The 49,990-nt window shown below is 74.8% G+C and carries 51 protein-coding genes and 1 riboswitch; of the genes, 28 read left to right on the top strand and 23 right to left on the bottom strand.

The features are described 5' to 3' along the window. Positions 1 to 91: 91 nt before the first annotated feature. From ACWD4P_RS24450 to ACWD4P_RS24435, 4 genes are all read right to left on the bottom strand, one after another. Positions 92 to 1,291 (bottom strand): alpha/beta hydrolase family protein, encoded by a 1,200-nt coding sequence (locus ACWD4P_RS24450; protein WP_449781043.1) that lies wholly within the window; start codon positions 1,289 to 1,291, stop codon positions 92 to 94. Between the two features lie 112 nt (positions 1,292 to 1,403). Beyond that, positions 1,404 to 2,105 carry a hypothetical protein gene (locus ACWD4P_RS24445; protein ID WP_449781042.1) on the bottom strand — a complete coding sequence of 234 codons (702 nt, stop codon included), beginning with the start codon at positions 2,103 to 2,105 and terminating at the stop codon, positions 1,404 to 1,406. A 622-nt stretch (positions 2,106 to 2,727) separates the two neighbouring features. Further along, the gene (locus ACWD4P_RS24440) at positions 2,728 to 3,792 is read right to left on the bottom strand and encodes a serine hydrolase domain-containing protein (RefSeq protein ID WP_449781041.1); all 1,065 of its coding nucleotides are present in this window, start codon (positions 3,790 to 3,792) and stop codon (positions 2,728 to 2,730) included. Between the two features lie 126 nt (positions 3,793 to 3,918). Beyond that, on the bottom strand, positions 3,919 to 4,332 hold the full coding sequence (locus tag ACWD4P_RS24435) for an HIT family protein (protein ID WP_359824717.1): 414 nt from the start codon (positions 4,330 to 4,332) through the stop codon (positions 3,919 to 3,921). A 188-nt stretch (positions 4,333 to 4,520) separates the two neighbouring features. Between ACWD4P_RS24435 and ACWD4P_RS24430 the strand changes: the two genes are divergently transcribed. Next, complete coding sequence (locus ACWD4P_RS24430; RefSeq protein WP_359824719.1) at positions 4,521 to 4,709, top strand: YegP family protein; 189 nt, start codon at positions 4,521 to 4,523, stop codon at positions 4,707 to 4,709. Positions 4,710 to 4,843: 134 nt separating this feature from the next. Here the strand turns inward: ACWD4P_RS24430 and ACWD4P_RS24425 are convergent, their stop codons facing one another. Beyond that, a complete protein-coding gene (locus ACWD4P_RS24425; protein ID WP_359824722.1) occupies positions 4,844 to 5,539 on the bottom strand; it encodes an MSMEG_1061 family FMN-dependent PPOX-type flavoprotein in 696 nt (231 codons plus the stop codon). Between the two features lie 197 nt (positions 5,540 to 5,736). Between ACWD4P_RS24425 and ACWD4P_RS24420 the strand changes: the two genes are divergently transcribed. From ACWD4P_RS24420 to ACWD4P_RS24370, 11 genes are all read left to right on the top strand, one after another. Further along, positions 5,737 to 6,051: an antibiotic biosynthesis monooxygenase family protein gene (locus tag ACWD4P_RS24420; RefSeq protein ID WP_359824723.1), complete on the top strand. Its 315-nt coding sequence runs from the start codon at positions 5,737 to 5,739 to the stop codon at positions 6,049 to 6,051. Positions 6,052 to 6,210: 159 nt separating this feature from the next. Continuing rightward, positions 6,211 to 6,338: riboswitch (FMN riboswitch) on the top strand. 223 nt (positions 6,339 to 6,561) lie between these two features. Next, a complete protein-coding gene (locus ACWD4P_RS24415; RefSeq protein WP_359824726.1) occupies positions 6,562 to 7,302 on the top strand; it encodes a riboflavin synthase in 741 nt (246 codons plus the stop codon). Next, the gene (locus ACWD4P_RS24410) at positions 7,299 to 7,946 is read left to right on the top strand and encodes a nicotinamide mononucleotide transporter family protein (protein ID WP_449781040.1); all 648 of its coding nucleotides are present in this window, start codon (positions 7,299 to 7,301) and stop codon (positions 7,944 to 7,946) included. The genes ACWD4P_RS24415 and ACWD4P_RS24410 overlap by 4 nt, the downstream gene beginning before the upstream one ends. After that, positions 7,943 to 9,271, top strand: coding sequence for a bifunctional 3,4-dihydroxy-2-butanone-4-phosphate synthase/GTP cyclohydrolase II (locus tag ACWD4P_RS24405; RefSeq protein ID WP_449781039.1), 1,329 nt, complete (start codon positions 7,943 to 7,945; stop codon positions 9,269 to 9,271). The genes ACWD4P_RS24410 and ACWD4P_RS24405 overlap by 4 nt, the downstream gene beginning before the upstream one ends. A gap of 39 nt (positions 9,272 to 9,310) precedes the next feature. Beyond that, a complete protein-coding gene (gene ribH, locus ACWD4P_RS24400) occupies positions 9,311 to 9,784 on the top strand; it encodes a 6,7-dimethyl-8-ribityllumazine synthase (protein WP_449781038.1) in 474 nt (157 codons plus the stop codon). Positions 9,785 to 9,885: 101 nt separating this feature from the next. Then, positions 9,886 to 10,158, top strand: coding sequence for a phosphoribosyl-ATP diphosphatase (locus tag ACWD4P_RS24395; RefSeq protein ID WP_359824735.1), 273 nt, complete (start codon positions 9,886 to 9,888; stop codon positions 10,156 to 10,158). Between the two features lie 121 nt (positions 10,159 to 10,279). Beyond that, entirely contained in the window at positions 10,280 to 11,128 is an 849-nt protein-coding gene (gene hisG, locus ACWD4P_RS24390) for an ATP phosphoribosyltransferase (protein WP_359824737.1), read from the top strand. A gap of 147 nt (positions 11,129 to 11,275) precedes the next feature. Then, positions 11,276 to 11,716, top strand: a complete 441-nt coding sequence (locus ACWD4P_RS24385; protein ID WP_359824739.1) for a PH domain-containing protein — start codon at positions 11,276 to 11,278, stop codon at positions 11,714 to 11,716. A gap of 331 nt (positions 11,717 to 12,047) precedes the next feature. After that, positions 12,048 to 13,391: a hemolysin family protein gene (locus tag ACWD4P_RS24380; protein ID WP_359824742.1), complete on the top strand. Its 1,344-nt coding sequence runs from the start codon at positions 12,048 to 12,050 to the stop codon at positions 13,389 to 13,391. Next, positions 13,388 to 14,434 (top strand): hemolysin family protein, encoded by a 1,047-nt coding sequence (locus tag ACWD4P_RS24375; RefSeq protein WP_359824744.1) that lies wholly within the window; start codon positions 13,388 to 13,390, stop codon positions 14,432 to 14,434. Before ACWD4P_RS24380 ends, ACWD4P_RS24375 begins: the two co-directional genes overlap by 4 nt. A gap of 154 nt (positions 14,435 to 14,588) precedes the next feature. Next, on the top strand, positions 14,589 to 15,575 hold the full coding sequence (locus ACWD4P_RS24370) for an NAD-dependent epimerase/dehydratase family protein (protein WP_359824747.1): 987 nt from the start codon (positions 14,589 to 14,591) through the stop codon (positions 15,573 to 15,575). Positions 15,576 to 15,654: 79 nt separating this feature from the next. On the opposite strand, the gene ACWD4P_RS24365 is transcribed toward ACWD4P_RS24370, so the two are convergent. Then, the gene (locus tag ACWD4P_RS24365) at positions 15,655 to 17,775 is read right to left on the bottom strand and encodes an AAA family ATPase (protein ID WP_449781046.1); all 2,121 of its coding nucleotides are present in this window, start codon (positions 17,773 to 17,775) and stop codon (positions 15,655 to 15,657) included. Positions 17,776 to 18,163: 388 nt separating this feature from the next. Then, positions 18,164 to 18,766 (bottom strand): uridine kinase family protein, encoded by a 603-nt coding sequence (locus tag ACWD4P_RS24360; RefSeq protein ID WP_449781045.1) that lies wholly within the window; start codon positions 18,764 to 18,766, stop codon positions 18,164 to 18,166. Between the two features lie 266 nt (positions 18,767 to 19,032). Here ACWD4P_RS24360 and ACWD4P_RS24355 point away from each other — a divergent pair, with 266 nt between their 5' ends. Then, positions 19,033 to 20,196 (top strand): acyl-CoA dehydrogenase family protein, encoded by a 1,164-nt coding sequence (locus ACWD4P_RS24355; RefSeq protein WP_449781037.1) that lies wholly within the window; start codon positions 19,033 to 19,035, stop codon positions 20,194 to 20,196. An 82-nt stretch (positions 20,197 to 20,278) separates the two neighbouring features. On the opposite strand, the gene ACWD4P_RS24350 is transcribed toward ACWD4P_RS24355, so the two are convergent. Then, positions 20,279 to 20,800: a hypothetical protein gene (locus ACWD4P_RS24350; protein WP_359827373.1), complete on the bottom strand. Its 522-nt coding sequence runs from the start codon at positions 20,798 to 20,800 to the stop codon at positions 20,279 to 20,281. Positions 20,801 to 21,029: 229 nt separating this feature from the next. Between ACWD4P_RS24350 and ACWD4P_RS24345 the strand changes: the two genes are divergently transcribed. The 5 genes from ACWD4P_RS24345 (at position 21,030) to fxsA (ending at position 26,072) form a co-directional block, all read left to right on the top strand. Next, positions 21,030 to 21,470: an Lrp/AsnC family transcriptional regulator gene (locus ACWD4P_RS24345; protein ID WP_045694655.1), complete on the top strand. Its 441-nt coding sequence runs from the start codon at positions 21,030 to 21,032 to the stop codon at positions 21,468 to 21,470. 51 nt (positions 21,471 to 21,521) lie between these two features. After that, on the top strand, positions 21,522 to 23,129 hold the full coding sequence (locus ACWD4P_RS24340; RefSeq protein WP_449781036.1) for an amidohydrolase: 1,608 nt from the start codon (positions 21,522 to 21,524) through the stop codon (positions 23,127 to 23,129). 277 nt (positions 23,130 to 23,406) lie between these two features. Then, positions 23,407 to 23,679, top strand: coding sequence for a hypothetical protein (locus ACWD4P_RS24335; protein WP_449781035.1), 273 nt, complete (start codon positions 23,407 to 23,409; stop codon positions 23,677 to 23,679). A gap of 112 nt (positions 23,680 to 23,791) precedes the next feature. Continuing rightward, the gene (gene lnt, locus ACWD4P_RS24330) at positions 23,792 to 25,438 is read left to right on the top strand and encodes an apolipoprotein N-acyltransferase (RefSeq protein WP_359827368.1); all 1,647 of its coding nucleotides are present in this window, start codon (positions 23,792 to 23,794) and stop codon (positions 25,436 to 25,438) included. Between the two features lie 55 nt (positions 25,439 to 25,493). Then, entirely contained in the window at positions 25,494 to 26,072 is a 579-nt protein-coding gene (gene fxsA, locus ACWD4P_RS24325) for an FxsA family membrane protein (RefSeq protein WP_449781034.1), read from the top strand. A 186-nt stretch (positions 26,073 to 26,258) separates the two neighbouring features. Here the strand turns inward: fxsA and ACWD4P_RS24320 are convergent, their stop codons facing one another. The 3 genes from ACWD4P_RS24320 to ACWD4P_RS24310 form a co-directional block, all read right to left on the bottom strand. Continuing rightward, positions 26,259 to 26,633, bottom strand: a complete 375-nt coding sequence (locus ACWD4P_RS24320; protein WP_049655293.1) for an RNA polymerase-binding protein RbpA — start codon at positions 26,631 to 26,633, stop codon at positions 26,259 to 26,261. 312 nt (positions 26,634 to 26,945) lie between these two features. Beyond that, positions 26,946 to 28,559, bottom strand: coding sequence for an nSTAND1 domain-containing NTPase (locus tag ACWD4P_RS24315; protein ID WP_359827364.1), 1,614 nt, complete (start codon positions 28,557 to 28,559; stop codon positions 26,946 to 26,948). Between the two features lie 110 nt (positions 28,560 to 28,669). Then, entirely contained in the window at positions 28,670 to 28,864 is a 195-nt protein-coding gene (locus ACWD4P_RS24310) for a hypothetical protein (protein WP_359827363.1), read from the bottom strand. Between the two features lie 396 nt (positions 28,865 to 29,260). Here ACWD4P_RS24310 and ACWD4P_RS24305 point away from each other — a divergent pair, with 396 nt between their 5' ends. From ACWD4P_RS24305 to ACWD4P_RS24290, 4 genes are all read left to right on the top strand, one after another. Beyond that, on the top strand, positions 29,261 to 29,692 hold the full coding sequence (locus tag ACWD4P_RS24305; RefSeq protein ID WP_359827362.1) for an ankyrin repeat domain-containing protein: 432 nt from the start codon (positions 29,261 to 29,263) through the stop codon (positions 29,690 to 29,692). Between the two features lie 24 nt (positions 29,693 to 29,716). After that, a complete protein-coding gene (locus ACWD4P_RS24300) occupies positions 29,717 to 30,232 on the top strand; it encodes a GNAT family N-acetyltransferase (RefSeq protein WP_359827361.1) in 516 nt (171 codons plus the stop codon). 65 nt (positions 30,233 to 30,297) lie between these two features. Next, on the top strand, positions 30,298 to 31,371 hold the full coding sequence (locus ACWD4P_RS24295; protein ID WP_449781033.1) for a serine hydrolase domain-containing protein: 1,074 nt from the start codon (positions 30,298 to 30,300) through the stop codon (positions 31,369 to 31,371). Positions 31,372 to 31,480: 109 nt separating this feature from the next. Continuing rightward, positions 31,481 to 31,981 (top strand): NUDIX hydrolase, encoded by a 501-nt coding sequence (locus ACWD4P_RS24290; protein ID WP_359827358.1) that lies wholly within the window; start codon positions 31,481 to 31,483, stop codon positions 31,979 to 31,981. A gap of 7 nt (positions 31,982 to 31,988) precedes the next feature. On the opposite strand, the gene ACWD4P_RS24285 is transcribed toward ACWD4P_RS24290, so the two are convergent. The 3 genes from ACWD4P_RS24285 to ACWD4P_RS24275 form a co-directional block, all read right to left on the bottom strand. Then, a complete protein-coding gene (locus tag ACWD4P_RS24285) occupies positions 31,989 to 32,639 on the bottom strand; it encodes a vitamin K epoxide reductase family protein (protein ID WP_449781032.1) in 651 nt (216 codons plus the stop codon). Positions 32,640 to 32,756: 117 nt separating this feature from the next. Then, positions 32,757 to 33,554, bottom strand: a complete 798-nt coding sequence (locus ACWD4P_RS24280) for a thioredoxin domain-containing protein (protein WP_449781031.1) — start codon at positions 33,552 to 33,554, stop codon at positions 32,757 to 32,759. Between the two features lie 226 nt (positions 33,555 to 33,780). Beyond that, positions 33,781 to 34,455 carry a hypothetical protein gene (locus ACWD4P_RS24275; protein ID WP_449781030.1) on the bottom strand — a complete coding sequence of 225 codons (675 nt, stop codon included), beginning with the start codon at positions 34,453 to 34,455 and terminating at the stop codon, positions 33,781 to 33,783. A 246-nt stretch (positions 34,456 to 34,701) separates the two neighbouring features. On the opposite strand from ACWD4P_RS24275, the gene ACWD4P_RS24270 reads away from it, so the two are divergent. Continuing rightward, positions 34,702 to 35,580: a CHAD domain-containing protein gene (locus ACWD4P_RS24270; protein WP_449781029.1), complete on the top strand. Its 879-nt coding sequence runs from the start codon at positions 34,702 to 34,704 to the stop codon at positions 35,578 to 35,580. Positions 35,581 to 36,014: 434 nt separating this feature from the next. Here the strand turns inward: ACWD4P_RS24270 and ACWD4P_RS24265 are convergent, their stop codons facing one another. After that, complete coding sequence (locus ACWD4P_RS24265) at positions 36,015 to 36,803, bottom strand: uracil-DNA glycosylase (protein WP_449781028.1); 789 nt, start codon at positions 36,801 to 36,803, stop codon at positions 36,015 to 36,017. 172 nt (positions 36,804 to 36,975) lie between these two features. Between ACWD4P_RS24265 and ACWD4P_RS24260 the strand changes: the two genes are divergently transcribed. Further along, complete coding sequence (locus ACWD4P_RS24260) at positions 36,976 to 37,989, top strand: slipin family protein (RefSeq protein WP_449781027.1); 1,014 nt, start codon at positions 36,976 to 36,978, stop codon at positions 37,987 to 37,989. Between the two features lie 76 nt (positions 37,990 to 38,065). Beyond that, positions 38,066 to 38,515 (top strand): CBS domain-containing protein, encoded by a 450-nt coding sequence (locus ACWD4P_RS24255; protein ID WP_449781026.1) that lies wholly within the window; start codon positions 38,066 to 38,068, stop codon positions 38,513 to 38,515. Between the two features lie 169 nt (positions 38,516 to 38,684). Here the strand turns inward: ACWD4P_RS24255 and ACWD4P_RS24250 are convergent, their stop codons facing one another. Both ACWD4P_RS24250 and ACWD4P_RS24245 read right to left on the bottom strand, forming a co-directional pair. Beyond that, positions 38,685 to 39,095 carry a PaaI family thioesterase gene (locus tag ACWD4P_RS24250; protein WP_449781025.1) on the bottom strand — a complete coding sequence of 137 codons (411 nt, stop codon included), beginning with the start codon at positions 39,093 to 39,095 and terminating at the stop codon, positions 38,685 to 38,687. 32 nt (positions 39,096 to 39,127) lie between these two features. After that, positions 39,128 to 39,766, bottom strand: coding sequence for a TetR/AcrR family transcriptional regulator (locus tag ACWD4P_RS24245; RefSeq protein ID WP_449781024.1), 639 nt, complete (start codon positions 39,764 to 39,766; stop codon positions 39,128 to 39,130). A 68-nt stretch (positions 39,767 to 39,834) separates the two neighbouring features. Between ACWD4P_RS24245 and ACWD4P_RS24240 the strand changes: the two genes are divergently transcribed. After that, the gene (locus ACWD4P_RS24240) at positions 39,835 to 40,338 is read left to right on the top strand and encodes a DUF1453 domain-containing protein (RefSeq protein ID WP_449781023.1); all 504 of its coding nucleotides are present in this window, start codon (positions 39,835 to 39,837) and stop codon (positions 40,336 to 40,338) included. Between the two features lie 42 nt (positions 40,339 to 40,380). Further along, positions 40,381 to 40,887 carry a hypothetical protein gene (locus ACWD4P_RS24235; RefSeq protein WP_449781022.1) on the top strand — a complete coding sequence of 169 codons (507 nt, stop codon included), beginning with the start codon at positions 40,381 to 40,383 and terminating at the stop codon, positions 40,885 to 40,887. Between the two features lie 54 nt (positions 40,888 to 40,941). On the opposite strand, the gene ACWD4P_RS24230 is transcribed toward ACWD4P_RS24235, so the two are convergent. The 5 genes from ACWD4P_RS24230 to ACWD4P_RS24210 form a co-directional block, all read right to left on the bottom strand. Continuing rightward, positions 40,942 to 43,833, bottom strand: coding sequence for an FAD-binding and (Fe-S)-binding domain-containing protein (locus ACWD4P_RS24230; protein ID WP_449781021.1), 2,892 nt, complete (start codon positions 43,831 to 43,833; stop codon positions 40,942 to 40,944). Positions 43,834 to 43,951: 118 nt separating this feature from the next. Continuing rightward, positions 43,952 to 44,956 carry a glycosyltransferase family 2 protein gene (locus ACWD4P_RS24225; protein WP_449781020.1) on the bottom strand — a complete coding sequence of 335 codons (1,005 nt, stop codon included), beginning with the start codon at positions 44,954 to 44,956 and terminating at the stop codon, positions 43,952 to 43,954. Positions 44,957 to 45,021: 65 nt separating this feature from the next. Further along, entirely contained in the window at positions 45,022 to 45,486 is a 465-nt protein-coding gene (locus ACWD4P_RS24220) for a hypothetical protein (RefSeq protein ID WP_449781019.1), read from the bottom strand. 113 nt (positions 45,487 to 45,599) lie between these two features. Then, on the bottom strand, positions 45,600 to 46,271 hold the full coding sequence (locus ACWD4P_RS24215; RefSeq protein ID WP_449781018.1) for an aggregation-promoting factor C-terminal-like domain-containing protein: 672 nt from the start codon (positions 46,269 to 46,271) through the stop codon (positions 45,600 to 45,602). A 542-nt stretch (positions 46,272 to 46,813) separates the two neighbouring features. Continuing rightward, the gene (locus ACWD4P_RS24210; protein ID WP_449781017.1) at positions 46,814 to 47,695 is read right to left on the bottom strand and encodes an EI24 domain-containing protein; all 882 of its coding nucleotides are present in this window, start codon (positions 47,693 to 47,695) and stop codon (positions 46,814 to 46,816) included. Between the two features lie 143 nt (positions 47,696 to 47,838). Here ACWD4P_RS24210 and ACWD4P_RS24205 point away from each other — a divergent pair, with 143 nt between their 5' ends. Further along, positions 47,839 to 48,624, top strand: coding sequence for a S1 family peptidase (locus tag ACWD4P_RS24205; RefSeq protein WP_449781044.1), 786 nt, complete (start codon positions 47,839 to 47,841; stop codon positions 48,622 to 48,624). A gap of 188 nt (positions 48,625 to 48,812) precedes the next feature. Here the strand turns inward: ACWD4P_RS24205 and ACWD4P_RS24200 are convergent. Next, a partial coding sequence (locus ACWD4P_RS24200; protein ID WP_449781016.1) for a hypothetical protein occupies positions 48,813 to 49,990 on the bottom strand: 1,178 nt, incomplete at its 5' end.

Here is a 49,990-nt window from a genome sequence, read left to right as displayed (position 1 = left end):
GTCGGCGCTACTGGCCGACGGGCGGCGCCGGCGCTCGGCCGACGGCCCCGCACCCTGTCGAAGTGGCCTTCGTCGCGAGCGGCGGCCGCCGTCAGGGGGTGAACCGCACCTCGGGGTTGGCGGCGCTCGGCCCGTCGAGCAGGGGCTGCGGGATGCCCTTCAGCTGGAGGTCGAAGAACGCCCCGACGTACTGCCGGGTGAGGGAGACGGCCCGTCGGCCTTCGATGGTGCTCTCCGGGTCCTTGGGGACGTCGAGCCCGTCGGTGAACAGCGGGAAGTCGGTGAAGCTGCTGTGGCCGGTGCCGTCGACGGTCAGCCAGCGCTTCCAGCCGTCCAGCCGGGACCAGGCCTCGGTCCAGGTGCCGTCCTCGCCGCCGCCGGCCAGCGGGTGGCCCATCATCAGGTACGGCTTGCCGCCGATGCCGGAGTCGGGTACCGCGTAGTCCATGGTGCCGTCCAGGTCCACCCCGGCCCGGATCCGGTCGTCGGTGAGCAGGGCCGGGACGGTGGCGGCGCCGCCGGCGGAGTGCCCGGCCATGGCGATCCGGTCGCGGTCGATCAGACGGGCGTAGCGCCAGGCGGGGTGCGGCCGGTCGGTCAACCGGTCGATGACGAAGGAGACGTCCTTCGCCCGGCTCGCGTCCAGGCCCGCCCAGTCCTCCCGGGTCCTCAGCTTCCCGCACAGGTCGCAGGGGATGGTCTGCCCGTCGGGGAAGGTGGTTCCGGTGTTCTCGTAGGTGTGGTCGACCAGGGCGACGACGTAGCCGCGGCTGGTCAGGTCCTCGGCGAGGCTGCTGAGCGTGGCGCGCGGCATGGTGAAGCCCGGGGACAGGACGACCAGCGGGTAGTGGCCGCCCTGCGGGCGCGCCCCGGACTTGGCCCACGTCCGGGTGCCGGACACGGCCTCCGTCGGGATGGTGTTGCCCGGCAGCTTGTCGTCCAGCAGGGCCCGGGCGGCGGCGGGCGTCATGTAGGGCGCGGGGGTGCCCGTTCCGGCGCGCGCGGGGTAGTACATCGAGACCATGAGTTGGCGCGGACCGGCGGAGGGCACCCATGGGTCCGGACGGTTCTTGTCCACCAGGTGCAGTACCTCCTGCCCGACCGCGTACGGCCCGGTGGGGCGGGGGAGTTCGATCCGGGCGGAGGCCCGGGTGTCCGTCCCCGAAGAGGCGGGCGCGGTGGCGGAGTTGACGGGCGGTGCCGAGGCCAGGGCGGGCGCGGCAGCGGCGACGGACAGCGGCAGTGCGAGCAGCAGGGCCGCTGCGGCGGCGGTCGTGCGGAGTCGACTCATGTCAGTGACGGTAGTTCGCCCGCAAGGGAGCTGACGTCCACTCAGCGGCGTACTGGTCCCTTCCGGGAAGGACGGGCGGTGCCCCTAGGGGGGTGGCTCCGGGCTCGGTCGGTCACCCGGCGGATGCCGTCCGGAGGTCCTCCAGGAAGCCGGCGACCGCGCGGGCGTTGAGCACCGGGAAGGTGAGCGGCAGGCCGGCCGAGTGCGTCCGGATCTCCAGCTCGCCGAATCCGGAGGCTCGGGCCGAGCACACCTCCGTCCACCGGTGGACCTCCTTCGCGGCGAGCGGGTGCGGTGGCCGGTGCACCAGCCCGCAGGCCGTCACCGTCAGCCGCCCCCGTACGAAGCGGACGCTCCCCTCGGCGCGCAGCGTCTCGTGCAGGCCGGCCCGGAGGCCGGGGGAGAGGCGCTCCTCCAGCTCATCGAAGAGCTCGCCCAGCCCGTGCAGGTGCGCCAGCGCCAGCGGCTCGTCCGCACCGGCCGGCCATATTCGCCCGTGCTCCTGCCCCCCGTGCGGCCCTCCCGGGGTGTACGGGGTGTACTCGGTGGCCTCGATCGCACGCCAGGGCAGTGGGTCCTCCTGGCCGCCTGCCTGGACCAGCACCAGCCCGCCCTCGTGGACCCGTACCGACCGCAGCCCGGGCGCGGGCCGCAGCCGCTCGTACCCGCTCACCGCGACCACGCCCGCGGCGGCCAGCAGGGGCGCGGGCCACCAGTCACCGAGCGCCAGGCAGATGGCCAGGGAGGCGGCCACCCCGCAGGAGTGCAGCCACACCCGCGCCGCCCGGGACAGCGGCCGCAACCGCCGGTGCACCCGCACCAGCGGCCCGAGCCGGCCGACCGACCCGGTCGAACCTGCCGACTCGGCCGACTCGGCCGAACCCGCGAAACCCGTGGGATCCGCCGAACCCGCGAAACCCGTGGGATCCGCCGAACCCGGGGAACCCGGGGAACCCGTCGCACCGGTGGCACCCGTCGTGCCGACCGAACCGGCTGACCGCACCCGCGCCGTCGACCACGTCACCGCCATGTCGGCCCCCTCTCACTCGACGGACTCCCATCCGGAACCCCGACTGTCGGATCCCCAGCATCGACCGCCGCAGCCCCTGGCGACAGTGCCAATCAGCACCTTTTGGCCCGAATCGACCCCGCCGTCATCTCGCCCCGGCCGAGCCCTCCCGCCGCGGGGGTGGGTGCGGGGAAGGCGGGCGCCTCCCGCGCCGGGTGACAGCACGACCGCCATGACGAGCTCCTTCCGCTCCGCGGGCCCCGGGCAGGTCCGCAAGCTCAGGATCGACCACGCGTCGCGCCCGACAACAGTGCCGATCGGCACATTCCGGGCGATGGGGAAAGCGACCGGGAAGCGCAAGGACGCCGAGACGGGAAGCAAAGGCAGAGCGGGGCCGCGACGCCGGGGCCGGAGCCGGCGAACACCCTCAGCCCGCCGTCGCGAACCCGTTCTGCAGCCTGCGCAGCAGTGCCGTGCCCGCCGGATCCGCCGAGCGCCGGGTGTTGACCAGCACCACCACGCCCACCTGCTTCTCCGGATCGAAGGCCACGAACGAGCGGAATCCGCCGGTGCCCCCGTTGTGCCAGATCTGGAGGTGTCCGCCCTGCTGGGTGTGCAGCCGGTGCCCGAGCCAGCCCAGGTGCGTCCAGGCGAAGGGGTTGACCCGGTGGCGGGTCTCCCGGGTGAGGGCGATCGCGGGCGACAGCGGCGCCTCCGGCTCGCGCTCGGCGGCCAGTTGGGCCCGCAGGAACGTCGTCAGGTCGGCGGCGGTCGACCGCAGGCCGCCCATGCCGGGCACGTCCGCGAAGGTCCAGTGCGGCACCGGTCGGCCGCCAGGCGTGTGCCCGTGCGCCACCCGCGCGGACTGCTCCCGGTCCGACCGCACGCAGGTGTCCGCCAAGCCCAGCGGAGCGCAGACCTCGCGCGCCACCAACTCCTCGAACCCGAGGCCGGACCGCCGCGCGAGGGCCAGGCCGAGCAGCCCCGCGCCGAGGTTGGAGTAGCGGAATCCGCGCCCGGGCGTGGTCCGCAACCGGGTCCGCGCGAGCCCGTCGAGCACCCGCTCGGCGGTGCAATCGGCGTACGGGTCGGGCCTGTTGGGCGACAGCAGCGACGGTGCCAGCATGCCCCTGGGCAGCCGGGGGAGCCCCGAGGTGTGGGTGGCGAGGTGCCGCAGGGTGATGGGCTGCGGTCCCTTGGCGGGGACGGCGGCACGGCCGTCCGGGGCCCCGCCGAGCACCTCGGCGAGCGGTTCGTCCAGCCGCACCGCACCGTCGAGGGCCAGCCGCGCCAGTACGAGTGAGGTGAACACCTTGGTGACGGAGCCTATGTCGAACAGCGTGTGCGGCCCGGGCACCCCGCCGCCCGGACCGGTCCGTCCGGCGCCGCGGATCTCCACGTCGCCGCCGGCCAGTCCGGCGACCACCGCACCGACGTGTCGGCCCGCGAGCCGGTCGGCCGTCTGCTGCACGAGGCAGGCGAGTTCGTTCATGCTCGCGAGCCTAGGCGCCCGCAGCGGCATGATCATCCGACCGGAATAGGATTTCGACCCCCTCCGATACGCCTGCGGGGGGACGCCCGGGGGGACGCCCGGGTGGACGTGCGCCGCCGCACCCCCTCAGCCCTCCAGGGCCTCCCGGAGCCGAGCCGCGACCTCCGCCGCGCCCGCCTCGTCCGGGTACCGCCGCCGGGGCCAGAAGAACCCGCGCAGCCCGTCCTTCGGATTGCGCGGCACCACGTGGACGTGCAGGTGCGGCACCGACTGACTGATCCGGTTGTTCGCCGCCACGAAGCTGCCCGCCGCGCCCAGCCCGCGCTCCACGGCCGCCGCCACCCGCTGGACCCGCAGGAAGAACGGTCCGACCTCGGCCGCCGGCAGGTCGGCGAGCGTCGGGTGGTGGGCGCGCGGCACGACCAGGACGTGCCCGGGGAACAGCGGCCGACGGTCCAGGAAGGCCACCGCCGCCTCGTCGTCCAGTACCCGGTGCGCCGGCTCCTCGCCCGCCACCACGGCACAGAAGACGCAGTCCATCCGTCCATTCAAACCACCGGCGACCGCCCCGGCACCTCCGCGAACCCCCGCGGATCCGGCTTCACCCGTCCGGCTGCGGCCCGGGTGCGGGCGCCGAGGTCCGGGGCGCACGGTGGCGCCGGGGGCCGGACAGCGGGCGCACCGCGCGCTCCACGACGAGGCCCCGCGAGGACGAGGAGGTGGCCCGGATGGCGGGCAAGTTCGAGATCTACCAGGACGCCGGCGGCAAGTACCGGTTCCGGCTCAAGGCGGGCAACGGCGAGATCGTCGCCACCGGCCAGGGCTACGCCAGCAAGGACGCGGCCCACAAGGGCGTCGAGGCGGTTCAGCGGGCCGCCGACGGCGCGTCCGTGGTGGACGTTCCCAAGGCGGCCTGAGACCCGGGGCCGGCGCGGGCCCGCGCCCCCGAACGGGCCGGGCCCGCCGCCAGGACCCGCCGCCCACCACCCGACGGGCCGCCCGCCCGCATCCGACGAGCCGCCCGCCCACCCGACGAGCCGCCCCCGGCCGCTCACTCGTACCGGTACAGCAGCGCCTCCCGCTCGTACTGCTCGATGATCTCCACGGTCAGCGATTCGTCCCGCAGGTGCGAGAGCGTGACCTCCGCCGAACTCGGCTGCGCGTCCCCGGCGAGCCAGTTCTCCGGCTTCCACGCCGAGGAGCGCAGGAAGGCCTTCGGGCAGTGCCCGTACACCTCCTCGACGGCGACCACGATCGCGCTGCGCGGCGGCTTGCCGACGGCGGTCAGCTGCCGCAGCAGCTCCGGGTCGGTGGAGACGCAGGCCCGTCCGTTGACCCGCAGGGTGGCGTCCCGGCCGGGGACGACGAAGAGCAGTCCGACCCGGCCGGTCTCCAGGACGTTGTGCAGGGTGTCCAGCCGCTTGTTGCCGGTGGCGTCCGGGATGGCCAGGGTGTACTCGTCGAGCACCGAGACCAGCCCTGCCGGCCCGCCGCGCGGGGAGACGTCGCAGCGCCCGGCGGCGTCCGTGCTGGCCACGAAGACCAGCGAGGAGCAGGCGATCAGGCGCTGGGCGACCTCGTGCAGGCGGTCGACCTGCTTGCGGCGCGCCTGCTCGCCGGGCTGCTCGTAGACCTCGCGCAGCTGGGCGGGCTCGCTGAGCGCGCCCGCCCGGAGGGCGTCGAACAGGCTGCCCGGCCGGTCCGGTGCGGTGGTTGACGGAGCGGTAGATTCCGGTGTGGTCGTCATACCGCGAATGTAGCCGAGCCCGCTCGGCGGGCCTCGCTCCCGCAGCCCGCTCCCGGCGCCGGAAGTCCTCCGTGAAATCTCGGCGCCACCCCTCCCCACCAGCGGTTTTCCGCTCATAATGGGGCCAGGGACTGCTGGGTCCTGGCTGCTGTGCCAGGAACCGGCGGGAGCACGGACGCCAGCCGGAGGTGGTGGTCGTGATCGTGAGGATCTGGACCGGACAGGTCCTGACCGGTCGCCTCGAGGAGTTCTGCGCGCACCTGGCCGCCCAGGTGATCCCGCAGCTCGGGCGGACCGACGGCTGCTTCGGCGGCGAGCTGCTGCGCTCGGTGCCCGAGGACCGGCACCGGGTGCTGGTGCTGAGCCGCTGGCGCGACGAGGAGGCCCTGCGCGGGTACGCGGGGCCGATGTGGCGGATCCGGCCGGTCTGGTCGGAGGGCGAGCTGAGCTACCTCGCCCACCCCCCGGAGGTCACCCACTTCACGTCGATCACCACCCCCGCGCCCCGCTGAGGAGGGCGCGCCCCGCCCCCGGCGGCCGGAGCACCCCGCCCCGCGGCCGGAGCACCCCGCCGCGCATTCCCCGCAAGCCCGTGAAACAGACCACAGCGGAAGGCTCTCCCTGCGCTTGCGTCGACCGTGGCACAATGACGGCATCAAGCAGTGACGTTCAGCGCACTCCGGGGTCGGTGAAAATCCGAACCGGCGGTTACAGTCCGCGACCCGTCCGCAGCCAGCGGCCGGTTGACCAGGTGAAATTCCTGGACCGACGGTTAAAGTCCGGATGGGAGGCGTGCGCGGGCGGACGAAGAGCAGTACCCGTGGGTCCGACGGCAGGAGACTGCCTCCCGGTCCACGGCCAGGTGTACGGCGGGAGCGGTGTCTCCCGTGCCGGGCGAGCGATCTCCCGGCGGCCTCGGCATCCCCGGCGACGGGTCGTGCCCCGGGCCGGTGCGCCGGTGCCCGTCCGCGTCATCTCCCATGCCACCCCGGAGTCCGCGCCCAAGCGCGAGGAGAACCCGGGTGTTCACCGGCATCATCGAAGAGCTCGGCGAGGTCGTGTCGATCGTGGAGATCGGCGACTCCTCGCGGATCCGCCTGCGCGGCCCGGTGGTCTGTACGGGTGCCCGGCACGGCGATTCCATCGCGGTCAACGGCGTGTGCCTGACCGTCGTCGACAGCGCGCCGGAACTGGCCGCCGGCACCGGTGAGTTCAGTGCCGACGTGATGGCCGAGACGCTGCACCGTTCCAGCCTCGGCGAGTTGGCGCCCGGCTCCCGGGTCAATCTGGAGCGCGCCATGGCGCTCGGTGCCCGGCTGGGCGGCCACCTCGTCCAGGGCCATGTCGACGGCACCGGGCGGCTGTTGAGCCGTGAGCCCGGCGAGCGCGACGCGGCGGGCGAGCTGCGCTGGGAGGTGCTGCGGTTCTCGCTGCCCGACTCGATCTCCCGCTACCTGGTGGAGAAGGGCTCGATCACGGTCGACGGCGTCAGCCTCACCGTGGTGGAGGCGGCGAAGGACAGCTTCACCGTGAGCCTCATCCCGACCACCCTGGCGCTGACGACGCTCGGTGCCAAGGCCGTCGGGGAGAGCGTCAACCTGGAGGTGGACGTGCTCGCGAAGTACGTCGAGCGGCTCCTGGAGTCCCGCGCCCTGCCGAACCTGCCCGCCGCCCCCTCCGCCGGGGCCGGCCCGTCCGCCGACTCCGCCCCGTCCACCCTGTCCGACCTGCCGACCGGCACAACCCCGGGGGAGTCCAAGTGAGCTGGCTCAGCGGCGAGGCGTTCACCGTCCTCGGCGAACACGTCAAGTGGGCCGACATGTTCGGCAACATCCTCGGCCTCGGCGGGCTCGCGCTCGGCTGGCGCCGCTCGGTCTGGAGCTGGCCGGTCCAGCTGCTGTCCGGCGCGGTGCTGATCGCGGCCTACTTCGGCGGCCACGTCCCCGGCCTGATCGGCAAGCAGCTGATCGTGATCGTCACCGCCGCCTGGGGCTGGGCGCAGTGGCAGCGGGGCCGCCGCGAGGGCGGCTCGATCGCCGTTCGGTTCGCGAGCTGGCCCGAGCGGCTGGTGCTGGCGGCGGGGACGGCGGCCGGCACGGTCGCGCTGGCCCTGCTCTTCACGTCCTTCCCCAGCCTGTCCTGGAGCCCCTGGTCGGACGCCTACATCTTCGTCGGCACGCTGGCCGCGATGGTCGCCCAGGCCCGCGGCTGGGTGGAGTTCTGGTTCGCCTGGATCGCGGTCGACGCGGTGGGCGTGCCGTTCGCCTTCAACAGCGGCTACACCTTCTCCGGCCTCACCTACTCCGTCTACTTCGTCCTGGTGCTGCTCGGCCTGCGGTCCTGGTGGCTGAGCACCCGTGAGCCGCGCGCCAAGTCCGCCAACGTCCCGCAGGGAGCCACGGCATGACCGAGATGACCGAGAACCAGTCCAGCGACGGTGCCACCACCGGCCCCGCCCCCGCCACCGAGTCCGCCGCGACGCCCGAACTCGTCCTCGACCCGGTCGAGCGCGCGATCGCCGACATCGCCCTCGGCCGTGCCGTGGTCGTGGTCGACGACGAGGACCGGGAGAACGAGGGCGACCTCGTCTTCGCCGCCTCCGCCGCGACCCCCGAGCTGATGGCCTTCACCATCCGCTACAGCTCCGGCGTGATCTGCGCCCCGATGACCGGCGAGGAGCTGGACCGCCTCAAGCTCCCCCCGATGACCCAGGTCAACGAGGACCGCAAGGGCACCGCGTACACCGTCTCGGTGGACGCCCGGGAGGGGGTCGACACCGGCATCTCCGCCGCCGACCGCGCCCGTACCGTCCGGCTGCTCTCCTCGCCCGGCACCGAGCCCGGCGACCTGACCCGCCCCGGGCACGTCTTCCCGCTGCGCGCCGTCGAGGGCGGCGTGCTGGTGCGCCCCGGCCACACCGAGGCCGCCGTCGACCTGGCCCGGCTCGCGGGGCTGTCGCCGGCCGGCGCGATCGCCGAGGTGGTCAACGACGACGGCACCATGGCCAGGCTGCCCGAGCTGGTCGCCTTCGCCCGCGAGCACGGCCTGGCGATCATCTCGATCGAGGACCTGATCGCCTACCGCCGCCGCACCGAGCTGCACGTCGACCGGGCCGCCACCACCGCCCTGCCCACCGAGCACGGGGAGTTCACGGCCGTCGGCTACCGGGGCACCCTGGACGGCGTCGAGCACCTCGCGCTGGTGGCTTCCGGCGGCCCGGCCGGCGGTCTGGACGCCTCGGGCCGGCTGCCGGACGGCGAGGACGTCCTGGTCCGGGTCCACTCCGAGTGCCTGACCGGCGACGTCTTCGGTTCGCTGCGCTGCGACTGCGGCCCGCAGCTGGAGTCCTCGCTGAAGCGGGTCGCCGAGGCCGGTCGCGGCGTGGTGCTGTACCTGCGCGGCCACGAGGGGCGCGGGATCGGCCTGGCCCACAAGCTGCGCGCGTACGAGCTGCAGGAGCAGGGACGGGACACCGTCGACGCCAACCTGGACCTCGGCCTGCCCGCCGACGCCCGCGACTACAGCATCGCGGCCCAGATGCTGGCGGACCTCGGCGTCCGCTCGCTCACCCTGCTCACCAACAACCCCGAGAAGCTGACCGCGCTCACCGAGCACGGGCTCAAGGTCAAGGGGCGCGAGGCGGTCGAGGTCACGCCCGGCGAGCACAACCTGCGCTACCTGCGCACCAAGCGCGACAGGATGGGCCACGACCTGCCCGGTCTGGGCTCCTGAACCACCACACCCACCCGCACGACTGAACGGACGAGAGACATGAGCGGCCACGGAGCCCCCCAGCTGACCATCGAAGGCGCCGCCGACCTCAAGGTCGCCGTCGTCGCCGCCCAGTGGCACGACCAGGTGATGAACGGCCTGCTGGACGGCGCCCACCGCGCGCTCAAGGAGCTGGGCGTCGTCGAGCCGACCGTGCTGCGGGTGCCCGGCACCTTCGAGCTGCCGGTGGCCGCCAAGCGCCTCGCCGAGCGCGGCTACGACGCCGTCGTCGCCCTCGGCGTGGTCGTGCGCGGCGGCACCCCGCACTTCGACTACGTCTGCCAGGCGGCCACCTCCGGCCTCACCCAGGTCAGCGTCGACACCGGTGTCCCGGTCGGCTTCGGCGTCCTGACCTGCGACAACGAGGAGCAGGCGATCGACCGCGCGGGCCTGCCGGGCTCCCGCGAGGACAAGGGACACGAGGCCGTCACTGCGGCCGTCGCCACCGCCGTGGCGCTGCGCGCCGCGCTCTGATCACAGTCCGTGCGGTCCCGGGGCGTGGACGTCCACCCGACTGTCCACGCTCCGGGACCGTTTACCGTCCGTCCGCCCGCACGCCGTAAGGTGGGCCCATCATGGCTTCGAAGACATTCGAGGAGCTCTTCGCCGAGCTCCAGCAGAAGGCCGCCACCGGCGACCCCTCGTCCTCCCGTACCGCGCAGCTCGTCCAGCAGGGCGTCCATGCGATCGGCAAGAAGGTCGTCGAGGAGGCCGCCGAGGTCTGGATGGCCGCCGAGTTCCAGTCGGACGAGCAGACGGCGGAGGAGATCTCCCAGCTCCTCTACCACCTTCAGGTGATGATGATCGCCCGTGGCCTGAAGCTCGACGACGTCTACAAGTACCTCTGAGCACCTACCCCCAGAGAAACCCGGAGCACTCCGGAGCACTCCGGAGCACCTGGGCAACCGCCCGGAGAGCTCCCGCTCGTCCGGGCAACACCCCTCCCAACAGGTAAGGAAGCAACCTCCCATGCTGCGCATCGCCGTCCCCAACAAGGGTTCTCTCTCGGGTCCCGCGGCGGAGATGCTCCATGAGGCCGGCTACCGCCAGCGGAAGGACCCCAAGGAGCTCGTCCTCGTCGACCCGAACAACGAGGTGGAGTTCTTCTTCCTCCGTCCGCGCGACATCGCGGTCTACGTCGGTTCGGGCCGCCTCGACGTCGGCATCACCGGCCGCGACCTGCTGCTGGACTCGCACTCCAACGCCGAGGAGGTGCTCGCCCTCGGCTTCGCCGGGTCGACCTTCCGTTTCGCCCGCCCCGAGGGCGTGGACGTCGAGGACGTCAAGGGCCTGGAGGGCCTGCGGATCGCCACCTCGTACACCGGTCTGGTCGAGCAGCACCTGGCCGACCACGGCGTGAAGGCGACGGTCACCAAGCTGGACGGCGCGGTCGAGACCGCGGTGCAGCTGGGCGTCGCCGACGTGATCGCCGACGTGGTGGAGACCGGCACCAGCCTGCGCAACGCGGGCCTGGAGGTGTTCGGCGAGCCGATCCTGATCTCCGACGCGGTGGTGATCCGGCCCAAGGGCGCCGGTGAGGACCCGCGGGTGGAGCAGTTCCTGCGCCGCCTCCAGGGCGTGCTGGTGGCCCGCCGCTACGTGCTGATGGACTACGACATCCGCGCCGAGAAGGTCGGCGCGGCCGTCGCGCTCACCCCGGGCCTGGAGTCGCCGACCGTCTCGCCGCTGCACACCGAGGGCTGGGTCGCGGTGCGTTCGATGGTGCTCCGCAAGGAGGCCCAGCAGATCATGGACGACCTGTGGGGCATCGGCGCCCGGGCCATCCTGGTCACCAACATCCACGCCTGCCGCCTCTGAGCGGCGGCTCGTCCACCGCTTCCGACCAGCGCGTACGGGTGACCTGCGCGCCGGCTCGTGAGTAAAGAACGGTTCAATGGGGCGGGGACGCCGACCGCGTCCCCGCCCCTCGTGCTGCCGCCACCAGAGCCACCCCCGGAGACCCACGTGTCCACGCCGTCCGTCGAGTTCCCCGTCACCTGGGCGCCGCGCCGCACCCGCGCCGTGCTGCTGCCGGTCTGCGTGCTGCTGGTGGTGCTGTTCTCCGCGATGGCCGTGCTGCTCCCGCAGAACTGGCAGCTCAACGACCGGATCATGATGGTCTCCAGCGGCCTGCTGTTCGCCGGCGTCGGCCTGATGCTGGCCCGCCCCCGGGTGAGCGCCGACGAGCAGGGCGTGACGGTGGTCAACTTCGTCCGCAGCCGCCGGCTGTCCTGGGCCGAGATCGTCCGGGTCAACTTCCGCCAGGGCGACCCGTGGGCCACCCTCGACCTGGCCGACGGCACCTCGCTCGCCGCGGTGGGCATCCAGTCCGGGGTCGGCAAGGACCAGGCGATCGCGCACGCCCGCGCGCTGCGCGACCTGGTCGAGCAGCGCGCCGCCGCCTGAGCCCGGGACGGGCCCCGCGGCCCCCGGCGCACAGGCCCGGCGCACCGGCCTGGCACACAGTCCCGGCGCACAGCCCCCGGAGGCCGGGCCCCGGGCGCGCTCCGGTCCGCACCGGAGGCCCTCCCACCTGGGGCTCCCCGCCCCGGTGGGCCGACCGGGCCCCTGCCTCCGTCCGGCTATGGTCTACGCTGGTAAAAGCAGGGCAAAGTTCGCCCTGCCCGAAATCGAGTGCCCGAACCCGACCTGAGGAGTGACACTCCCCCTCGATGGACGATCCGTCCGGTAGTACCTGCGCCGCCTCGCTTCCGACCTCCGGAAGGCAGGCGGCACTGTGATCACCGCCTGGCTGCTGTTGCTCGCAGCCGTTCTCCTGATCCTCGCCAACGGCCTGTTCGTGGCCGCCGAGTTCGCCTTCGTGACCGTCGAGCGCGGTGAGGTGGAACGCTCCGCGGAGACGGGCGACGTCAAGTCCCGCCGCGTCGCCAGGGCCCTGCGGCACCTCTCCTTCGAACTCTCCGGCGCCCAGCTCGGCATCACCGTCACCTCGCTGGTGGTCGGCATGCTCGCCGAGCCGGCCCTGTCGACCCTGCTCGCGCCCGTCATGTCCGGCATCGGCGTGCCCGACTCCGCCACCCGCGGCGTCGCCGTGATCGTCGGCATGGTGCTGGCCACCGTCGTCCAGATGGTGATCGGCGAGCTGGTCCCGAAGAACTGGGCGATCTCCCGCCCGCTCCAGGTGGCCCGCGCGGTCGCCGCCCCGCACATGGCCTTCTCCGTGGTCTGCCGCCCGCTGATCAGCTTCCTCAACGGCGCCGCCGACCGGACCGTCCGGGCCTTCGGCATCGAGCCGCAGGAGGAGCTCGGGCACGCCCGCACCCCGGACGAGCTGGTCTCGCTGGCCCGCCACTCGGCCAAGGCCGGTGCGATAGACGAGGAGTCGGCGACCCTGTTCGTCCGCACCCTCGCGCTGAGCGAGCTGACCGCCGAGTCCGTGATGACCCCGCGCGTGGACGTCGCCGCGCTCCAACGGGATGCCACCGCCTCCGACGTCATCAACCTGACCCGGGCCACCGGCCTGTCCCGCTTCCCGGTCTACACCGACAGCCTGGACGAGGTCGCCGGCATCGTCACGCTCAAGGACGCCCTGTCCGTCCCGGCCGCCCGGCGCGGTCTGGTGCGGGTCGGCGAGCTGGCCTCGCCGCCGCTGCTGGTGCCCGAGACGCTGCCCGCCGAGCGGCTGCTCGACCGGCTCCGCCGCCTCCAGCCGATGGCCATCGTGGTCGACGAGTACGGCGGCACCGCCGGTGTCGTCACCGTCGAGGACATCGTCGAGGAGATCGTCGGCGAGGTGCAGGACGAGCACGACCCCGACGACCACCCCGAGCTGCTCCCGCTGCCGCCGGTCAACGGCCTGCCGGTCTGGGAGGCCGACGGCCGCGCCCGGATCGACCAGCTGGAGCGGATCGGCCTGAACGCCCCGGACGGCCCGTACGAGACCCTGGCCGGTCTGGTCTCCGACCTGCTCGGCAAGCTTCCCGAGGTGGGCGAGCAGGCCGAGCTGCCCGGCTGGCGCTTCACCGTGACCGGTGTCGACCGCCACCGCACCACCGAGGTCCGGGTGGAGCGCACCACCGCGCCCGCGCAGTTCGACGAGGACCGGGAGGAGGGCCGATGACCGCCCTGCAACTGGCCGTCGCGCTGCTGCTCCTGCTCGGCAACGCCTTCTTCGTCGGCGCCGAGTTCGCCGTGGTGTCGGTGCGCCGCAGCCAGATCGAGCCGCTCGCCGAGGCCGGGCACAAGCGCGCCCGCGTCGTGCTGCACGCGCTGTCCAACGTCTCCGCGATGCTGGCCGCCGCCCAGCTCGGCATCACCGTCTGCTCGCTGGGCCTCGGTGCCCTGGCCGAGCCGACCATCGCCTCGCTGCTGGAGGGCCCGTTCCACGCGATCGGTGTCCCGTCCGGCCTGATGCACCCGCTCTCGTACGGGATCTCGCTCGCCGTCGTGGTCTTCCTGCACATGGTGATGGGCGAGATGGTGCCGAAGAACATGGCCATGGCCGGCCCGGAGCGGGCCGCGCTGTGGCTCGGCCCGCCGCTGGACCGGCTGGCCCGCTGGCTCGCCCCGGTGATCCGGGTGCTGAACGCCTTCGCCAACGGCATCCTGAAGCTGTTCCGGGTGGAGGCCAAGGACGAGGTCGAGTCGGTCTTCACCACCGAGCAGCTGATGTACCTGCTGGCGGACTCGCGGGACGCGGGCCTGCTCGACGAGAGCCGCCAGGAACGGCTGGAGGACGCCCTGGAACTGGGCCGCCGCCCGGTCACCGAGGTCCTGCTCGAGCCCGAGCAGCTCGTCACCGTGGACACCAAGGCGACCGCCGCCGAGGTCGAGGAACTGGCGCTGCGCACCGGCTTCTCGCGCTTCCCGGTCACCGACGGCGACCCGGCCGGCCACGGCTACCTCGGCTACGTCCACCTCAAGGACATCCTCGACGTGGAGGACCCGTCGGCGCCCGTCCCGGCCCGCCTGTGGCGGCCGATCACGGTGCTGCGCGGCAGTCTCCCGCTGGACGACGCCCTCGGGGCGATGCGCAGGGCCACCTGCCACCTGGCCGCCGTGCTGGACCAGGACGGGCGCACGCTCGGCGTGGTCATGCTGGAGGACGTCCTGGAGGAACTGGTCGGCGAGATGCACGACCCGGACCACCGCGCCACGGCCTGAGGCCCGTCCGCCGGCGGGGCTCCGGCCCCGCCGGCGGCCGCTCGGTGACGGCTGTTCGCCGGCGGCTGTTCGCCGGCGGCTGTTCGCTGACGGCGATTCCGCCCAGAGCATGCTCCCGTTCCGTGCCGACCGCCCTGCCCCCAGGGTGGTCGGCATGAGACTTCTGCTGCTGGGTGGGACCAAGTTCGTCGGCCGGGTCGTCGCCGAGGAGGCGCTGGCCAGGGGCTGGGAGGTGACCGCCCTCAACCGCGGCACGCAGCCCGCGCCCGAGGGCGTCCGGGTGCTGGTGGGCGACCGCACCGCGGAGGACGGCCTCGCGGCGCTCGGCACGGGGGAATGGGACGCGGTGCTGGACACCTGGTCCTGGGCCCCCGCGGCGGTGCGCGACAGCGCCCGCCTGCTGAACGGCCGGGTCGGCCACTACGGCTACGTCTCCAGCCGGTCGGTGTACGACTACCCGCTGGTGGCAGGGGCCGACGAGACCGCGCCGGTGGTCGGGTCCTCCCCGGACCTCACCGGCGAGGTGCCCTACGCCGAGGCCAAGCGCGGCGCGGAGCTGGCGCTGGAGGAGGAGTTCGGCGGGACGGCCCTGCTGGCCCGGGCCGGGCTGATCATCGGCCCGCACGAGAACATCGGCCGGCTGCCCTGGTGGCTCAACCGGATCGCCGAGGGCGGCCCGGTGCTCGCCCCCGGCCCGCGCGAGCTGCCCCTCCAGTACATCGACGCGCGCGACCTCGCGGCCTGGATGCTGGACGCCGCCGCGGCCCGGCTCGGCGGCCCGTACAACCTGGTCGGCCCGTCCGGCCACACCACCATGGGCGAACTGCTGGAGACCTGCGTACGGGCCACCGGCTCGGACGCCGAACTGCGCTGGACGGACCCGGAGCGGATCCTCGCCGCGGGCGTCGAGCCGTGGACCGAGCTGCCGATCTGGCTGGCGCCCGGCGAGCTGTACGACTTCCTGCACGCCGGCTCGGTCGAGCGCGCGCTCGGCGCCGGGCTGCGCTGCCGGCCGGTCGCCGAGACCGTCGCGGACACCTGGGCCTGGCTGCGCTCGATCGGGGGCAGCGCGCCGCAGCGGGCCGACCGGGTCACGGTCGGGCTGGACCGGGAGCGGGAGGCCGCGCTCCTGAACGGCTGAGCGGGCGGGCCGGTCCCCACCCGGGGGACCGGCCCGGGCCGCCGGTCAGCCCCGGCCGCCGGCCGGCCCACGCCAGCGGTCAGTGCCGGCCGTCGATCAGCTCCCCGTACGCCTGGACCAGGTCCGGCAGCCGCAGGGTGGCCAGGTCCTCCCGGCCCGGCGGCTCGCGCAGCAGCGACAGCCGCAGGTCCCGGTAGGCGCAGGACTTCTCGTACAGGGTGCGGATGAACCGGCCGTTGCCCAGCTCGTCGATCCAGCCCTCGCGGACCACGTGGACGCAGATGCTGGCCAGTTCCTCGGCGGCGTCCTCGTCCCAGCCGTCGCCGTCCCGGCCGGCCAGCGCGGCGCCGATGGCGGTCAGCTCGCCGGGGCGGTAGCTGGGGAAGTCGACCCGGGTGGTGAAGCGGGAGTTGAGGCCCGGGTTGGTGGCGAGCAGCCGGTTCATGCCCTCGGGGTAGCCGGCCAGGATCACCACCAGCCGGTCCCGGTTGTCCTCGGCGCGCTTGAGCAGCACCTGGAGCGCCTCGTCGCCGTACGCGTCGCCCTTGGTGTAGCCGGAGTTGGAGAGGCTGTACGCCTCGTCGATGAACAGCACGCCGTCCAGCGCGGAGTCGATCAGCTCGTTCGCCTTCACGGCGGTCTGGCCGAGGAACTCGCCGACCAGGTCGGCGCGTTGGGCCTCCACCAGGTGGTCGCCGGAGAGCAGGCCGAGGGCGTGGAAGACCCGGCCGAGGATGCGGGCCACGGTGGTCTTGCCGGTGCCCGAGGGGCCGGAGAAGACGAAGTGGCGCTTCGGCGGCTGGACGGGCAGGCCCTCCTCGGCCCGCAGCCGGGACATCCTCAACTGGGCGGACAGCGCCCGCACCTGGCGCTTGACCGGCTCCAGCCCGACCATCAGCGAGAGTTCGGCCAGGGCCGCGTCCAGCTCCCGCTCGTCGCCGCCGGTCCGCGGCTCGGGCGCGGCCGCGGTCCGGGGCTGCACCCGGCCGAGGGCGGGCAGCGACGGCGGCAGGGCGGGGCCGGTCGGCGCGCCCTGACCGGAGCGCTCGCCGGCGGCCTGCGGGGCCCCGTCGGCCGGGGCGCCGTCCGGTGAGGCGCCGCCGGCCATCGCGCCGTCCAGCAGGGCGCCACCGGTCAGGGCGCCGTCCGCCGGGGGCCCGTCCGGCAGCCCGGCGTCGACCAGTCCGGCGTCCACCGAGGGCCCGCCGCCGGAGGGCAGACCGCCGAGCGGTCCGCCGAGGGGCCCGGAGAGCGGCCCGCCGCCCGGAACCCCGGCGGTCGACACCCCGTCGCCGGAGACGGTCGCGCCGCTCGGCCCGCCCGCGTCCCCGAACTCCCCGCCGTACCCCGGCATCCCGGCGAAGCCGGTCTCGTCCGGGTATCCGGGGTCGAGGCCCGGCCCGCCGGGTGCGGCGTCGGCCGTCCCCGGTCGCCCGCCCGCCGACAGGCCGTCCACGAGCCCGTCCAGGCCGTCGGTGAGGCCGTCCGCGAGCGCGTCCTCGGCCGCTATGGCCGCCAGCCGCGCCGCGGTGTCCATGAACGCCGGGTCCGCCCGGTGCACCGCCCGGTAGAGCGGCAGCGCCGCGGCGCTGCGCCCGGCTCCCTCGTACGCCCGGGCCAGCCAGTACCGCAGTTCCTTGCGCTGCGGCTGCTCGGAGCGGCAGCGGGCCAGTGAGGCGGCGAGCGGGGCCTGCGCCTGGGCGCACATGTCGAGGCGCACCCGCGCCATGCCGGCGAACAGTCCGGCCTCGATGCCGAGCAGCGGGTCGTCCAGCAGGCGGTCGGTGTCCCGGATCAGCTGCTCCCAGTCCTTGAGCAGGTAGGACCGGCAGGCGTACAGGAAGCGGGCGGACGGGTCCTCGCTGGGCGCCGGGCACTGTTCCAACGCCCGGTCCAGCTCGGCCAGGTGGCGGCCGTCCAGCCAGTGCGAGGCGTGCGCCAGCGCGAGGTCGCGGGCGTCCTCCAGCACCGGCTGCACCCACCAGCCCAGCCAGTACCAGGAACTGAGCGGCCGTCGGTGCAGCCGTCGCTGCTCGCCGAACCGTTTCTGGTGGCGGTACATGGCGAGCAGCGCGGCCGAGGTGTCGCTGCGCAGCGCGTGCAGCCCGAGCCAGGCGTCGGCCATGCCCGGGTCCAGCCGGACGGCGGCCCGGAACTCCTCCTCGGCCCGGGTGTACGCACCGGCCGTGTAGGCGTCCATGGCGCGCAGCCAGGCGCGGTCGGCGAGCCGGTCCGGCCCGCCCGCCGTGCTGTCGGAACTGTCCACCGTCGTCACTCACGCCCCCCGCGGTGCGGCCCGGGGCTCGGCCGGCGAGTCGCCCGCGCCCAGCCCGGCCGGTGGTCGTAGACCTGTGCGGCGCATGTGCGCCTGCCAGGAATCGTACCGGCGCGGCGCTGATCCGGAAGGGTGCCGCACAGGGTCAAATGCGATCGCGCGAGCGCCCGTTGAGCGGCCGGGCGACGGAAGCGGCGGCGGGGGAGCGAGTTTCGGAAGGGGACCGGGCGGCGCCCCCGGCTCACGGGGGAACAAGCCGGGGGCGCCGGGTCCGAGGCGACCGGAATCTTTCGTTCCGGTGGCTGAGGAGAACCTAGATCCTGGCGATGTCGCAGGTCAAGGCGATGGTTGAAGATTCACCGACGGTGCCCGCGGCGATCCGGCCGGTCACCCCGTCGACCCGCGTCGCGGCGTACGGACGGCTCGGGTCGGCGGCGAAATGCGCCGATTCGGCCCGGGCCCAGCCCGCCCAGAACTCGGCCAGTTCCGGACCGTCCCGCTCCTCCCCGCGGCGCCGGGCCGAGACGGCGTCCAGCTCCATCCAGACCACCCGCGCCAGCCACGGCCGCACCGCCCGCCGTCCGGCGCCGACCCCCTCCACCAGTACCACCGGGGCGGCCGGCACCGCGGCCGTGCCCGCGAAGCGGCGCAGCGTCCAGTCGTACACCCGGTACTCGGCGTCCCGCCCGGCCGCCAGCGGCTCCAGCACCTGCTCGCGCAGCCGTTCGGTCCAGTCGAAGGGCTGCTCGTGGGTGGCCAGGTCGTCGAGGTGGACCACCGGGGCCCCGCCCAGCGCCGCCGCCAGCCGCCCGGCGAAGGTGGTCTTGCCGGAACCCGCGTGCCCGTCCACCGCGACCAGCCGCACCGGCCCGCAGGAGGGCGGCAGTGCGCGCAGCTCGGCCGCGAGCACGCTCAACCGGGCGTCGGCGGCGGGCCGGAACGGGGGGCGGAAAGGTTCGAATACAGCCACAACGTCAACCCTACGGTGCCGTAGCCCGCCACTGCGTCCAGTTCATCAGTGCAGGTCGTGACGGCGGCCCGGGATTCGGGCATACTCGCCTTCGCCACGACTGTGAACGGCCGTTCACCGCAACCCGGTGCCGGTCGGTCCGACCAGCCGCACCCCACGCCGGACCGCCCGACACCTCGGCCCGGCGCCCGATCGAGGAGGCGACCGCCGCCATGACCCCCTCCCCTGTGAAAGCCGTGGAGCGCCAGCTGCCGAGCGAGGAGGCCCGTGAGCTGCTGAGCCTCACCCGGGAGCTGGTCCAGCGCGAACTCCAGCCGCGCGCGGCCGAGGACGAGGCCGCCGGCCGCTTCCCGCGGGAGGTCTTCCGCACCCTCGGCGAGGCCGGCCTGCTCTCCCTGCCGTACGACGAGAAGCACGGCGGCGGTGAACAGCCCTACGAGGTCTACCTGCAGGTCCTGGAGGAGCTCGCGAGCGGCTGGCTGGCCGTCGGCCTCGGCGTCAGCGTGCACACCCTGTCCTGCCACGCGCTGGCCACCTTCGGCACCGACGAGCAGCGCGACGCCTGGCTGCCCGCCATGCTCTCCGGCGAGCAGCTGGGCGCCTACTGCCTCTCCGAGCCGCAGTCCGGCTCGGACGCGGCCGCGCTGCGCACCCGCGCCGACCTCGACGGCGACGCGTACGTCGTGAACGGCACCAAGGCGTGGATCACCCACGGGGGCCGGGCCGACTTCTACAGCGCCCTGGTGCGCACCGGCGTCGACGGGCCCAAGGGCATCAGCTGCCTGCTCGTCCCCGGCACCCAGCAGGGCCTGTCCGCGGCGCCGCCCGAGCACAAGATGGGCATGCGCTCCTCGCCCACCGCGCAGCTGCACTTCGACGGCGCCCGGGTGCCCCGCGAGCGGCTGATCGGCGAGGAGGGGCAGGGCTTCCAGATCGCGCTCGCCGCGCTGGACTCCGGCCGCCTCGGCATCGCCGCCTGCGCGATAGGCGTGGCCCAGGCCGCGCTCGACCTCGCGGTGGACTACGCCCGCACCCGGCGCCAGTTCGGCCGTCCGATCGCCGACTTCCAGGGCCTGTCGTTCATGCTCGCCGACATGGCCACCCAGATCGAGGCCGGCCGCTCGCTCTACCTGGCCGCGGCCCGGCTGAAGGACGCCGGCCGGCCGTTCTCCAAGGAGGCGGCGATGGCCAAGCTGTTCTGCACCGACGCGGTGATGCGGGTCACCACCGACGCCGTCCAGGTGCTCGGCGGCTACGGCTACACCCAGGACTTCCCGGCCGAGCGCTACATGCGCGAGGCCAAGGTGCTGCAGATCGTCGAGGGCACCAACCAGATCCAGCGCCTGGTGATCGGCCGGCACCTCACGAAGGGCTGACGCCCTCCCCCCACACGGCCTCCGGCCGTCACTCCAGGGTGCGGAGTGACGGCCGGAGGCGTTCGCCCGTCCTGGCGGGGCGTCAGCTCGCCCTGGCGGCGCGGCCGGTCAGCGCCGGACGACGGCGGCGCTGCTCCGGGATGGCGGACCGCAGCGCCGCGACCGTCGGGGCGGCGGGCGCCACCGGGGCGCCCTGGGGGACCGCGGAGAGCCGCACCGGGCGGTGGGCGACGGCGTGCGAGAACGGCTGGGTGCGCCAGTCCAGCCCGCTCGGGAGCTTGAACAGCGCGTCGAAGCCGGCCGGTTCGGCGTCCTCCGGGGCCTCGACCTCGGCCAGGTCGTCCGTCGGCGCGCCCGAGCCCGGGCAGATCGCGGGGGCGAAGGGGTTCCAGGCGGTCGGCAGCAGTGCGTGCTGCGGAAGCCGGTCCTCGTCCGCCACCAGGGCGATCGGCCGCCGGCACTCCGGGCAGTCGACCCGGAAGATGTCCCAGTTCTCCGCCTCGCCGGGGTCGGTGCCCGGCATGTGGTCGACCGCGAGGTCCTCGCGGTCGGTCATATCGTCGGTCTCGTCGGCGCCCAGCACGCGCTGGTCAGTAGCAGGCATGAGGATCCCCCTAGGATCGGGCCCGGCGTGGTCGTCCAGGGCCACAACCAGCACTTCCCTGCGATCCGGACTCATAACCCTGCGGTCTCGCGCACCGTGATGCACCGGGTGTGTCCTTGGCCACACCGGATGCCACATTCGCCCGGCATGTGCCCGCCCGGCACCTGCGATCCTGCCCCGTGCCACCTCGTGCGCCCCCCGTGCTCCCGACCGGGTAGGTTTGCGCACTGTGGAGGATCTCGACCAACGCATCGTCCAGCTGCTCCTAGAGGACGGCCGGATGAGCTACACGGACCTGGGCAAGGCCACCGGCCTGTCCACCTCGGCGGTGCACCAGCGGGTGCGCCGCCTCGAACAGCGCGGGGTGATCCGCGGCTACACCGCGATCATCGACCCCGACGCCGTCGACCTGGCACTGACGGCGTTCATCTCGGTCAAACCCTTCGACCCGAGCGCCCCGGACGACACCCCGGAACGGCTGGCCGGCCTGCCCGAGATCGAGGCCTGCCACAGCGTCGCCGGCGACGAGAACTACATACTCAAGGTCCGCGTCGGCGCCCCCGGCGACCTGGAGGACCTGCTCGCCCGCATCCGCAGCGCCGCAGGCGTCTCCACCCGCACCACCGTCGTCCTGTCCACCCCCTACGAGGCGCGGCCCCCGAAGCTCTGAAACCGCGGGCCGGTCTCCGCGGAGGAACCGGTGACGTGCAGACTTGGCGACATGACCGAACGCACCTCACGAACCGTCCTGCTGCGCGGCGGCGCCGTCTACAGCCCCGCCGACCCCTTCGCCACCGCGATGCTCGTGGAAGGCGGGCACGTCGCCTGGGTCGGCAGTGACGGCGCCGCCGAGGCGTACGCCGCGACCGCCGACGAGATCGTCGAGCTGGACGGTGCCCTGGTCACCCCCGCCTTCGTGGACGCCCACGTGCACGCCACCGCCACCGGCCTGGCGCTCACCGGCCTCGACCTCACCGGCAGCCCCTCGCTGGCGGCCACCCTGGCCGCCGTCACCGCCTTCGTCGACGCCCGGCCGGAGTCCGGCGGGGTGCTGATCGGCCACGGCTGGGACGAGACCGGCTGGCCCGAGGGCCGCCCGCCCACGCTCGCCGAACTCGACGCCGCCGCCCGCGGCGCCGCGCTCTACCTCTCCCGCACCGACGTGCACTCCGCGCTGGCCACCACCGCGCTGCGCACCCTCACCGAGGGCCTGGCCGAGGCGCCCGGCTTCGACCCCGAGGGCCCGCTCACCAAGGACGCCCACCACGCCGTGCGGCAGACCGCGCTGGCCCGCCTCACCCCCGAGCAGCGCCGCCAGGCCCAGCGCGCGACCCTCGCCCGCGCCGCCGAGCTCGGCATCGGCGCCCTGCACGAGTGCGCCGGCCCGGAGATCTCCTCCGAGGCCGACCTGACCGCCCTGCTGGCCCTGGCCGCCGAAGGAGAAGGGCCCGAAGTCTTCGGCTACTGGGGCGAGTTGGGCGGGGTGGAGACCGCCCGCAGGCTCGGCGCGGTGGGCGCCGGCGGCGACCTCTTCGTGGACGGCGCGCTCGGCTCGCACACCGCGTGCCTGCACGCCCCGTACGCCGACGCCGAGCACACCGGCACCTCCTACCTGACCGCCGAGCAGGTCGCCGACCACGTCGCCGCCTGCACCGAGGCCGGGCTCCAGGCCGGGTTCCACGCCATCGGCGACGCGGCCGTCGCCGCCGTGATCGAGGGCGTCCGGGCGGCCGGCACCAAGGTCGGAGCCGACCGGGTCAAGGCGCTGCGCCACCGCGTCGAGCACGCCGAGGCGCTCGACGACGCGGCCGTCGCCGCCTTCACCGAGCTCGGCCTGACCGCCTCCGTCCAGCCCGCGTTCGACGCCGCCTGGGGCGGGCCCGAGGGCATGTACGTCCAGCGCCTGGGCGCTGAGCGGGCGGCCGCCCTCAACCCCTTCGCCGCGCTGCTGCGGGCCGGCGTCCCGCTGGCCTTCGGCTCGGACGCCCCGGTCACCCCGCTCGACCCCTGGGGCACCGTCCGCGCCGCCGCCTTCCACCGGACCCTGGACCACCGGATCTCGGTGCGGGCCGCCTTCACCGCCCACACCCGGGGCGGCTGGCGCGCCGTCGGCCGGGACCAGGACGGCGTGCTCGTCCCCGGCGCCGTCGCCAGCTTCGCGATCTGGGCGGCCGGCGAACTGGTCGTCCAGGCCCCCGACTCCCGGGTCGCGGGCTGGTCCACCGACCCGCGCTCCGGCACCCCCGGCCTGCCCGACCTCACCCCGGGCCACCCGCTGCCGACCTGCCTGCGCACCGTGGTCCGCGGCCGCACGGTGTACCGGCGCTGAATCCTGCGGAACGGCGTGCGGGCGCGGCCCGGGTTGATCGCACGACCGACCTGGTACCCGCCGGCTTCACCGTCCCGCGCGAGCTGCTCGCCCGGAGTTCCGCCTGGAGCCCCTGGGTGAGCGGCACAACGCCTCCGACCACGCCGCCTGGACCGTGGGGGCTCCGGTGGGCAGCACCGGGTGTGCGGCGGTCCCCACCGGAAGACCCCCGCTCCATCGCCCGCATCCGCGCCACCCCCGGCTGGGCCGGCCGCCGCCGCCCCCCCCCGCCGAGGGCATGCCGCTGGAGCAGAACCTCGGTGACCTGCGCCGGCACGCGGCCGACTTCGAGGCCCGGACCGGCTTCGCCCACACCGTCCTGGAGCCCGACCGGGACGAGGTGATCGGCTGCGTCCGCATCTGCCCGGACCGCGAGGACCCGTCCGCGGTCCCGGTCAGCTCCTGGGCCCGGGCCGACCGCGCGCACCCGGACGCCCCGCTGTACCGTGCCGTCTCCGACTGGCTCGCCGGGCACCGGCCGCTGCGCGGGGTCCGCTACGCCCCGCGCTGACCCGGGGCCGGCCGGCCGGGCCCTACCACCCTGACCTCACGGGTCACCGACGTTCCGGGGTACCTTCTTCGCACAGCGTCCGAACTGCAAGCCCCAGGAAGATGGTGCGCCGGTGGCCACTCCCGTCACCAAGGAACGGCCCGAGGCCGTCCCCGAGCCGCCGGAGCCGGCGTCCCGACCCGGCCGCGGAGCCCGCGCACTCGCCAAGGTCCGGGCCGGGCTGCCCCGGACCGGCCTCGCCGCCCTGGCCGGCCTGCTGCTGGCGCTCGCCTTCCCGCCCTACGACCTGTGGCCGCTGTCGCTGCTCGGTGTCGCCGCGCTCTCGCTGCTGACCCGGGGCCGTACCTTCCGCCAGGGCCTGTGGACCGGCTTCGCCTTCGGCCTGCCGTTCTTCCTGATGCTGCTCAGCTGGCTGCGGGTGGTCGGCTGGGACGCCACGATCGGCCTGTCCGTCGTGGAGGCGCTGTTCCTGGCCCTGCTCGGCGGCGCCCTGGCCGTCGCCTCCCGGCTGCCCGGCGCGCCGCTCTGGGCGGCCTGCCTGTGGGTCACCCAGGAGTGGGCCCGGGACCGGCTGCCGCTCGGCGGCTTCCCCTGGGGCCGGCTCGCCTTCGCCAACACCGCGACCCCGTACACCCCGCTGGCCGCGCTCGGCGGTGCCCCGCTGGTGACCTTCGCGGTCGCCCTGTCCGGCACCCTGCTGGCCTGGGCCGCGCTGCGGCTGCGCGGGCCGGGGAAGGCCCCGAGGGCGGCCGCGCTGGCGGCGCTCGGCGCGGTGGCCGCGCTGCTGGCCGGCTACCTCGTCCCGGTGCCCACGGCCGCCGCCGACACCGTCAAGGTCGCCATCGTCCAGGGCAACGTGCCCAACCCGGGGATGGACTTCCTGGGCCGCCCGATGATGGTCCTCAACAACCACGCCGCGGCCACCGAGCGGCTCGCCGCCGACGTCAGGGCCGGCAAGGTCGAGCGCCCCGACATCGTGATCTGGCCGGAGAACTCCTCGGACCTCGACCCGTTCAGCGACCCGCTGGCCCGGCAGCGGATCGACGAGGCGGTCCGGGCGATCGGCGTGCCCACCCTGGTCGGCACCCTGGTGGACGGCCCGGACGCCCAGCACGTCCAGAACGAGGGCATCGTCTGGGACCCGGTCACCGGTCCCGGCGCCTCCTACACCAAGCAGCACCCCGTTCCGTTCGGCGAGTACGTGCCCTTCCGCGACCAGCTGATGAAGGTGATCACCCGCCTCCAGCGGGTCGCCCGGGACTTCTACCCCGGCGACCACAACGGCGTGATGCAGCTCGGCCCGGCCAGGATCGGCGACGTGATCTGCTTCGAGGTCGCGTACGACGAGATCGTCCGCGACACCGTGGACAGCGGCGCCCGGGTCCTGGTCGTCCAGACCAACAACGCCACCTACGCCCGGACCGGCCAGCCCGAGCAGCAGCTGGCGATGAGCCGGCTGCGGGCCGTCGAGCACGGCCGGGCGGTGCTGATCGCCGCCACCAGCGGCATCAGCGCGGTGATCGGCCCGGACGGCGGCGTCCGGCAGCGCACCGAGGAGCTGACGCCGGCCGAGCTGTCGGCCACCGTCCCGCTGCGCGACGGCACCACGGTGGCCGACCGGGTCGGCGCCGCCCCGGAGTGGACGCTGGCCGTCGGAGGCCTGCTGGCCTGCGGCGCTGCCGTGCTGATCGGCCGCCGCAAGAAGGCCGCCGCCGGAACACCCGCCGCGCAGGAATCGTTGGACCAGGTGGTGCCGTAGCCGGCCCGGACCTCCCGTGCGGCGCGCAGAGCACCGCTTGGAGTGGATTCGTACCGTGACCCAGCAAGCTACCCCCACCCGTCCGGCCCCGCGTAGCAGGCTGCGCCGGGTGCTGCCGCTGCTCATGACCGCCTGGCTGGTGCTGGAGATCTGGCTGCTGGTCCAGGTCGGCTCGTGGCTGGGCGGCTTCACCGTCCTGCTGCTGCTCATCGCGGGCGCCCTGATCGGCGGTTCGCTGATCAAGCGGGCCGGGCTGAAGGCGCTGTCGGCGGCGATCGAGCAGAGCAAGAGCCCGCAGTCCGAGCAGCCGCAGACCGGAACCAGCATGACGGTGCTGGCCGGCCTGCTGCTGATCGTCCCCGGCTTCCTGTCGGACCTGCTGGCCCTGACCCTGCTCTTCCCGCCCACCCGGGCGCTGTGGCGGGCGCTGGGGCGCCGGGCGGCGGACAAGGCGCTGCGCAGCACCTCCGGCGTCGGCGCGGACGCGTTCGCGGACGCGATGCGGCTCCAGGAGCAGATGCGCATCCACCGCCCGGACGGCAAGGTGATCCAGGGCGAGGTCGTGGACGAGGAGTCCGGCCCGCGCGGCCCGCAGGGCCCGGACACCACCTACCGCCCGCCGATCGCCGGCTGACCGGACCGGCCGCACCCGGGGGCGCCCGCCGCCCCCGGGCGTCCGGCTGCCCGGACGACCCGCGCGACGGTCCGGAGGTCCGGAGGACGGCCCCGGACGAGGGCGGACGGCCCCGGACAACGCGAAAGGGACCCTGGTTGCCAGGGTCCCTTTTCGCGTCCTCCCGCTCGTGGCGGGAGCGAGGTGTCAGGCGCTCTTACGGGTGTCCCGCGGGTGCACCGCGAGGTTCATCCCACCGGAGCGGAGCACGGCCAGCCGTTCGGCCAGCACCTCCTCCAGCTCCTCGCGCGTCCGGCGCTCCATCAGCATGTCCCAATGGGTGCGCGTCGGCTTGATCTTCTTCTCCTCCGGCTCGTCGCCGTCGAGAAGTGCCGCTTCCTGGCCGCAGAAGCGGCATTCCCAGGTCGCGGGGATCTCCGCCTCGACCGAGAAAGGAACCTCGAAACGGTGTCCGTTCTGACATGCGTACTCGACGGTCTGGCGGGGAGCCAGATCGATACCACGGTCGGTCTCGTAGCTAGTGGCCCCGAGTCGCGTGCCGCGGAGAGCTCGCTCGCTCATGAATCGTGCCTCCCGGGCTTATGGCCCACAGGACTAGTGGTCGCTGTTCTTCGTCGTTCGGTCAACGCTCGGCTTCCGACGAAGATTCCCGTCCCGGGACATGCGTCGTCTGTAGTGCCGCCCCTGTTTGTACCCACCTGCGCCCGATTTGTCACATCTGGCCGGTGATATCGCCCCAGGTGTCACCTATTTCACATCTGGTGATCGTGGGGACTTTCCGTGACGAGCGTACCGGGAGGGGATTCGGCGGTGGTCGCCGCCCCCGTCCGAGGAGCGGGGGGAACCGGCCCGGGAGGCGGGTCGGCCCGGCGGTCAGGAGATCGGCCGTGAACGGATCATCGGCTCGCCCTTGGCCAGGTCGACCGGGTGGCCCGGCGCGGCCGGCTCGGCTGCGGGGACCACGGGCGGGTGCTCCGGGCGGGGCGGCGCGGCGGCCGCCTCCGTCCGGCTGTCCCGGTGCGGCAGCAGGGCGATCACCGCGTCCCGCAGCGGCGCGGGGGCCTCGTCGTCCAGCGGGTCGACGGTGGCGGGCACCTGGAGCCGGACCGGGAGGCCGTTGCCGATCCGGGCGTAGCCGCGGCCGACCGGGGCGTGGGCGGCGGGTGCGATGTCCAGCGGCGCGCCGAGCGCGTCGCGCCCCTCGTCGGGGCCGACCGGGCCGAGCACCACGCGGGCCCGGGTGGTCGCGCGGACGCTGGGGGTGATCCGGTCCCGGGCGGCGAGGTCGTCGGCGACCACCACGGTGACCCGGGCCGCCCGGCCGTGCCGCAGCGGCAGCTCCAGCAGGTCCTGCGGATCGGGGCGGCCCTCGGCCTGGGCGAGCTCGCTCAGCTCGGTCGGGTGGTCCAGCAGCAGCCACAGCGGCCGGGTGACGTCCTCGGGCGGTGCGCCGCCGGCGTGCCGGGCGGCGTTGAGCGCGGCGAGCCGCCGCTCGGTCTCGCCGACGGCCCAGTCCAGGGCGGCCAGCGCGCCGTGCAGGCTGGTCTCGACGGTGTGCACGCCGGGCCGGTTCACCAGGCAGGCGTGCTCGCCGGTGCCCGCCCCGTCGACCACCACCAGGTCGCCGTACGGGAGGGCCTGGAGGGCGATCGAGCGCAGCAGGCTGGAGGTGCCGTAGCCGGTGGCGCCGAGCACCAGCAGGTGCGGCTCGGCGGAGCGCGGGCCGGTGCGCCAGACCACGGGCGGCTGCTGGACGGTCGTGCCGCCCCGGGTGACGGGGATGGTCCGGGCGGTGCCGTCCTCGTCGGTGAAGCCCAGCACGATCTCGCCGGGTGCGGCCACGAAGCGCTGGGCCGCCACGTCGGTGGGCAGCGGGGCGAGGGCGGTGACCCGCAGCCGGTTGGACTCCTCGTCCCAGTCGAAGCGGTATTCGCGGGCCCGGCCGGCCTTGCCCTGGACCACCTGCTCGATCCTGGCCCGGGCGGTCGGCTCGGTGTCGGTGAAGTACGCGGGGTAGGTCATCTCCAGCCGGGCGAGCCGGCCCTCGCCGTCGAACTCCCAGCCGCCGAAGGCGCTCTTGTAGCTGCCCTCGAAGTGGTACAGCGGATTGGCGTCCTCGGGGCCGCACAGGTACGGGGTGAGCGCCGAGTAGAGGGCGGCGAGCTTGACGTCGGCGACGTCCGGCGCGGGCGGGGCGGGCGCCGCCCGCGGGGTCCGGCCGGCCCAGGCGGCGCTGGCCATCAGGGCGATCAGCGCGAACAGCAGGCCGTGCGGCAGCAGGTAGACGCCGATCGCCATGGCGGCCGTCAGGAACAGCGTCGGTCCGCGGCGCTCCTTCGGGGTGTCCTGCCAGCGGGACCTGGCCCAGTCGGCGTGGTGGCGCAGGCCGCGGGCGATGACGGACAGCGGGGCGAACATGTCGGAGGCGTGGTCCCCGGCGGTCCGGGCGATCGCGCGGCCCTTGCTGAGGTGGCGGTGGAGCGGCATTCCTTGACTCCCCGGGCGGTGGGACGGGTGGGGTGGCGCAGGTGGGGAACGACGGGGCCCGGGGGCGGTGGGATCCGCGCCCGGGCCGGTACGGGGGAGAGTGGGGGCGGCTAGAACTTGATGCCGCTGAGCAGGCTGGCGAGGCTCGCGCCGCCCGCGGTGATGCTCGGTGCGATCGAGGAGCCGGCGATGTAGAAGCCGAAGAGGGCGCAGACGATGGCGTGGGAGACCTTTAGTCCGTCCCGGCGGAAGAAGAGAAAGGCGATGGTGCCGAACAGGACGATGCCGGAAATCGAGAGGATCACGTTCCGCTCCTCAGGAAGGGGGACAAGCAGGGGTGTTACGGAAAGTGCACCAATCGTGACAAAAAGTAATAGATGATGGAACGGCGCAAATGGGTGGTTCTGCCCGCCAATACCGCTCCGATGGCGGGGTGGCGGTATGCGGACCGGCCGGGATGCCGGCCGGGCCTCGCGGGGATTCGGTGTGCCGAGGCATTCCCGGACGGCGGGCGGGAAGTTTCCGGGGGGTCCGGGAAGTTCGCTCGAATGGCTGCGCAACGCGCGCGGCCGCGTGTCGTGGCGGGCGCGGGCCGTCATCCGGATTCCGGACGCCCGCTGGCCCGTTCCGGCACCGGCCGCTACCGTGCCCTGGGCGCAGCCCCAGACCGCCCGACGACCCGACCGGAAAGGCCGCCCGCCATGACCGACGCCGCCAGCCAGCAGCCCGCCGACGCCCCCGGCGCCGATGTCCCCGACGCCGACGTGATCGCGCTCGCCGGGAAGCTCTTCGACGCCGCCCGGGCCGGGGAGACCGACACCCTGTCCGGCTACCTGGCCGCGGGCGCCCCCGCCGACCTCACCAACGACCGCGGCGACACCCTGGTCATGCTCGCCGCGTACCACGGCCACGCCGCCACCGTCGCGGAGCTGCTCCGGCACGGCGCCGACCCGAACCGCGCCAACGACCGCGGCCAGACCCCGCTCGCCGGCGCCGTCTTCAAGGGCGCGACGGACGTGCTCGACGTCCTGCTGGCCGGCGGCGCGGACCCGCGGGCCGGCACCCCGAGCGCCGTGGACACCGCCCGGATGTTCGGCAAGGACGACCTGGTCGCCCGGTTCGAGGTCCGCTGAGCGTTGGCCGTACGCTCTTCCACCATGAGCACCAGCACCGCCCAGGCCACCGGCACCGTCGAGTTCCGCATCACCGGCTACGCGCACCCCGACGCCCAGGCCCTGTCGGCGGAGGTGCAGCAGGAGTACGTGCGCCGCTACGGCGACCCGGACGAGACCGTCATGCGCCCCGAGGACTTCGAGGCGCCGGCCGGCCTGTTCCTGATCGCCTACCTGGACGGCCGCCCCGTCGCCTGCGGCGGCTGGCGGGCCAAGCAGGCCGGCGAGGACGGACTGCGCGACGGCGACGCCGAGGTCAAGCGGATGTTCGTGGTCCCGGCGGCCCGCGGCCGCGGCCTGGCCCGCGCGGTGCTGGGCCGCCTGGAGCGGACCGCGGCGCAGGCCGGGCGGACCCGCTTCATCCTGGAGACCGGCACCGAGCAGCCCGAGGCCGTCGCGCTGTACGAGTCCGAGGGCTACGCCGCGATCCGCAAGTTCGGCATCTACAAGGACCACCCGCAGAGCATCTGCCTCGGCAAGGAGCTCGCTCCGGCGGTCTGAGCGGTGGCCGCGCCGGGTAGCCTCCCGTCGGCCCGAGAGGCCGGCGGACCCGAGGAGGGGGACGGATGAGCCGCGGAACGCCCGGAGCCGACCGGCTGCCCGGCCTGGCCGCGCCCGGCGGTGAGCTGGACCGGCTGGTCGGGGTCGGCGCGCGGACCGTCGGGGCGGGTGCCGTCTGGGCCGTCGGCGACGCCGGCGGCACCCTCGGCGGTGGCAGCCACGGCGTACTCGGGCAGGGACCGTACGCGCGGCTGCGGCCCGGGCCGGACACCCTGTACGACCTCGCCAGCCTCACCAAGGTCGTCGCGCTCTGGCCCTGCGCCGGGGTGCTGCGGGAGTCCGGGCGGCTCCCGCTGGACGAGCCGCTCGGCCGCTGGTGGGCGCCGTCCGCCGGGCACCCCGCAGGCGAGGTGACGGCTCGTCAACTTCTCGTCCACACCGCGGGAATGCTCCCGTACACCCGCTTCGAGCAGCTCTACGGGCGCGAGCCCTCGGCGATCCGGGCCGGGGTGATCGCCGCGCCGCTGCACCGGCCGCCGGGCACGGCCGTCGAGTACACCGACCGCGCCGCCGTGCTGCTCACCCACCTCGTCGAGGACCTCGGCGGCGCCCCGCTGGACGAGCTCGCCGCGCGCTGGGCCTGGAAGCCGCTCGGGATGGCCGACACCCGCTACGGCCCGCTCGGCGCCGCGCTGACCGCCCGTACCGCGCCCACCGAGTACGAGGAGGCGGCCGGCGCCCACCTGTGCGGCGTCGTCCACGACCCCTCGGCCCGGCTGCTCGGCGGGGTCTCCGGCAACGCCGGCGCCTTCTCCACCGCCCGGGACCTCGCCCGCTTCCTCACCGCGCTGCTCGCCCCGCCGCCCGGACTGCCCTGGGGCGGGGCGTGGATCGAGGAGTCGCTGCGCGAGCAGACCGGCGGCCTCGCCCCCGCCCGCGGCCTGTCCTGGCTGCACGCCCCCGGCACCGACCCGGCCGAGGGCACCTTCGTCCACTACGGCTTCACCGGCACCGGCTTCTGGGTGTCCCGGCGGCTCGGCCGCTGGGCCCTGCTGCTCACCAACAAGGTCCACTACGACCGGGGGATCCAGGAGCTCACCGACCTGCGCAACGCCTTCCGGCGGGCCGTGTTCGGTTAGGGAGCGTCCGGCGGCACTCATTCGGGTGGAATCGGCGCGAACCGCCGTTTGGCGGCCGGGGATCGCGGCAGATTTGTCCCCGAGGGCGGCGGTCGGCGGAGGAGGCGCGATGACGGACACCTGGGCACTCTCGGAGGACGAGTGGCTCGCCGGAATGGTGCGCGCCTACGTCGGGTGCAGCGTGCTGCTCACCGACGAGGCGGGCAAGGTCCTGCTGCTGAAGGCGAGTTACCGCGACCAGTGGCAGTTCCCCGGCGGCGGGATGGATCCGGGGGAGGGGCCCGCCGAGTGCGCGGCCCGCGAACTCCACGAGGAGACGGGGCTGTTGGCCGGGCCGCTGCGCCTGCTCGTGGTCGAGTGGCGCGACGCGATCCCCGACCAGGGCGAACACGCCCACCCCGCGGTGCAGTTCATGTTCGACGGCGGGACGGTCCCGGCCGGCGCGGTGGTCCGGGCCCAGGCCGAGGAGATCGCCGACCACGGCTACTTCACCCCGGCCCAGGCGGCCGTCCTGCTGCAGCCCGGTGCGGCGCGCCGGCTCACCGGGGCCCTGGAGGCCCGGCGGACGGGCGCCGCCGCCCTGCTGCACTCGGACGGGTACGTGGGGTGACGGCCGCTCAGAGGAGCGTGCTCCAGTAGTACCAGAACCGGTTGAGGATCAGCAGCGCGATCACCGCCGCCCACAGCACCGGCAGCGCCCAGTGGTAGCGGGCCGCCTCCCGGGCGGCAACCTCCAGCCGCGGGCCCACCGGGATCACGCCCGAGCGCAGGTTGTGCAGCGTGGTGTACCAGAACAGCACCACCACCGTGGCCCACACCACCATGCAGTACGGGCAGAGCGCGCCGATGTCGTACAGCGCCTGGTAGATCAGCCAGTGCGCGAACACCACGCCCACCGCGGTGCCCGCGTTCAGAGCAAGCCAGAACCAGCGCCGGTAGGCGGCACCGGCGAGCAGCCCCGCGCCGATCGCCGTCAGCGCGCCGAAGGCGGCCAGCCCGAGCAGCGGGTTGGGGAAGCCGAAGACCTCCGCCTGCTCGGTGCGCATCACCGAACCGCAGCTGATGATCGGGTTGATGTTGCAGTTGGGGACGTAGGAGGGGTTCTCCAGGAGGCGGAGCTTGTCGAAGGTCAGGACGGCCGAGGCGGCCAGCCCGACCAGCCCGCCGAGGAACAGCACGAGGGCGTAGGCGCGGCCGGAGCCGACCGGGGCCCGTCCGGCGTCGTCGGGGGCGGGGCGGGGCGGGTGCACGGTGGTAGCGGCGGTCATGGCAGCACACTCCGGTGACTGGCTGGGAGGAGCCGGCCCGGCCGGGAGTTCGGCCGGGCCGGGTGGTGCCGTACGTGCGGTGGTGCGGTGGTGCGGTGGGTGGTGCGGCGACAGGGCCTACTGGAGGCCGGCGGCCTGCTTCACCTGCGCGGTGAACTGGTCGGGCGAGACCACGGCGTTGCCGGCGAACAGGGTGATCTGCTTGCCGTCGACCTTGACGGTCGGGGTGCCGGTCACCCCGCTGTCGTTGAACGCGTCGGAGACCTTGGCCGCCCACGGGGCATAGGTCTTGTCGGTGACGGCCTTCACGAAGGCGTCCGTCTTCAGACCGGGCACCTGGCCGGCCAGGTCCAGGAGGTGGTTGACGTCGCCGAAGCCGTCCTCGCGCTCGTCCGGCTGGTTGGCGTACAGCACGTCGTGGAACGCCTTGAACTGGTCCACGCCCTCGTTCAGCGCGGCGCCGACGGCGGCCAGGGCGGTGCGCGAGCCCTTGCCGCCCAGGTTCTTGTCCAGGAAGGCCGCCAGGTGGAACTCCACCTTGATCTGGCCGTCCTCGGTGAGCTTCTTGACGGTCTCGCCGTTCGCCGCCTCGAAGTGCTTGCAGACCGGGCAGCGGAAGTCCTCGTAGATCGCCATGGTGTGCGGCGCGTCGGCCTTGCCGTACGTGATCACGGTGCCGTCCGGGCCGGAGGTGTTCGCCGGCACGACCAGCGCCGCCGCGGCGGACGACTTGTCGTTCTTGTCCGAGGCCGAGGAGATCGCGAAGGCGACACCGCCGACGAGGGCCAGGACGGCGACCGCGGAGACCGTCACGACGATCCGCTGGCGGCGCTTGGCGGCCTGCTGCTCGACGCGCTTCGCCTCCTGCATCCGCTCACGGGCGGTGATGCGCTTCTTGTTCTTGTCCTGCGACATGGGGGAGTCAACTCCTGTACGCGGCGCGCGGGTGCGCGCGGGTGGCCGCACACGGTGCGGCGGGGTCGGTGAACGCGGGAGTCGTGCGCACTGCCTGCGGGCGTACCGGGGCCGTCCGGCCGGGTACGGGCGTCGATCGGCCGGGACCGGTGGTCAGGTGGGACCGGAGGTCGACTCGGCTCGGCTCGGTGATCGGGTACGGCCGGTGGTCAGGCCGGACCGGTGATCAGCAGGCAGGCGCGAAGGCGGGCGGGCCGCGCCGGGGCGCCAGGCTCAGCACCACGTCCTCGCGGCGCGGCCGGGCACGGTCCGACACCGGCAGCGGCACCCGCAGCACCGGACGCACCGGAGCCGGGAGCAGCAGGACGATCAGGGCGCGCAGCGGAGCGGCCAGCGAGGCGCGCAGGGCGCGCAGTGCCCTCGCCAGGCCGGACAGGGCGGCATCGCCCATCCGCAGCCAGGCCGAGGCCGCCAGGGCGATCACCAGGTGCACCAGCAGGAGCAGCAGCTGGGTCGCGGCGGGGGCCAGCTGCCCGGCGTGGCCCAGCGGGCCGGCCAGCAGCGAACCGTCCACCGAACCGCCGCCGCACACCAGCAGGTTCACCCCGCGGGCGGGCACCTGGCCGGTCAGCACCGGCGAACAGCCGGCCTGACCCAGGTTGAAGGTCGTGTTGAGCAGCAGCTCGACCGGCACCATCACGCCGGAGATGTGCAGCAGCCGCCGCTCCCCGCCGGCCAGCACGGCCGCGACCAGGAAGACGACGGCGCCGGCCGAGGCCACCAGCGACAGCGGCAGCGGGCGGCCCGTGATGACCACCTGGCCCAACGCGGCCATGGGCACGGCGAGTGCGGTGAACACCGCGGCCCGCAGGGCCCTGGTCGTGTGGGAGGAGGTCGTCACGCTCCGGAGTATGTCATGGCGTTCGGGTCCGGGACGAGGGCCCGTAGGTCCCTGTTCCGGCTGACGCGCGCTCAGTAGCCTGCGAGGTCGCTCGCCGGCGTGTCCGTCGGGGCTGCGGGGCGGGTCGTCCGCCCGGTCGACAGCGGCCGTCCGCGGATTAGCCTGGAAGGCGTTCCCGCTGACCACGGACCGCTGACCACGGACCACTGGCCGCTGACCGCCGACCCGACGAGGGGGCGAGCGCACATGGCGAAACCCGAGACCACGGTGGGACAGGTGCTGCTGGCCCGCATCGAGGCCCAGGCGGTGGTGCTGGCCGGCCTGGACGACGCCGTCCGGGCCGACGAACCGGACGCCGTGCACCGGATGCGGGTGGCCTGCCGGCGACTGCGCAGCGCCCTGCGGACCTTCCGGCGGCTGTTCGCCCCCGGCGCCACCGACGAGCTGGTCGCCGAGCTGCGCTGGCTCGCCGCCGCCCTCGGCGGGGCCCGCGACCGCGAGGTGCTGGCCGCCCGACTGGCCGCCGAGGCCCGCGGGCTGCCCGCCGAGTGCGAGCCCCAGCGGGTCGCCGCCGCGCTGGAGCGGTGGGGCGCGGCCGAGTACCGGAAGGTCTGGCCCGAGGTGGTGGCCGCTCTCGACAGCCCGCGCCGCCGGGCCCTCGGCGAGGCCCTCACCGCCCTCCTCGCCGACCCGCCGCTGCGGCGCCGGGCCGCGCGCGACGCCCTGCCCGAGCTCTCCCGCATCGCCGCCCGCGAACAGCGCCGCACCGCCGAGCGCGTCCGCGCCGCCCTCGCCGCCGCCCCCGGGGAGCGGGCCCCCGCCCTCCACGCGGCCCGCAAGGCGGCCAAGCGCGCCCGATACGCCGGCGAGACCGCCGCCCCGGCGGTCGGCGCCCGGGCCGAGCGCTACACCGAGCGGATGAAGGCCGTCCAGGACGTGCTGGGGGAGCACCAGGACGCGGTGGTCGCGGCGGCCACCCTGGCCGCCCAGGCGGCGAGCGGCGTGGAGCCCTTCGGCTACGGGGTCCTGTACGGGCGCCGGCTGGCCACCGAGGAGGCTGCCCGTCTGCGGCTGCCGGAGGTCTGGCGGCGGGCCGGCAAGCGGAAGCTGGCCCGGTTCGGGTGAGGGGCACCGGCCGGTGCCCCGGCGCGGCCGGCTTCCCGGGGGGGTCGGCGCCTGGAAGGGCGCGCTGGGGGTCGGCCGGCCACTGCCGCGCCGAGGCGGAGGAACTCGCCACCGAGCTGCGTGCCACCGAGCTGCGAGCCACCGGGACCGGGCCGGTGGCGGTCGCCGCAGGACTGCCCCTCGCCGTCGGGGCCGAGATGGTGGCGGCCGGTGTTCGTGTCGCGTGGGCCGGCGTGGTCGCGGCCGTATGCCGGTAGCCCGGGGCCGGTGTTGTCGTCGGGTTCCGCGCGGGTCTCCGGGGCTGGGCGGGGGCGCGTCACGCCCCCGCCCGGGCCGGGTTCGGTCGGGCTGGCGGGTGACCGGGCCCGTGCGTCGCGGGCGGGGGCCGCCGAGGGGGTGGCGGGTCTGCGGTTCGGCCGGCTCCGTCGGGTTCCCTACCGGGGTGCGAGCCCTGCGGAGCGGGCGGCTTCGCGGAGCAGGTCGTGGAGCATCGTGGGGGTCAGTCGGCCGGTGTTCGTGTTGCGCGGGCTGACGTGGTAGCAGCCGTACATCCGCAGTTCCGGGCCGCCGTCGTGGGCGGGGAAGCGGGCCAGGGCGGCGTGGCCGAACGCGGGGCGGGGGCGGGGGACGAGCCAGCCGGCGTCCGCGATCACCGGCAGCATCGCCTGCCAGGCGAAGCCGCCGAGGGCGACGACGGTGCGCACGGTGGGGCGCATCAGCTCCAGCTCCCGGGTGATCCACGGCCGGCAGGTGTCGCGTTCCGCGGTGCTGGGCTTGTTGTCCGGCGGGGCGCAGCGGACCGGGTCGGTGATCCGGACGCCGAAGAGTTCCAGGCCGTCGCCGTGGCGGACGGACTCGGGGCGGTTGGCGAGCCCGAGGTCGTAGAGGGCGGCGTAGAGGAGGTCGCCGGAGGGGTCGCCGGTGAAGATCCGGCCGGTGCGGTTGGCGCCGTGGGCGGCGGGGGCGAGGCCGACCAGGACGAGTGGGGCGTCGGGCGGGCCGAAGCCCGGGATGGGGCGGGCCCAGTAGTCCCAGTCCTGGTAGGCGCGGCGTTTGGTCCGGGCGGTCTCCTCGCGCCACGCCACCAGGCGCGGGCAGGCCCGGCAGCCGGTGACGACGCGGTCCAGCGGGGTGAGTCCGTCGGCCCGGGCGGCCGCCGCGGCGGGGTGGCGGGGGTCGGCGGGGTCACCGGCGGGGGACGGGGGCACGGCCAGGGGCGGCATGGTCGAGATCCTAGAGCCGCCGGGGCCGGGGTGCGTCGGGGCCGGAACATGTTCGAACCGGCGCGGGCCGGGCAGGCGTAGCGTGGAATCAGTTGCTCCGGCGGTCCCCGGCCGGTCCGGGTCGGCGGCGGCCGGACGCGCCGGTGTGCGCGCAGGCCGCGAGGAGGCCGCGATGATCGTCGATGCGGTGCTGGGTGCCCTGGCCGGGCTCGCCGGGTTGGGGGCGCTCTGGGCGGGCATGAGCATCAGGGTCGTGCAGCAGTTCCAGAAGGGCGTGGTGTTCCGCTTCGGGAAGGTGCGCGACGAGGTGCGCGACCCCGGGCTGGTGGCGCTGCTGCCGGTCGCGGACCGGTTGCGCCGGGTGAACGTGCAGATCGTGACGATGCCGATCCCGGCGCAGGAGGGCATCACCCGGGACAACGTGACCGTGCGGGTGGACGCGGTGGTCTACTTCCGGGTGGTGGACCCGGTGAAGGCCACCGTCAACGTGCAGGACTACAACTTCGCGATCTCCCAGGTCGCGCAGACCTCGCTGCGCTCGATCATCGGCAAGAGCGAGCTGGACGACCTGCTGGCGAACCGCGAACCGATCAACCAGGGGCTGGAGTTGATGATCGACAGCCCGGCGCTGGGCTGGGGCATCGAGATCGACCGGGTGGAGATCAAGGACGTCGCGCTGCCGGAGTCGATGAAGCGCTCGATCGCCCGGCAGGCGGAGGCCGAGCGTGAGCGGCGGGCCCGGATCATCACGGCGGACGGCGAGTACCAGGCCTCGGAGCGGTTGTCGGAGGCCGCGGCGGTGATGAGCGCGACCCCGGCGGCGCTGCAACTGCGGCTGTTGCAGACCGTGGTGGAGGTGGCGGCGGAGAAGAACTCGACGCTGGTGCTGCCCTTCCCGGTGGAGCTGCTGCGCTTCCTGGACAGCGCGACGGAGGTCCAGCAGCGGAGCCTGCTGACGGCCGCGGCGGCCGCGGCCGGGGCGAAGGTCGTGGAGGAGGCGGTGGAGAGCGGCGAGGTCCCGGAGGAGGAGCTCGGACCTCCCGAGCCGGCCAACCACGAACTCCCGCCTCTGGAGGAGGTGTTGGACCGCTCTCCGCTGGGCGGCGGGGAGCAGCCGGACGGCCGGGTCGAGCCGGGCGGCGGTGCGGACCAGGATGGCCGTACGGACGGGGGCGACGGCGGCTGACGGCCCCGGTGGCGTCGGCCACCGGCCCGGACCACGATGGACGAGGGGACAGGGAAGCCAGGTCAGGAGGCGGACCATGACCAGAGCCAGCGACATCATGCACCCGGGCGCGGAGTGCGTCCGTGAGGACGAGACGCTCGCGGCCGCCGCCCGGATCATGCGGGAGCGCCACGTGGGCGCGCTGCCCATCTGCGGGCCGAACGACAAGCTGCTGGGCATCGTGACCGACCGCGACATCGTGCTGCGCTGCGTCGCCGAGGGGCGCGACCCGGCGTCGGTGACGGCGGGCGAGCTGGCGCAGGGGCGGCCGATGACGGTGGAGGCGGACGAGGACTGCGAGCAGGTGCTGCGGGTGATGGAGCAGTACCAGGTGCGCCGGCTGCCGGTGATCAACCACCCGGAGCACAAGCTGGTCGGCATGATCAGCGAGGCGGACATCGCGCGCGGCCTGCCGCAGGCGCGGCTCGCCGAGTTCGTCTCGGCGGTCTGTGCGGAGCGGGCGCCGGCGGGGGCCGCCCAGGGCTGACGCCGCACCGGGGGCGTGCGGGCCACGGACCCCGCCGCACGGTTGGGCGGGGCCTCGGTCGTGCGGCGGGGTCGGGCCGCCGTGCGGGCCTGACCGCCGTGCCGCTCGGGCTGCCGGCGCGGCGCGGCCGTGCGCCGCGGGCGAGGGCCCGGCCCGGGCGGCGGCGCGGTCACCCCAGGGCGTAGACGGTGGTGGCGTGGGCGGCGGGCTCCTCGGCGCCCACGGGGGTGAGGGTGACGTCGAGGAAGGCGATCCGGCGGCCGAGTTTGGTGATCTGGGCGTGCGCCAGGACGTCCTGGGTGAGAACGGCGCGCTGGAAGGTGGTGGACTGCTGGACGGTGGTCATCGGGCCGAAGCCGTCGCGGGCCGCGGAGAGGGCGATCACGCAGGCCGTGTCGGCGGCGGCCATCAGCGCCTGGCCGGACAGTCCGCCGCCCTCGCGGGCGAGCCGGTCGGACCAGGGCAGCCGCAGGACGGCGTGGCGTTCGCCGGTTTCGACGGTCGACAGCCCCAGGTCCTGCACCCAGGGGGCGAAGTGGTCGGCCAGCAGCCTGTCGGCCTCGGCGGTGGTGAGGGTCATCGCGCCATTGTGCCGGGGGTGCCGACGCGCTGTCAGGAGGGCGGAGCGGCCAGGGTGTCGAGGTGGCGGCGCAGCACCGCGCGCAGTTCGTCCGGGCCGATCAGGTCGGGTTGCTGGACGGCCTGGAGGGTGAGGCCGTCCAGCAGGGCGGAGAGCCGGCGGGTCTCGAGGTCGAGGTCGAGGCCGGGGGCCGTGCCGCCGGTGCGCTCGGACTCGATGAGGACGCGCCGGACCAACTCGTCGAGCCCGGCCTGTAGTTCGGCGGCGCGGGGGCGCAGTTCGGGCCGGGTGCGGGCGGCGGTGACGAAGGAGAGCCAGAGCGCGGACTCCTCGCGGCGCCCGGCGTCCAGCGGGAGGGTCTCGGCGAGCAGTCGGACGGTCCGTTCGCGTCGGCCGGTCCGTTCGTGCGGGTCGGTGCCGCGGGCCGGGTCGAGCAGGGCGGCGGCGTGGATCCGGATGCGGGCCTCGATCCGTTGGGCCAGCTCGCGCATCGCGAAGATCATCAGTTCGGAGCTGCCGGCGAAGTAGTGCCGCACCGAGCCGACGGCCAGGCCGGCCTCCTCGGCGACGTTGCGCAGGGAGGCGTGTTCGAGCCCCTCGCGGGCCGCGACGCGCAGGACGGCGTCGGCGACGGCCTGGCGGCGCTCGGCGGGGTCGACGATCTTCGGCATGTTGCCGTTATAGCACGGTCGAGCTAAATTGCCGATTTAGCACAGTCGGGCTACAAAAGGGGTCGGGGATGAACGGTTGGGTGCACGCGGGGCTGATCGCCGCCGTGGTCGTGGTGGTGGCGATCCGGAGGCTGCGCGGCGAGCCGCTCAACGTCCGGGACCTCTTCGGGCCGGCGGTGGTGCTCACCGCCATCGGCGCGTGGACGCTCGTCGAGCGGCACGACCTCGGTGCGGCCGACCACGGCTGGATCGCGGCGGGTGTCGCGCTCGGCGTCGCGCTGGGCGCGGTGCGCGGCGCCACCGTCCGGGTCTACGAACGGGAGGGGGTGCTGTGGCAGCGCTACAGCGGGTGGACCTTCCTGGTCGCGGCGGTGTCGCTCGCCGTGATGGCCGGGTTCGCCGTGCTCGCCGAGCACTTCGGCCTCGCGCCGGGCGCCCGGCCGATCCAGCTGTCGATGGGCGTGGGCTTCCTGGGGGAGGCGCTGGCGGTGGGCCTCCGGGGGCTCTCCTCCGGGATCCCGTTCGCGCCGGAGCGGCGGGACGCGAACCCCGTGGACCGATTCCGTCGGTAACTCCGGTTGTCGCTGGCCCGTCCGACAACTAAGGTTGTCGTCATGACCACTGTGGAGATCACCCATGAGGAACAGGCCGAGCTGGCCAAGGCCCTTCTCGATGCCCTTGGTCCCCTCGCCGCCGCCGTGCGCGCCCGCGCGACCGGCCTGCCCGTGGACCGGATGTGGAACGCCGAGCCGGTCGAGGTCGCCCTCTCCGTGCTGTCCGCCTGGAAGTTGGTGGACGCCGAGGTCAAGCGGCTCACCGAGGGCGCGGCCGCCACCGCGGGCTCCTACGGTGCCAGCTACGAGCAGCTCGGTGCCGCCTGGGGCATCACCCGGCAGGGCGCCCGGAAGAAGTGGCCGGAGGCGGTCGGCCGTCCGGTGGCGCGGCCCGGATCGCTCCGACTGTGCGGCGGAACGGCCGAGTTGACCGAGGATACGGCGGCCGGCGGCTGGCGCTGGACGGCCATCGGCGCCGACGGCGCGCCCGGCGAGGCGGCCGCCGGCCACCCGACCAGGGAGGAGGCCGCGGCGCACGCCGGGGCCTTCCTCGCGGCGCACGCCTGAACCGCGCACCGGCTTTCGGGAGAAGCCTTCGGGAAGGGCTTCCGGAACGGGCTTTCAGGACTCGCCCGGGAGCTCCCGGGCGATCAGCTCTGCCAGGTGCAGGGCCTGTCGCCCGTCGGCGAGTTGGGCGATCTGGGTGCGGCAGCTGAAGCCGTCCGCCAGGACGACCGTCCCCGGCCCGGCGGCCCGGACCTCGGGCAGCAGGACCCGCTCCGCGATCGCCTCGGACACCTCGAAGTGGCCGCGCTCGAAGCCGAAGTTCCCCGCCAGGCCGCAGCAACCGGCGTCCAGGACCCGGTTGTTCAGGCCGAGCCGAGCCTCCACTCGGCGGTCGGCGGCGCTGCCGAGTACCGCGTGCTGATGGCAGTGGGTCTGGGTGAGGGCGTCCAGCCGGACCGGGGGGAGCGGGGCGTCGGGAGCGTACTCGTCGAGGAACTCGGCGAAGGTGCGGGTGCGTTCGGCGAGCGGGCGGCCCGGTGCGCCGAGCAGCCGGGGCAGGTCCTCGCGCAGGGTCGCCGTGCAGCTGGGGTCCAGGCCGACCACGGGGGTGCCGGCCGGGACCCGGGCGTCCGCCAGCGCGCGCAGGCTGCGCCGCAACACCCGCCGGGCGGTGCCGAGTTGGCCGGTGGAGTACCAGGTGAGGCCGCAGCAGACCGGGCCCGAGGGCAGCCGGACGTCGAAGCCCAGGTGCTCCAGCACCGCGACGGCCGAGCGCGGCACGTTCGGCTGGAGGTGGTCGGAGAAGGTGTCCGGCCACAGCAGCACCGGCCGGGCGCCCGCCGGGGACGGGTGCGCGGCGCGGTGCCGCCGGTGCCAGGCGGTGAAGGTCTCCGGCGGGAAGACCGGCAGCACCCGGCGCCGGTCGATCCCGCCGAGCCGCTTGAGCGGCCCGCCGGCCCGGGAGCGGACGAGCGCGTTGGCGGCCCCCGGCGCGAGCGCGACGGCCCGCAGCCAGAGCGGCAGCCAGCCCATCGAGTAGTGCGCGAGTGGGCGCGGCCGGTGCCGGTAGTGCTGGTACAGGAACTCGGACTTGTAGGTCGCCATGTCGACGTGGACCGGGCAGTCGCTCGCGCAGCCCTTGCAGCTCAGGCAGAGGTCCAGCGCCTCCCGCACCTCCGGCGAGCGCCAGCCGTCCGGGACGGCGTCCCCGCGCAGCATCTCGGCGAGCAGCCGGGCCCGCCCCCGGGTGGAGTGCCGCTCCTCGCCGGTGGCCAGGTAGCTCGGGCACATCACCCCGCTGCCCGGCGCCACGCACTTGGCGACGCCCACGCAGCGGTGCACCGCCTTGACCAGGCTGCCGCCGTCCTGCTCGTACGGGAGGGCCAGCGGCAGTGGGCGGCGCGGGGCGGTGACGAAGCGCAGGTCGGCGTCGAGCGGGCGGGGATCGACCAGGGCGCCCGGGTTGAGCACCTTCTCCGGGTCCCAGATCCGCTTGAACTCGCCGAACAGGTCGATCACTTCGGGCGGGTACATGCGCGGCAGCAGCTCCGCGCGGGCCTGTCCGTCGCCGTGCTCGCCGGAGAGCGAACCGCCGTACGAGACCGCCAGATCGGCCGCCTGCTCCAGGAACTCCCGGAAGACCAGCACTCCTTGGGGCTCGTCCAGCGGGAAGTCGATCCGCAGGTGCACGCAGCCGTCGCCGAAGTGCCCGTACGGGACGCCGTGCAGGCTGTGCCGGCGCAGCAGGGCGCGCAGGTCCCGGAGGTAGTCGCCGAGCCGTTCGGGCGGGACGGCGGAGTCCTCCCAGCCGGGCCAGGCCTCGCCGCCTCCGGGCAGCCGGGTGACGATCCCGGCGCCGGCCTCCCGGACGGCCCACAGCTGGCGCTGCTCGACCGGGTCGGTGACCAGGGCGACGGTGGCCGAGCGTTCCCGGCGCACCGCGTCGGCGAGCCGGCGGGCGGCCTGGTAGGCGGCCACCGGGGTGTCGCCTCCGGTCTCCAGGAACAGCCAGCACTCGCCGGCGGGCAGCCGGTCCAGCGCGGGCGGGCGGGGCCCGGCGGCGAGCAGCGCGGCGATCAGGTCGGCCGCCATGCCCTCGGCGGTCAGCGGGCCGTACGGCAGCAGCGCCGGGACGGCGTCGGCGGCGGCGCCCTCGTCGGGGTAGCCGGCCACCACCAGGGCCCGGGCGGGCGGGTCCTCGACCAGCCGGACGGTGGCGCCGAGCAGCAGTGCGCAGGTGCCCTCGGTGCCGGTGAGCGCCCGGGCCAGGTCGTGGCCCTGCTCGGGCAGCAGCGCGTCCAGCGGGTAGCCGGAGGTGCGGCGGGGCAGTCGGGGCATGCCCTTCCGGATGACGGCGAGGTTGCGGTCGGTGAACTCCTGCAGCGCGGTGTGGAGTGCGCCGACCCGACCGGGCCGCGCGGCGAGCGCGGCGCGCTCCTGCGGGGTGAGACGCCCGCCGACGGTCAGCTCGGTGCCGTCTGCGAGCAGCAGCTCCAGCCGCTCGACGTTGTCGGCGGTGCGCCCCCAGGCGAGCGAGTGCGAGCCGCAGGAGTCGTTGCCGATCATCCCGCCGAGGGTGCACCGGCTGTGGGTGGACGGGTCGGGGCCGAAGCGCAGCCCGTACGGCCTGGCGGCGCGCTGGAGGTCGTCCAGCACGGTGCCGGGCTGGACGCGCGCGGTGCGGGCCTGCGGATCGATCTCCAGCACCGAGCCCAGGTGGCGGCGGAAGTCCAGCACCACCGCGCCCGGGCCGATCGCCTGCCCGCCGATGCTCGTTCCGGCGCCGCGCGCCACCACCGGCACCCGGTGGGCGCGGCAGAGCGCCAGGGCGGTGCGGACGTCGTCGAGGTCGGCGGGCTTGACCACGCCGAGCGGCAACTGCCGGTAGTTGGAGGCGTCCTGGCTGTAGACGGTGCGCTCGGCCGCGCCGAAGCGGACCTCGCCGCGCAGCACGGCGGCCAGCTCACGGGCCAACTCGGCCCCGGGGACGGCGGACGGACGGCTCACCAGGGACCTCCCGGGCGGGTGCGGCGACGGCTCCGCCGATGATCGCAGCCGCGCGGCGCCACGGGAACCGGGCGCGGCGCCCGCCTCACCCGGGTGGGCGCTCCTCCGGCTGCTTCCGCTACCTCCGCCCGGTGAGGGTGCCGCGCGCGATGTGGGACAGCTTGGCGACCTCGAAGGCCGGGTAGGCGCCGCCCGCCAGCAGCGAGAACTTGATCCCCTCGCGGCCGCCCGGCCGGCGGTGCCCGGGCGGCTGGAAGCGGCGGTGGTGCTCGGCGGCGCGGTGGAAGAACTGCGGCCGCTCGGCGCGGGTGACGCAGCCGGCCAGGTCGAAGACGAACAGGTAGTGCCGGATCATCCGGACGAACAGCGCGTCGCGCACCGCGTACAGGTGCGGCTGGTCCTCCAGCAGGGCGAAGCTGCGCTCGTACTGCTCGAACAGGTCGAAGACGCCGCTGCCCGGGCCGCCCGCCGGGTGGACGGTCTCCCGGCGGCGCAACCGGACGCACTCGCGCGCCAGCACGGCGGCCTTCCGGGCGCCGAGCAGCGCCGCGTGCGCCACCGGGACCTCCTCGTAGCGGCCGGGTGGGAAGGCCAGGCCGAGCTCGGCCCAGTGCCCGCGGCGGACCAGCCGGTCCCAGATCAGCGGCGGCGCGCCGAACAGCGCGGGCCGGTCGAAGGGCGCGAACGGCTCGGGGCCGGCCTCGGCGAGCAGCGCCTCGGCCCCGCCCGGCCAGTCCCGGTCCTGGTGCCGGCGGGAGTGGCCGAACAGCAGCACGTCTACGGGGCCGGTCTGCCGGAGCCGGTCGGTGAGCGCGTGGAGCGCGTCCCGGGGCAGCAGGTGGTCGGCGTCCAGGAACAGCAGGTACTCGCCGACGGCCCGCGCCGCCCCCGCGTTCCGGCTCGCCCCGACCCCGACCGCCGCGTTCAGGTGCAGCACCGACACCCGCGGGTGCCGGGCCGCGTACGCGTCGGCGAGCCCGCCCGCGGTCTCGGGGGAGCGGTCGGCGACCACGATCACCTCGATGTCGGCCAGGGACTGCGCGAGCAGCGAGTCCAGGCAGTCGGCGAGCTGTCCGTGCTGGTCGTACGCGGGGAGCACGACGCTGATCAGGGGTGAGGGCATGACGCCGGAGCGTAAGAGGGCCTGCGAACCGTGGCAAAGCCCTGACGGTCCGTAATTCAGAGCAATCAGTGGCAAATCGTACGAGTGCGCGCCATATCTTCACGCGGCCTTCCGGACGTGTCCACGCCCGCTCCGACCTGCGGCGATGCGGTGACCGGCGATCGGCCCGGCCAGGGCGAGAAGGTGCCGGCGTCGAGAGTCCCGGACTTCAGGACGTCGAGGACCCGCTCGCTGACGACGAGCCGCGCCCGGTCGGTGAGCCCGAGGTCGGCCACGCCGGGCTCCCCGTCGACGAGCAGCCACACGAGGTCCGGGACCTCGCCTCCGGGATTCAGCTCGTGGAAGTCCTCGGAGGCCGAGACGGTCGCCTCGCCCGTGCGGAATCCCGTGAACCCCTCCGCCGCGAACCGGCGCGCGACGCCGCGCAGGACGAGGTGGCAGGGGAAGGTCTGGACGATGGAGTCGCCCAGCCAGTCGATGACCTCGTAGTGGAGTCGCGAGACCTTCGGAGGATGGGTGGTGGAGTCCATGACGGTCTCCGGTCCGAGTCCTCCGGCGACCTCGGGATCCACCAGGTAGTGCGTACCCACAAGGGCTCCGTTCGCCGTGTTCGGGAAAGGAGCCATTGTCCCGGTTCGCCGGATCAGTACCAGTGGTGGGTCTGCCAGAACGACCAGGCGGCGCAGGGGCTGCCGTAGCGGGTGTTCATGTAGTTCAGGCCCCACTTGATCTGGGTGGCCGGGTTGGTGCGCCAGTCGGCGCCGGCGGAGGCCATCTTGGAGCCGGGCAGGGCCTGGACCAGGCCGTAGGCACCGGAGGAGGCGTTGACCGCGAGCGGGTTCCAGCTGCTCTCGCGGAACACGATGTTGCTGAAGCACTGGAGCTGGCCGGCCGGGACGATCTGCGCGGCGATCTGCTGCGGGGTGCCGGAGTAGGCGGCCGGGGCGCTGTTGAGGTTCTGGCGCTCCTGGGAGCGGGAGGCGGCGGCCTCGGCGTCGGCCTTGGCCTTGGCGTCCGCCTCGGCCTGGGCCTGGGCCTGGGCCTGGGCCTGGGCCTGGGCCTGGGCCTGGCTCTGGGCGGCGGCGTCCGCGTCGGCCTTCGCCTGGGCGTCCTGGGCGGCCTGGTCGGCGGCGGCGGTGTCGGCCTGGACCTGGTCGGCGACCGGCACGCTGTCCACCGCGACGGCGGCCGCGGGGGCGGCCTCGGTGCTGTTCCCGGCCTGCGGGAGGGCGAGGGCGGCGGTGGCGGCGCTCGCGACCACGAGGGTGGCGACTCCGGTGATCAGGGAGTTGCGGCGGGCATGGCTGAGCTGCATGGGGCGGACGATCCTTCTCCGTCGGGGGCCGTGCCGGTGGCACCGGGGGGCGGGGCATCGCGGGGCTCCGGGTGAGCGGGGCCCGTGCGGCCGCCCTGGACGGCCGTGGCGCCCCGGCGGAAGCGGCGGGGCGGGCGGGCTGCGCGGCGGCAGGGGGTGGTCGGCTGCGCTGCCTGGCGACGGGCCATTCTTGGCAGGGCCGGGGACGGCTGGCAAAGGCGTTCGCTACTACGCCGGATCGTGGCTGCGGGGTGGTCGTGGCCGGACATGGCGAGGTCTTTGTGGCGGTTTGTCCGGATTGGCCGCCCAGGGGTCGAGGGCGGCGCGCGACGCCCGATCGACAGGGCGTGAGCCGTGGTGGCCTGTGTTCTTCAGGCGGGGCGCGGCGGCGCGCGGTCCGGCCGGGGCGCCCCGGCGGCCGCGGGCCGGGGGTTTGCCGGTGGCCGTCCACTATCGGGGATCGTGGACGGCGCTCCCCCTGTGGGCGGGCTCACACGTGTGCGGGGGCGAGGTCGGCGCAGCGTGACCGCTCGGTGACGGCCTCAGCTCGCGTACGGGTTGCCCGGGACGGGCCGGGCGGGGGTGCCGGAGAAGGCCGAGAGGTCGGGGACGGCGGAGTGGCCGGCGGCCGGGCCGTGCTCGTGCTCCCCCTCCTCCGGCTCCTCCGGCTCCTCCGGCTCCTCCGGTGCGGTCGGGACGAGGTTGCGGGCCAGCAGGGTGGCGCCGGCGACGGCCCCCGGCATGGCGAGCACGGTGACCAGCGGCACCAGGAAGGCCAGCACCAGCGGCGTGCCGAAGCCGAGCGCCAGCCCGAGCCGGGCGCGCAGCAGCCGGATCCGCTCCGGCTGGGGCACCCGGCGCCGCTGCAAGGCGACGGCCGTCAGCTCGACGGTCAGGAAGAAGCCGGACACCAGGAAGCCGAGCGCCGGGACCACCGTCTGCCCGACCACCGGGATGAACCCGCAGGCGAACAGCACCACGCCGAACGCGGCCACCCGCACCAGGACGGCCACGCTGTCGCGCACCGCGATCAGCAACTCCCGCCAGAGCGCGGTGTCCGGCGGGGCGGGCGCGCCGCCCTCGGTCTCGTCGACCTCGGCGCAGAGCGCCTCGTAGAAGGGCTGGCCGACCAGCAGGGTGACAGCGGTGAAGGTGAGCAGGGAGAGCAGCAGGCCGCCGCCGAAGACGACGGCCGCGAGCGTGTCGCGCAGCAGGCCCCGCCACGGGGAGGACCAGTGGTCGGCGAACGGGGTGGCCCAGTCCGCGAGGTCCAGCGACCAGGCGCCGAGGAAGGCGAGCGCGACGACGTAGCCGACGAGGGCGAGCAGGGCCGGCAACATCCCGAAGCCCCACCAGCGGCCGTGTCGGCCCACCCACTTCTGGCCCTCGACCAGGTACTTCATCCCCGCCACAAGATCTCGCATGGGCGATCACCTTAGGGCCTTCACTCCCGGAACCGGGCATTGCCGTGTTCCTGCCAGTTTCGACCGGCAAGGGCGACCCCCTCCTGCGGTGCCGCTCGCCGGGCCACTCTCGGTCTTCCCCACCTGCAAGGAGGAGTCCGATGATGCGTCAACTCGGCAGGCTGATGAGCCTGTTGGCCGGTCTGGTGCTCGGCGCCGGCATGCTCGTACTGCCCGCCGCCGCCTCGCCCGCGCCGTCGCCGAGCGTGGTCGGCGGCACGCGGGCGGCGCAGGGCGAGTTCCCGTTCGTGGTGCGGCTCTCGATGGGCTGCGGCGGCGCGCTCTACACCTCGCAGATCGTGCTCACCGCCGCCCACTGCGTCGACGGCACCGGCGCCGACAGCAGCATCACCGTCACCGCGGGAGCGGTCGACCTGCGCAGCGGCACCGCGATCACGGCCCGTTCCTCGTACGTCTACCAGTCGCCGTCCTTCACCGGCGCCGAGAACGGCAACGACTGGGCGCTGATCAAGCTGGCCTCGCCGATCAGCGGCAGCACGGTCGGCACCCTGCCGATCGCCACCTCCACCGTGTACGACAGCGGCACCTTCACCATCATGGGCTGGGGTGCCGCGAGCGAGGGCGGCGCCCAGCAGCGGTACCTGCTCAAGGCCACCGTGCCGTTCGTCGACGACGCCACCTGCGCCGCCGCCTACCCGGGCCTGAACAAGGCCGGCTCGCTCTGCGCGGGCTACGTCTCCCAGGGCGGCGTCGACACCTGCCAGGGCGACTCGGGCGGCCCGATGGTCCGCCGGGACTCGGCGGGCCGCTGGGTCCAGGTCGGCATCGTCAGCTGGGGCAACGGCTGCGCCCGCGCGGGCTACCCGGGCGTCTACTCGCAGGTGAGCACGTACGCCTCGGCCATCGCCTCGGCGGCGGCCGGCCTCTGAGCCGAGCCGCAGGGGCCGCCGGTCCGGCCGGACCGGTCTGGCGGGGCCGGTCACCACTCCCGCAGGTGGTGGCCGGCCCCGCCGCCGCGTCCGCCCGGACGCCACCCCGTCGCGCGTCCGCCCGGACGCCGCCGTGCCGTGAGTCCGCCCGGCGGGCGCGGCGAGGTCCGGCCGGGGAGCCCGGGCGTTCACCGGTGCAGCCACTCCCCGGCCCGCCGCTGCTCGCGGGCGATGCGGCCGGTGGTGTTCGGCGGCAGCCGGGAGAGCACGGCGACCGCGGCGTCGGGGCGGCCGGCGAGGGCGTGGGCGCCGGCGAGGCGGGCGGTGACCAGGGCGTGGTCCCGCGGGTGGGCGGCCCGGTCGAGGAGCCGCAGGGCCGTCTCCAGCCGGTCCGCCGCGGCGCGGGCGTGGGCGGTGCGGCCGGTGCGGAGCGAGAGGTCCCGGTGACAGGTGCCGTGGGCGACGGCCAGGACCAGTTCGGCGCGCGCCGTCCAGGGCGTCGGCTCGCCGGAGAGCAGGGCGGCGCCGGTCAGCCGCCGGGCGTCCGCCAGGGTCCGGCGGGCCTGCGGGGCCTGTCCGGCGAGCGCGTGGGCGTGGGCCTGGACGACGGCGGCCCAGGCCCACAGCCCCGGTCGGGGAGGGGCGACGGTCCGGGCGGTCTGCGCCAGGGCGAGTGCGGTGGCCGGGTCGCCGAGCCACCAGTACAGGGTGCTCTGGCGGACGAGCAGGGCGGCCGTGGTGGCCCGGTCGTCGCTCGCGCGGGCCCATTCCAGTCCGGTGGCGTACCAGCTGAGCGCGCGGGCCGGGCGGTCGCCCTCGAAGTGGGCCCAGCCGGCGAGTTCGGCGTACTGGGCGGCGAGCGAGCGGGCGGCGGGCGAGCAGGCGGTGGGCGAGCGGTCGGTGGGCGGGAGTCCGGCGGCGGGGTCCGGGTGGGGCTCGGGGTGCCGTCCGCCGAGCAGGGTGTGGGCGTGGTGTTCCAGGACGGCGGCCAGCTCCTCGCCGCCGATCCGGCCCGCGGCGGCGCGGTAGACGGCGAGCAGGTGGGTGAGCACCTCGACGGTGGCGGCGTCCGGCGGGTCGGTGCGGACGGTGAGCGGGGGCCGGGCGGCGGCGCGTTCGCCGAGGTGTTCGCGCTCCCGCCGGACGGTCTGCCAGAGCTCGTCCAGTTCGCCGTCGGCGAGCAGGAGCTCGTCGGCCCGGGCGGGCATTCCCGGCGGTGGCCAGCGGCGGGCGTTCTCGACCCGGCTGATCAGCGAGTCGTGGTAGCCGAGCCGGGCGACCCGGGCCACCGCGTCCGGTACCTGCCGGAAGCTCGGGAAGTCGTTGACGTCCACCACCACCGGTCCGTCCGGCCCCAGCAGCACGT

The sequence above is a fragment of the Kitasatospora sp. NPDC002543 genome (assembly GCF_053594915.1).
Note: the sequence above shows the minus strand (reverse complement) of the source record. Positions and strands in the feature narration are given on the sequence as shown.

What these genes read in the sequence shown, in the direction of transcription:
- ACWD4P_RS24295 (WP_449781033.1), top strand. Translation starts at nt 30,298, where the DNA reads ATGAGCCGCGGAACGCCCGGAGCCGACCGGCTGCCCGGCCTGGCCGCG.
- ACWD4P_RS24350 (WP_359827373.1), bottom strand. Translation starts at nt 20,800, where the DNA reads ATGCCTGCTACTGACCAGCGCGTGCTGGGCGCCGACGAGACCGACGAT.
- ACWD4P_RS24425 (WP_359824722.1), bottom strand. Translation starts at nt 5,539, where the DNA reads ATGACGACCACACCGGAATCTACCGCTCCGTCAACCACCGCACCGGAC.
- ACWD4P_RS24280 (WP_449781031.1), bottom strand. Translation starts at nt 33,554, where the DNA reads ATGTCGCAGGACAAGAACAAGAAGCGCATCACCGCCCGTGAGCGGATG.
- ACWD4P_RS24315 (WP_359827364.1), bottom strand. Translation starts at nt 28,559, where the DNA reads ATGCCGCTCCACCGCCACCTCAGCAAGGGCCGCGCGATCGCCCGGACC.
- ACWD4P_RS24205 (WP_449781044.1), top strand. Translation starts at nt 47,839, where the DNA reads ATGCGTCAACTCGGCAGGCTGATGAGCCTGTTGGCCGGTCTGGTGCTC.
- ACWD4P_RS24405 (WP_449781039.1), top strand. Translation starts at nt 7,943, where the DNA reads ATGACCGAGATGACCGAGAACCAGTCCAGCGACGGTGCCACCACCGGC.
- ACWD4P_RS24300 (WP_359827361.1), top strand. Translation starts at nt 29,717, where the DNA reads ATGAGCACCAGCACCGCCCAGGCCACCGGCACCGTCGAGTTCCGCATC.
- ACWD4P_RS24395 (WP_359824735.1), top strand. Translation starts at nt 9,886, where the DNA reads ATGGCTTCGAAGACATTCGAGGAGCTCTTCGCCGAGCTCCAGCAGAAG.
- ACWD4P_RS24240 (WP_449781023.1), top strand. Translation starts at nt 39,835, where the DNA reads ATGAACGGTTGGGTGCACGCGGGGCTGATCGCCGCCGTGGTCGTGGTG.
- ACWD4P_RS24320 (WP_049655293.1), bottom strand. Translation starts at nt 26,633, where the DNA reads ATGAGCGAGCGAGCTCTCCGCGGCACGCGACTCGGGGCCACTAGCTAC.
- ACWD4P_RS24245 (WP_449781024.1), bottom strand. Translation starts at nt 39,766, where the DNA reads ATGCCGAAGATCGTCGACCCCGCCGAGCGCCGCCAGGCCGTCGCCGAC.
- ACWD4P_RS24255 (WP_449781026.1), top strand. Translation starts at nt 38,066, where the DNA reads ATGACCAGAGCCAGCGACATCATGCACCCGGGCGCGGAGTGCGTCCGT.
- ACWD4P_RS24235 (WP_449781022.1), top strand. Translation starts at nt 40,381, where the DNA reads ATGACCACTGTGGAGATCACCCATGAGGAACAGGCCGAGCTGGCCAAG.
- ACWD4P_RS24365 (WP_449781046.1), bottom strand. Translation starts at nt 17,775, where the DNA reads ATGGACGCCTACACGGCCGGTGCGTACACCCGGGCCGAGGAGGAGTTC.
- ACWD4P_RS24335 (WP_449781035.1), top strand. Translation starts at nt 23,407, where the DNA reads ATGCCGCTGGAGCAGAACCTCGGTGACCTGCGCCGGCACGCGGCCGAC.
- ACWD4P_RS24370 (WP_359824747.1), top strand. Translation starts at nt 14,589, where the DNA reads ATGAGACTTCTGCTGCTGGGTGGGACCAAGTTCGTCGGCCGGGTCGTC.
- ACWD4P_RS24450 (WP_449781043.1), bottom strand. Translation starts at nt 1,291, where the DNA reads ATGAGTCGACTCCGCACGACCGCCGCCGCAGCGGCCCTGCTGCTCGCA.
- ACWD4P_RS24285 (WP_449781032.1), bottom strand. Translation starts at nt 32,639, where the DNA reads ATGACCGCCGCTACCACCGTGCACCCGCCCCGCCCCGCCCCCGACGAC.
- ACWD4P_RS24225 (WP_449781020.1), bottom strand. Translation starts at nt 44,956, where the DNA reads ATGCCCTCACCCCTGATCAGCGTCGTGCTCCCCGCGTACGACCAGCAC.
- ACWD4P_RS24355 (WP_449781037.1), top strand. Translation starts at nt 19,033, where the DNA reads ATGACCCCCTCCCCTGTGAAAGCCGTGGAGCGCCAGCTGCCGAGCGAG.
- ribH (WP_449781038.1), top strand. Translation starts at nt 9,311, where the DNA reads ATGAGCGGCCACGGAGCCCCCCAGCTGACCATCGAAGGCGCCGCCGAC.
- ACWD4P_RS24375 (WP_359824744.1), top strand. Translation starts at nt 13,388, where the DNA reads ATGACCGCCCTGCAACTGGCCGTCGCGCTGCTGCTCCTGCTCGGCAAC.
- ACWD4P_RS24220 (WP_449781019.1), bottom strand. Translation starts at nt 45,486, where the DNA reads ATGGACTCCACCACCCATCCTCCGAAGGTCTCGCGACTCCACTACGAG.
- ACWD4P_RS24440 (WP_449781041.1), bottom strand. Translation starts at nt 3,792, where the DNA reads ATGAACGAACTCGCCTGCCTCGTGCAGCAGACGGCCGACCGGCTCGCG.
- ACWD4P_RS24430 (WP_359824719.1), top strand. Translation starts at nt 4,521, where the DNA reads ATGGCGGGCAAGTTCGAGATCTACCAGGACGCCGGCGGCAAGTACCGG.
- ACWD4P_RS24250 (WP_449781025.1), bottom strand. Translation starts at nt 39,095, where the DNA reads ATGACCCTCACCACCGCCGAGGCCGACAGGCTGCTGGCCGACCACTTC.
- ACWD4P_RS24340 (WP_449781036.1), top strand. Translation starts at nt 21,522, where the DNA reads ATGACCGAACGCACCTCACGAACCGTCCTGCTGCGCGGCGGCGCCGTC.
- ACWD4P_RS24305 (WP_359827362.1), top strand. Translation starts at nt 29,261, where the DNA reads ATGACCGACGCCGCCAGCCAGCAGCCCGCCGACGCCCCCGGCGCCGAT.
- hisG (WP_359824737.1), top strand. Translation starts at nt 10,280, where the DNA reads ATGCTGCGCATCGCCGTCCCCAACAAGGGTTCTCTCTCGGGTCCCGCG.
- ACWD4P_RS24210 (WP_449781017.1), bottom strand. Translation starts at nt 47,695, where the DNA reads ATGCGAGATCTTGTGGCGGGGATGAAGTACCTGGTCGAGGGCCAGAAG.
- ACWD4P_RS24290 (WP_359827358.1), top strand. Translation starts at nt 31,481, where the DNA reads ATGACGGACACCTGGGCACTCTCGGAGGACGAGTGGCTCGCCGGAATG.
- ACWD4P_RS24215 (WP_449781018.1), bottom strand. Translation starts at nt 46,271, where the DNA reads ATGCAGCTCAGCCATGCCCGCCGCAACTCCCTGATCACCGGAGTCGCC.
- ACWD4P_RS24260 (WP_449781027.1), top strand. Translation starts at nt 36,976, where the DNA reads ATGATCGTCGATGCGGTGCTGGGTGCCCTGGCCGGGCTCGCCGGGTTG.
- ACWD4P_RS24270 (WP_449781029.1), top strand. Translation starts at nt 34,702, where the DNA reads ATGGCGAAACCCGAGACCACGGTGGGACAGGTGCTGCTGGCCCGCATC.
- ACWD4P_RS24265 (WP_449781028.1), bottom strand. Translation starts at nt 36,803, where the DNA reads ATGCCGCCCCTGGCCGTGCCCCCGTCCCCCGCCGGTGACCCCGCCGAC.
- ACWD4P_RS24435 (WP_359824717.1), bottom strand. Translation starts at nt 4,332, where the DNA reads ATGGACTGCGTCTTCTGTGCCGTGGTGGCGGGCGAGGAGCCGGCGCAC.